Source organism: Polyangiaceae bacterium (genome assembly GCA_020633235.1).
Classification (GTDB): domain Bacteria; phylum Myxococcota_A; class Polyangia; order Polyangiales; family Polyangiaceae; genus JACKEA01.
Window position 1 is genome coordinate 457,831 of sequence record JACKEA010000007.1, and the last position, 57,111, is coordinate 514,941.

Annotated in this window: 51 protein-coding genes (1 of these 51 only partly in view); 28 read left to right on the forward strand and 23 right to left on the reverse strand. The window is 66.4% G+C overall.

What is annotated here, in order from left to right; all coding sequences use genetic code 11:
* Window positions 1–79: 79 nt before the first annotated feature.
* The 11 genes from H6717_35375 (at window position 80) to H6717_35425 (ending at window position 12,229) form a co-directional block, all read left to right on the forward strand.
* A complete protein-coding gene (locus tag H6717_35375) occupies window positions 80–1,414 on the forward strand; it encodes an efflux RND transporter periplasmic adaptor subunit (GenBank protein MCB9582371.1) in 1,335 nt (444 codons plus the stop codon).
* Window positions 1,415–1,418: 4 nt separating this feature from the next.
* Window positions 1,419–2,144: an ABC transporter ATP-binding protein gene (locus H6717_35380; GenBank protein MCB9582372.1), complete on the forward strand. Its 726-nt coding sequence runs from the start codon at window positions 1,419–1,421 to the stop codon at window positions 2,142–2,144.
* Window positions 2,144–3,355, forward strand: coding sequence for an ABC transporter permease (locus H6717_35385; GenBank protein ID MCB9582373.1), 1,212 nt, complete (start codon window positions 2,144–2,146; stop codon window positions 3,353–3,355). Before H6717_35380 ends, H6717_35385 begins: the two co-directional genes overlap by 1 nt.
* On the forward strand, window positions 3,348–4,904 hold the full coding sequence (locus H6717_35390; protein ID MCB9582374.1) for a TolC family protein: 1,557 nt from the start codon (window positions 3,348–3,350) through the stop codon (window positions 4,902–4,904). Before H6717_35385 ends, H6717_35390 begins: the two co-directional genes overlap by 8 nt.
* Before the next feature lie 44 nt (window positions 4,905–4,948).
* Window positions 4,949–6,895 (forward strand): alpha-1,4-glucan--maltose-1-phosphate maltosyltransferase, encoded by a 1,947-nt coding sequence (locus H6717_35395; GenBank protein ID MCB9582375.1) that lies wholly within the window; start codon window positions 4,949–4,951, stop codon window positions 6,893–6,895.
* 39 nt (window positions 6,896–6,934) lie between these two features.
* A complete protein-coding gene (locus H6717_35400) occupies window positions 6,935–8,764 on the forward strand; it encodes an IgGFc-binding protein (GenBank protein ID MCB9582376.1) in 1,830 nt (609 codons plus the stop codon).
* A 133-nt stretch (window positions 8,765–8,897) separates the two neighbouring features.
* The gene (locus tag H6717_35405) at window positions 8,898–9,431 is read left to right on the forward strand and encodes a hypothetical protein (GenBank protein MCB9582377.1); all 534 of its coding nucleotides are present in this window, start codon (window positions 8,898–8,900) and stop codon (window positions 9,429–9,431) included.
* A 194-nt stretch (window positions 9,432–9,625) separates the two neighbouring features.
* The gene (locus tag H6717_35410) at window positions 9,626–10,084 is read left to right on the forward strand and encodes a hypothetical protein (protein MCB9582378.1); all 459 of its coding nucleotides are present in this window, start codon (window positions 9,626–9,628) and stop codon (window positions 10,082–10,084) included.
* Between the two features lie 21 nt (window positions 10,085–10,105).
* The gene (locus tag H6717_35415) at window positions 10,106–10,951 is read left to right on the forward strand and encodes a DUF692 domain-containing protein (protein ID MCB9582379.1); all 846 of its coding nucleotides are present in this window, start codon (window positions 10,106–10,108) and stop codon (window positions 10,949–10,951) included.
* Window positions 10,948–11,733, forward strand: coding sequence for a putative DNA-binding domain-containing protein (locus H6717_35420; GenBank protein MCB9582380.1), 786 nt, complete (start codon window positions 10,948–10,950; stop codon window positions 11,731–11,733). The genes H6717_35415 and H6717_35420 overlap by 4 nt, the downstream gene beginning before the upstream one ends.
* Window positions 11,726–12,229: a carboxypeptidase regulatory-like domain-containing protein gene (locus H6717_35425; GenBank protein ID MCB9582381.1), complete on the forward strand. Its 504-nt coding sequence runs from the start codon at window positions 11,726–11,728 to the stop codon at window positions 12,227–12,229. The genes H6717_35420 and H6717_35425 overlap by 8 nt, the downstream gene beginning before the upstream one ends.
* Here H6717_35425 and H6717_35430 read toward each other — a convergent pair whose 3' ends face one another.
* Window positions 12,230–12,739: a hypothetical protein gene (locus H6717_35430; GenBank protein MCB9582382.1), complete on the reverse strand. Its 510-nt coding sequence runs from the start codon at window positions 12,737–12,739 to the stop codon at window positions 12,230–12,232. It lies immediately after the preceding gene.
* A gap of 63 nt (window positions 12,740–12,802) precedes the next feature.
* Between H6717_35430 and H6717_35435 the strand changes: the two genes are divergently transcribed.
* Complete coding sequence (locus H6717_35435) at window positions 12,803–14,299, forward strand: hypothetical protein (protein MCB9582383.1); 1,497 nt, start codon at window positions 12,803–12,805, stop codon at window positions 14,297–14,299.
* Here H6717_35435 and H6717_35440 read toward each other — a convergent pair.
* Window positions 14,296–15,015 (reverse strand): hypothetical protein, encoded by a 720-nt coding sequence (locus tag H6717_35440; GenBank protein MCB9582384.1) that lies wholly within the window; start codon window positions 15,013–15,015, stop codon window positions 14,296–14,298. The genes H6717_35435 and H6717_35440 overlap by 4 nt on opposite strands.
* A 162-nt stretch (window positions 15,016–15,177) precedes the next feature.
* Here H6717_35440 and H6717_35445 point away from each other — a divergent pair, with 162 nt between their 5' ends.
* Complete coding sequence (locus H6717_35445; GenBank protein MCB9582385.1) at window positions 15,178–16,488, forward strand: DUF2970 domain-containing protein; 1,311 nt, start codon at window positions 15,178–15,180, stop codon at window positions 16,486–16,488.
* Here the strand turns inward: H6717_35445 and H6717_35450 are convergent.
* The gene (locus H6717_35450; GenBank protein MCB9582386.1) at window positions 16,466–18,874 is read right to left on the reverse strand and encodes a transporter substrate-binding domain-containing protein; all 2,409 of its coding nucleotides are present in this window, start codon (window positions 18,872–18,874) and stop codon (window positions 16,466–16,468) included. The genes H6717_35445 and H6717_35450 overlap by 23 nt on opposite strands.
* Window positions 18,875–18,968: 94 nt before the next feature.
* Window positions 18,969–19,514 (reverse strand): NUDIX hydrolase, encoded by a 546-nt coding sequence (locus H6717_35455; GenBank protein ID MCB9582387.1) that lies wholly within the window; start codon window positions 19,512–19,514, stop codon window positions 18,969–18,971.
* 149 nt (window positions 19,515–19,663) lie between these two features.
* Here H6717_35455 and treS point away from each other — a divergent pair, with 149 nt between their 5' ends.
* The 3 genes from treS to H6717_35470 all read left to right on the forward strand — a co-directional run bounded on the left by treS (window position 19,664) and on the right by H6717_35470 (window position 26,334).
* Window positions 19,664–22,957: a maltose alpha-D-glucosyltransferase gene (gene treS, locus H6717_35460; GenBank protein ID MCB9582388.1), complete on the forward strand. Its 3,294-nt coding sequence runs from the start codon at window positions 19,664–19,666 to the stop codon at window positions 22,955–22,957.
* Between the two features lie 3 nt (window positions 22,958–22,960).
* Window positions 22,961–25,066, forward strand: a complete 2,106-nt coding sequence (glgX, locus tag H6717_35465; protein MCB9582389.1) for a glycogen debranching protein GlgX — start codon at window positions 22,961–22,963, stop codon at window positions 25,064–25,066.
* A 98-nt stretch (window positions 25,067–25,164) separates the two neighbouring features.
* The gene (locus H6717_35470; protein ID MCB9582390.1) at window positions 25,165–26,334 is read left to right on the forward strand and encodes a hypothetical protein; all 1,170 of its coding nucleotides are present in this window, start codon (window positions 25,165–25,167) and stop codon (window positions 26,332–26,334) included.
* On the opposite strand, the gene H6717_35475 is transcribed toward H6717_35470, so the two are convergent.
* The 3 genes from H6717_35475 to H6717_35485 form a co-directional block, all read right to left on the reverse strand.
* A complete protein-coding gene (locus H6717_35475) occupies window positions 26,328–26,699 on the reverse strand; it encodes a hypothetical protein (GenBank protein ID MCB9582391.1) in 372 nt (123 codons plus the stop codon). The two genes, H6717_35470 and H6717_35475, sit on opposite strands and share 7 nt — an antisense overlap.
* A gap of 31 nt (window positions 26,700–26,730) precedes the next feature.
* Complete coding sequence (locus H6717_35480; protein MCB9582392.1) at window positions 26,731–27,627, reverse strand: 3-hydroxyacyl-CoA dehydrogenase family protein; 897 nt, start codon at window positions 27,625–27,627, stop codon at window positions 26,731–26,733.
* 137 nt (window positions 27,628–27,764) lie between these two features.
* Window positions 27,765–29,813, reverse strand: a complete 2,049-nt coding sequence (locus H6717_35485) for an elongation factor G (GenBank protein ID MCB9582393.1) — start codon at window positions 29,811–29,813, stop codon at window positions 27,765–27,767.
* A 199-nt stretch (window positions 29,814–30,012) separates the two neighbouring features.
* On the opposite strand from H6717_35485, the gene H6717_35490 reads away from it, so the two are divergent.
* Entirely contained in the window at window positions 30,013–30,732 is a 720-nt protein-coding gene (locus H6717_35490) for a class I SAM-dependent methyltransferase (GenBank protein ID MCB9582394.1), read from the forward strand.
* A 15-nt stretch (window positions 30,733–30,747) separates the two neighbouring features.
* Window positions 30,748–31,635: a DMT family transporter gene (locus H6717_35495; GenBank protein ID MCB9582395.1), complete on the forward strand. Its 888-nt coding sequence runs from the start codon at window positions 30,748–30,750 to the stop codon at window positions 31,633–31,635.
* On the opposite strand, the gene H6717_35500 is transcribed toward H6717_35495, so the two are convergent.
* The 5 genes from H6717_35500 to H6717_35520 form a co-directional block, all read right to left on the reverse strand.
* Window positions 31,608–31,922, reverse strand: coding sequence for a YkgJ family cysteine cluster protein (locus tag H6717_35500; protein ID MCB9582396.1), 315 nt, complete (start codon window positions 31,920–31,922; stop codon window positions 31,608–31,610). The two genes, H6717_35495 and H6717_35500, sit on opposite strands and share 28 nt — an antisense overlap.
* A 33-nt stretch (window positions 31,923–31,955) precedes the next feature.
* Window positions 31,956–32,813 (reverse strand): N-acetylmuramoyl-L-alanine amidase, encoded by an 858-nt coding sequence (locus tag H6717_35505; GenBank protein MCB9582397.1) that lies wholly within the window; start codon window positions 32,811–32,813, stop codon window positions 31,956–31,958.
* A gap of 34 nt (window positions 32,814–32,847) precedes the next feature.
* Window positions 32,848–33,798, reverse strand: coding sequence for a hypothetical protein (locus tag H6717_35510; protein ID MCB9582398.1), 951 nt, complete (start codon window positions 33,796–33,798; stop codon window positions 32,848–32,850).
* Window positions 33,799–33,852: 54 nt separating this feature from the next.
* On the reverse strand, window positions 33,853–35,223 hold the full coding sequence (locus tag H6717_35515; protein MCB9582399.1) for a protein kinase: 1,371 nt from the start codon (window positions 35,221–35,223) through the stop codon (window positions 33,853–33,855).
* Between the two features lie 115 nt (window positions 35,224–35,338).
* Window positions 35,339–36,271: an FHA domain-containing protein gene (locus tag H6717_35520; protein ID MCB9582400.1), complete on the reverse strand. Its 933-nt coding sequence runs from the start codon at window positions 36,269–36,271 to the stop codon at window positions 35,339–35,341.
* Window positions 36,272–36,425: 154 nt separating this feature from the next.
* Here H6717_35520 and H6717_35525 point away from each other — a divergent pair, with 154 nt between their 5' ends.
* The 6 genes from H6717_35525 (at window position 36,426) to H6717_35550 (ending at window position 41,861) form a co-directional block, all read left to right on the forward strand.
* Window positions 36,426–37,094, forward strand: a complete 669-nt coding sequence (locus H6717_35525; protein ID MCB9582401.1) for a DNRLRE domain-containing protein — start codon at window positions 36,426–36,428, stop codon at window positions 37,092–37,094.
* A 56-nt stretch (window positions 37,095–37,150) separates the two neighbouring features.
* Window positions 37,151–37,690 (forward strand): hypothetical protein, encoded by a 540-nt coding sequence (locus tag H6717_35530; protein ID MCB9582402.1) that lies wholly within the window; start codon window positions 37,151–37,153, stop codon window positions 37,688–37,690.
* A 121-nt stretch (window positions 37,691–37,811) separates the two neighbouring features.
* Complete coding sequence (gene glgB, locus H6717_35535; GenBank protein MCB9582403.1) at window positions 37,812–39,980, forward strand: 1,4-alpha-glucan branching protein GlgB; 2,169 nt, start codon at window positions 37,812–37,814, stop codon at window positions 39,978–39,980.
* Between the two features lie 39 nt (window positions 39,981–40,019).
* Window positions 40,020–40,556: a bacterioferritin gene (locus tag H6717_35540; GenBank protein ID MCB9582404.1), complete on the forward strand. Its 537-nt coding sequence runs from the start codon at window positions 40,020–40,022 to the stop codon at window positions 40,554–40,556.
* On the forward strand, window positions 40,557–41,312 hold the full coding sequence (locus H6717_35545; GenBank protein MCB9582405.1) for a hypothetical protein: 756 nt from the start codon (window positions 40,557–40,559) through the stop codon (window positions 41,310–41,312).
* A gap of 45 nt (window positions 41,313–41,357) precedes the next feature.
* Entirely contained in the window at window positions 41,358–41,861 is a 504-nt protein-coding gene (locus H6717_35550) for a hypothetical protein (protein ID MCB9582406.1), read from the forward strand.
* 61 nt (window positions 41,862–41,922) lie between these two features.
* Here H6717_35550 and H6717_35555 read toward each other — a convergent pair whose 3' ends face one another.
* From H6717_35555 to H6717_35600, 10 genes are all read right to left on the reverse strand, one after another.
* Window positions 41,923–42,099, reverse strand: a complete 177-nt coding sequence (locus H6717_35555) for a hypothetical protein (GenBank protein ID MCB9582407.1) — start codon at window positions 42,097–42,099, stop codon at window positions 41,923–41,925.
* A 4-nt stretch (window positions 42,100–42,103) separates the two neighbouring features.
* On the reverse strand, window positions 42,104–42,568 hold the full coding sequence (locus tag H6717_35560; GenBank protein ID MCB9582408.1) for a response regulator: 465 nt from the start codon (window positions 42,566–42,568) through the stop codon (window positions 42,104–42,106).
* On the reverse strand, window positions 42,537–44,033 hold the full coding sequence (locus tag H6717_35565) for a HAMP domain-containing protein (GenBank protein MCB9582409.1): 1,497 nt from the start codon (window positions 44,031–44,033) through the stop codon (window positions 42,537–42,539). The genes H6717_35560 and H6717_35565 overlap by 32 nt, the downstream gene beginning before the upstream one ends.
* A gap of 3 nt (window positions 44,034–44,036) precedes the next feature.
* On the reverse strand, window positions 44,037–44,471 hold the full coding sequence (locus H6717_35570) for a response regulator (GenBank protein ID MCB9582410.1): 435 nt from the start codon (window positions 44,469–44,471) through the stop codon (window positions 44,037–44,039).
* Window positions 44,472–44,569: 98 nt separating this feature from the next.
* Window positions 44,570–45,889, reverse strand: a complete 1,320-nt coding sequence (locus tag H6717_35575) for a UDP-glucose/GDP-mannose dehydrogenase family protein (GenBank protein ID MCB9582411.1) — start codon at window positions 45,887–45,889, stop codon at window positions 44,570–44,572.
* 47 nt (window positions 45,890–45,936) lie between these two features.
* Window positions 45,937–47,592 carry a hypothetical protein gene (locus H6717_35580; GenBank protein ID MCB9582412.1) on the reverse strand — a complete coding sequence of 552 codons (1,656 nt, stop codon included), beginning with the start codon at window positions 47,590–47,592 and terminating at the stop codon, window positions 45,937–45,939.
* A gap of 85 nt (window positions 47,593–47,677) precedes the next feature.
* Window positions 47,678–48,031, reverse strand: coding sequence for a hypothetical protein (locus H6717_35585; GenBank protein MCB9582413.1), 354 nt, complete (start codon window positions 48,029–48,031; stop codon window positions 47,678–47,680).
* Between the two features lie 108 nt (window positions 48,032–48,139).
* Window positions 48,140–49,672: a L,D-transpeptidase gene (locus tag H6717_35590; GenBank protein ID MCB9582414.1), complete on the reverse strand. Its 1,533-nt coding sequence runs from the start codon at window positions 49,670–49,672 to the stop codon at window positions 48,140–48,142.
* Window positions 49,673–49,823: 151 nt separating this feature from the next.
* Window positions 49,824–50,246 carry a hypothetical protein gene (locus tag H6717_35595; GenBank protein MCB9582415.1) on the reverse strand — a complete coding sequence of 141 codons (423 nt, stop codon included), beginning with the start codon at window positions 50,244–50,246 and terminating at the stop codon, window positions 49,824–49,826.
* A 102-nt stretch (window positions 50,247–50,348) separates the two neighbouring features.
* Window positions 50,349–51,203 (reverse strand): PD40 domain-containing protein, encoded by an 855-nt coding sequence (locus H6717_35600; GenBank protein ID MCB9582416.1) that lies wholly within the window; start codon window positions 51,201–51,203, stop codon window positions 50,349–50,351.
* Between the two features lie 1,595 nt (window positions 51,204–52,798).
* Here H6717_35600 and H6717_35605 point away from each other — a divergent pair.
* Window positions 52,799–53,905 (forward strand): class I SAM-dependent methyltransferase, encoded by a 1,107-nt coding sequence (locus H6717_35605; GenBank protein ID MCB9582417.1) that lies wholly within the window; start codon window positions 52,799–52,801, stop codon window positions 53,903–53,905.
* A gap of 43 nt (window positions 53,906–53,948) precedes the next feature.
* Here the strand turns inward: H6717_35605 and H6717_35610 are convergent, their stop codons facing one another.
* Complete coding sequence (locus H6717_35610) at window positions 53,949–54,929, reverse strand: hypothetical protein (GenBank protein MCB9582418.1); 981 nt, start codon at window positions 54,927–54,929, stop codon at window positions 53,949–53,951.
* A 59-nt stretch (window positions 54,930–54,988) separates the two neighbouring features.
* On the opposite strand from H6717_35610, the gene H6717_35615 reads away from it, so the two are divergent.
* The 3 genes in view from H6717_35615 to H6717_35625 are tightly spaced (at most 46 nt apart) and all read left to right on the forward strand, a layout consistent with a single transcriptional unit that may run on beyond the window.
* On the forward strand, window positions 54,989–55,801 hold the full coding sequence (locus H6717_35615; GenBank protein ID MCB9582419.1) for a hypothetical protein: 813 nt from the start codon (window positions 54,989–54,991) through the stop codon (window positions 55,799–55,801).
* Window positions 55,802–55,806: 5 nt separating this feature from the next.
* A complete protein-coding gene (locus H6717_35620) occupies window positions 55,807–56,460 on the forward strand; it encodes a DTW domain-containing protein (GenBank protein ID MCB9582420.1) in 654 nt (217 codons plus the stop codon).
* A gap of 46 nt (window positions 56,461–56,506) precedes the next feature.
* Window positions 56,507–57,111: the 5' portion of a CapA family protein gene (locus H6717_35625; protein ID MCB9582421.1), read on the forward strand. The gene runs 559 nt beyond the window's last position; 605 of the gene's 1,164 nt are visible here — the first part of the coding sequence; its start codon is at window positions 56,507–56,509; its stop codon lies off the right edge, out of view.

Here is a 57,111-nt window from a genome sequence, read left to right on the forward strand (position 1 = left end):
TGGCATGAAATACCCGCGGACGAACCACGAAGAAAAAACATGCATCCCCTCCGTAGGAAAACCCGGACAGGCTGCGTCGATGAAGCCGATGTCGACGACGTCGCCCACCGGGGCCACTGGGACTGCAGCGGAGCTACGGAAGAACGTGATGGTCGGAGGCAAGCGCCGCTTGGGGCGCTGGCTCTGGCGGGGCGTGGCCCTGTTGGTGGTGGCGGGCATCGTCGTTGGCGTGATCGCGTGGCGGAAGAACGGCGCCGCGACGGCAACCCGTTACGACACCAAGCCGGTCACTCAGGGCGATTTGAAGGCGACGGTGAGCGCGACGGGCACCTTGTCGGGACGGGACACGGTGGAGATCGGCGCCCAGGTCACCGGCACCATCAAGAAGATCTACGTCGACTTCAACGATCACGTGACCAAGGGCCAGACCCTGCTCGAGATCGAGCCGGACCAGCTGCAAGCCAGCCGCAATCAGGCCCGCGCCAAGCTCACCTCCGCTCAGGCTTCCTACAGGAGCGCAAAGGCCACGGCGAGCGAGGCCGAGGCTACCGCCAAGCGCAAGGAAGAGCTCGCGAAGCAGGGGTTGGTGTCCGATGCAGATCTGCTCGCTGCGAAAGCGACGGCGGCGCGCGCCAAGGCGTCCATTCAGTCGTCGTCGGCGGAGATTGCCGTCGCCAAGGCGAGCCTCGAGTCCGCGCAGACGTCGCTGAACAAGACCGTCATCAAATCGCCCATCGACGGCATCGTGCTGTCTCGCAGCGTGGAAGAAGGGCAGACGGTCACCGCTTCCTTGCAGACCCCGGTGCTGTTCATGATCGCGCGTGATCTGAAGCAGATGGAGCTCTCCGTGGGCATCGACGAAGCCGACGTGGGCCGGGTGAAAGAGGGGCAGCCTGCGAGCTTCACGGTGGACGCCTTCCCGGGGCGCGAGTTTCCCGCCAAGCTCCGCTCGCTGCGCAACGTACCCACCACCACGGACAACGTCGTGACCTACGAGGCCGTGCTGGACGTGAGCAACGACGACGAGACGCTCCGCCCCGGCATGACGGCGACGGTGACCATCGTGACGGAGCATCGCGAGAACGTGATCCTGGTGCCCAACGCCGCGCTGCGCTTCACGCCGCCTTCCGGCAGCAGCTTCGGCCCGCGCAACCCGCTGCAGATGTTCGGCGGGCGCCGCGGAGGATCACGGCCGTCGAGCTCGGGAGCGCCGGCCGGATCCGCCGGGCCGCCGAAGCTCGCCAAGGACCAGCCCCGCGTCTACATCCTCGCGTCCCGCGGCGAAGGGCAGCCAGCGCGGCCGCGACCCGTTGCCGTGAAGCTGGGCGTAACGGATGGTCAGAACACCGAGGTGCTCGAAGGCGTGAAGCCGGGCACGCAGGTGATCATCGACATGCTTTCGGGAGAGGAGTGAGCCGGTGAACGCCGCTCTCGCCGAAGACCCACGCGAGCCGTGGTTCCAGCTCGCCGGCATCACCAAGGTGTACGGCAGCGGAGCTTCCGAGGTCCGCGCCCTGGATGGCGTGGACCTCTCGATCTACCCCGGGGAGTTCGTGTCGGTGATGGGCGCCAGCGGTTCGGGCAAATCCACCTGCATGAACATCGTGGGCTGCTTGGACGTGCCGACCGGAGGTTCCTACTTCTTTCACGGGGTGGACGTGGGCAAGCTCGATCAGGACGAGCAGGCCCTGCTCCGCCGTCATTACATCGGTTTCGTGTTCCAGGGCTTCAACCTGCTGGCGCGCACTACCGCCCTCGAGAACGTGGAGCTGCCGTTGGTCTATCGGCGGGTGCCCAAGGCGGAACGCCACGTGCGCGCCCGCAGAGCTCTCGACATCGTCGGGCTGGCGGGACGCGAGAGCCACACTCCGGCCGAGCTCTCGGGCGGACAGCAGCAGCGTGTGGCGATCGCCCGGGCGTTGGTGACGGAGCCCTCCTTGCTGTTGGCGGACGAGCCCACGGGCAACCTGGACTCTGCCCGCAGTGAGGAAATCATGCGCCTCTTGGTGCAGCTGAACCAGGAGCAAGGGCTCACCATCGTGATGGTCACGCATGAGCCGGACCTGGCGGAGTTCGGAACCCGAGTCGTCGTGTTTCGCGATGGCCGAGTGATCGACGATCGCCCGACACGGAGGCCTGCCTGATGCTCCTGTCCACCTTGGTGATGGCCCTGCGAGAGATCCGCAGGAACACCATGCGGTCCGTGCTCACGATGTTAGGCATCGTGATCGGCGTCGCCGCGGTCATCGTGATGGTGATCATCGGCGATGGCGCCACGCAGAACGTCACCAACCAGATCTCCGCCCTGGGCGAGAACATGTTGATCGTTTCCCCGGGTGCGGATCGCCATCGCGGTGGCGGCGGCCCCGGCGTGGCCTCTTCTTTCGAGGAGTCGGACGTCAAGGCCATCGAGACGCAGGTCTCCGGCATTCGCGCGATGGCGCCCACGTCGCAGAAGTCCGTGATCGCCGTCTTCGGCAACACCAACGCTCGCACCACCGTCATCGGCTCCACCGAGAAGTACTTCGACGTCCGCAGCTACACCCTGGATCAGGGGCGAATGCTGGATCATGCGGACATCACGGGCGCGCGTTCCGCCTGCGTGGTCGGCGCCACGGTCAGGAAGAACCTGTATGGCAACGAGAACCCCGTGGGGACTCAGCTCCGGCTGGGCAAGATCACCTGCGAGGTGGTGGGCCTGTTGGCGGCCAAGGGCACCAGCGGCATGGGCATGGACCAAGACGACTTGGTGGTGATGCCCTTGAAGGCATTTCAGCGACGCCTGGCCGGCAGCCGCGACATCAGCAGCATCTACGTGTCCGTGGACAAGGACCGCCCCACCAGTCTGGTCAAGCAACGCATCGAGTCCCTGCTGCGGGAACGACGGCACGTGGAGCTCGGCAGCGACGACGACTTCAACGTGCGCGACATGGCCGAGATCGCCCAGGCCGTCACCGCCACCACCGGCGCCATGACGGCGCTGCTCGGTGCCATTGCCGCGGTGAGCCTGCTCGTCGGTGGCATCGGCATCATGAACATCATGCTGGTGTCGGTCACGGAGCGGACCCGAGAGATCGGCATTCGCCTGGCCATCGGTGCCTTGGGCAGCGAGGTGTTGCTGCAGTTCCTGATCGAAGCCGTCGTGCTCTCCACCCTGGGCGGTCTCATCGGCATCGGAATTGGCCTCGGAGGTGGCTTCGCCGCGACCAACGCCATGGGCATGCCGTATGTCGTCACCCCTGGCATCGTCATCCTCGCGTTCGCATTCTCCGCGTTCGTCGGTATCGCATTCGGATTCTTGCCTGCGCGCAAAGCCGCGCGGCTCAGCCCCATCGAGGCCCTTCGTCATGAGTAGTCGTCGTCCCCTTCGCTGGCTCGTCGTCAGCAGCCTGTTCGTGGCCACCCCCGCGCTGGCTCAAACCGGATCCATCGGCGAGCAACGCGCCATCGAGATGGCCATGACGGACAACCCCTCCCTGCGGGCGGCGTTGATCGACGTGCGCCAAGCGGATCAGCAAGTCTTGTCCGCCGAGGGCACCTTCGTCCCCACCCTGGCGCTGGACTTCGGCTACACCCACACGGAATCGCCTCGGGCCAGCTCCACGGGAGAGATCACCAAGAGTCAGAGCGACAACTGGGGCGCAGGCGCCGAGCTCCGGCACACGTTCCCCTGGGGTACGCAGCTCACGCTGCGAATGGAGGGCAACCGCACCACCAGTCGCGTTCCGGTCACCTCCGTGGCCGCCCAGACTGCCACCCTGGGGCCGACCTACGGCCTCACCGGTCGCGTCAGCGTGGTCCATCCACTGCTCCGCGGGTCCGGCACCACCATCGGAGAAGCCGCCATCCGCCAGGCGCGCCTGTCCCGCAGCGTGAGCGAACGGTCGCGCGACCAAGCAGCGAGCCAGCTGATGCGTGACGTGCTCGTGGCCTACTGGGAGCTCTGGTACTCCGATCGCGCCACGGACATCGAGAAGCAGGCGCGGAAGCTCGCGGCGCAGCAGCGAGACGACACCGAGCGGCGCATCAAGAGCGGAGACCTGGCGCCGGTGGATCTGCTCACTTTCGAGACGCGCCTGTCTCAGCTCGACGAATCCGTCGCCGTCGCGGAGTCCTCCCGCCGCCAGAAGGCGGTGGAGCTGTCCCGCTTGCTCGGCAAGGACGACCCTGCGGGCGCCATCAGCACCAGCGCCGACGCTCCGCCCGCGGATCTCGCGGCGCCCGTCTCGCTGGGGGCCGCGCAGCAAGCCGCCATGGCGCAGAGCCCGGACATCAAGCAGGCCGAGGCCCAGGTGACACAGGCCCGGGACAAGGTGAAGACGGCGGGTGAGAACGAGCGCGCGCGCCTCGACCTCGAGGGCTACGTACAGGGGGACAGCCTGGCCTATCGTGAGGTTGCTCCCGTTGCATCTCGATTCGCAACGGAGCCTGCGGTGAGCGCCCACGTGGGGCTCATCTTCGAGCTTCCGCTCTCCGGTCAGACGCGCACGGCGGATCGCCGGGCCGCGGAGCTGGCGGTGGACTCCGCCCAGGCGCGGCTGGACTCCACACGGCAGAGCGTCCGCGCCCAGGTGACCAAGGCGATGGTCGACGTAGACACCGCCAAGCGGCGCGTGGAGCTTGCGGAAAAGACGGTGAAGGTCGCCGAGCAACAGGTGAAGGCGCAGGAGCAACGCTACGCTTCGGGCGAGGGTATCCCGCTGGAAGTCCAACAAGCGGAAGACTCGCTGCGGCAGGCACGCCTCAGTGCCGAGCGCGCGCGGGTGGACCGTGCCCAGGCCGTGCTCACCCTCGAGCACTTGACCGGTCGTCTTTTGTCACGATACGCGAACACGCTCTCGTTGCCCGAGGGACCGCGGCGCGACTCCGCATATCTCGCGTTGCGGCGCCCGGGGCCTTTCTGAAAGACGGTTGACCCCCGCCGGCCTTCGTTCAATGCCTAGCGCGCATGGCGCAGAGCTCGTTTCCCCACGTCGTCATCGAACACCTGACCCCGGATCTGGACGGAGGTCGCCACCCGATCAAGCGCAGGGTGGGCGATACCGTGCACGTTGGCGTGGACATCTACAAGGATGGCCACGACCTGGTGGACGCCCGCATCGCCTATCGACGAAAGGGCGAGGACACCTGGCGCCACGCGCCCCTGTCCTACGTGTTCGATGACGATCGCTGGTTCGGCAAGTTCACCCTGGGTCAGCCGGGGCGTTGGCAATACACGGTGGAGGGTTGGCCGGACCCGTTCGATACCTGGCGCTCCGACCTGAAAAAGCGCATCGCCGCGGAGCAGGACGTCCGGAGTGAGCTCTTGGAAGGAGCGGCCCTGGTGCAGGCGCGCGTGAAGGCCGCGCGCGCGGAGCAGAAGGCGCGGCTGGTCGAAGCGGCCAAGCTGCTGGCCGACGCCACAGCGTCCGTGGATGCACGCATCGCCGGGGCGTTCAGCGAGCATCTGCGGGAAGACATGTCCGGCCCGCACGACGAAGCGTCCCTCACGCGATATCCAATTCGCGAGGTGATCGCGGATCGCGACTTGGCGGTGTTCGGCTCCTGGTACGAGCTGTTTCCGCGCTCCCAGTCCCAGGAGTTCGGCAAGCACGGTACCTTCGCCGACACCGAGGCCCGACTGGCGTCGCTTGCGGCGCAAGGGTTCGACGTCATCTACCTGCCACCCATCCATCCCATCGGTCGCACCAAGCGCAAGGGCAAGAACAACGCGCCCGCCGCGGAGCCGGGGGACGTGGGCAGCCCCTGGGCCATCGGCGCCAAGGAAGGCGGCCACACGGCGGTGCATCCGGACCTGGGCACGCTGGCGGACTTCGAGCGCTTGGTGACGTCGGCCAACGAGCTGGGCATGGAGATCGCCCTGGACTTCGCGCTCCAGTGCTCGCCGGACCATCCCTGGATCCACGAGCATCCGGAGTGGTTTTTCGTGCGTCCGGACGGCACTCTGCGCTACGCGGAGAACCCCCCCAAGAAGTACGAGGACATCTATCCGTTGAACTTCTGGTGCGAGGACCGACAAGCGCTGTGGAACGCGTGCCGAGATGCTCTCTTGTTCTGGATTGCGCGGGGCGTGCGCATCTTCCGCGTGGACAACCCCCACACCAAGCCCTTCGCGTTCTGGGAGTGGGTGATCGAAGAAGTGCAACGCGATCACCCGGACGTGATCTTCCTGGCGGAGGCCTTCACCCGACCCAAGCGCATGCGGGCCCTCGCCAAGCTGGGCTTCACCCAGAGCTACACGTACTTCACTTGGAAGAACTCCCCCTGGGAGCTCCGGGAGTACGTGGAGGAGCTGGCTCACTCCGAGATGGCCGAGTACTACCGGCCGAACTTCTTCGCCAACACGCCGGACATCTTGCACGAGTACCTGCAGAAGGGCGGCCGCGCGGCGTTCCGCATTCGGCTGCTCTTGGCGGGCACGCTGTCGCCCAGCTACGGCATCTACAGCGGCTTCGAGCTGTGTGAGAACGTGCCGGTTCGCCCCGGCAGTGAAGAGTACTTGAACAGCGAAAAGTACGAGATCCGCGTGCGCGACATGAACGCGCCCGGCAACATCCGCGCGGACGTCGCTCGGCTCAATCGCATTCGGCGAGAGAACCCCGCGTTGCACCAGCTCTCCAACGTGCGGTTCTTGGACACGGACTTCGACGGCATCCTCGCGTTCCACAAGTCCGTGTCCGGCAATGACCTCATCGTGGTCGTGAATACGGATCCCTTCGAAGCGCACGAGACCATGCTGGACGTGCCCCTCTCCGCTCTCGGGTTCGGGCCCGAAAAGACGTTCACGGTGGAGGATCTCCTCACCGGTGAGCGTTATGAATGGCACGGCCCCCGCGCTTACGTGAAGCTCGATCCTGCGGACAAGATCGGGCATGTGCTGCGCGTGGTGCGCTGACGTGGCGGCGCCGCGCCGGCGGCGCTAGCATCCGCACCCATGAAGACGGGTGCGGCGCTCGGGTGTGCTCTTTCTTTGGGACTCGCGGCGGTGGCCAGCTGCTCCGCGGACAGCGGCAACGGGGGTGGCGGCGGTTCCAGCGGTTTCGGTGGCTTCGGCGGTGATGCGTCCGTGACGGATTCCGCGCCGGACCAACAAACCCTCACGGATGGCGGAGGCCTGGACGTGGGCCCGCTGCTGGATGCGCCCAGCACTGACGGCGGCTGCTCCTTCAAGTGCTCCACGGACTTCCATTCCGTGCTCAGCTGCACCGGGGTGGAGCTGAAGAAGTGCACCGGCACGGAGGGTTGTGACCCGACTACGGGGCAGTGCCAGAACGCGTGCGCCGTCGCCGAGAAGACCAAGCAGTCTGTCGGCTGCGAGTACTACCCCACGTTCATGGAGATGTCGGACTCCACTTTCTGGACCGACGATCAGACGTGCTTCTCCGTGATCGTCGCGAACACCTGGGACACGCCGGCGCACATCACGGTGGAGCTCGGGGGTAGCCCCATCAACGTCGACAACTTCGCCTACGTGCCCAACGGCTCCGGGCCGAGCCTCACGCTCACGCCCACCAGCGTGACCAACGGCCTGGCACCCGGCGGCGTGGCCATCCTGTTCTTGGCGGGCGCGCAGGGCAGCGAGAAAGCGCACTGCCCGGTGCCCGCGGCGATGACCACAGGGCCGATGGTGCACGGCACCGGCATCAGCAATTCCTTCCACTTGAAGACGGACGTGCCCGTCGTCGCCTATCAGGTGAACCCCTATGGCGGCGGCAATGCGGCCGTAACGGGCTCTTCCCTGCTGATCCCGACCAGCGCCTGGGACACCAACTACATCGGCGTGAACGCCTACAAGGCGGACATCACGCCGCCGTCCATGAACATCATCGCCAAGGAAGACGACACCACCGTGACCATGGTTCCGGTGGCGGCGGTGACGGGCGGCGGTGGGCTGCCCAGTGGTGCGGTGAACACGCCGCTTTCCTTCAAGCTGAACGCCGGGCAACAGGCGCAGTTCTCCCAGAACGCCGAGCTCACCGGGAGCGTGCTCTCGTCCGACAAGCCCATCGGTGTGATGGCCGGCCAGAAGTCGCTTCGGGTTCCCGTGGGTGTGGCCTATGCGGACCACGCCGAGCAGATGATCCCGCCGGTGCGCGCCATGGGCAGCGAGTACGTTGGCGTCATGCATCGTCAGCGCAAGAGCGAGCCGGCGGTGTGGCGCATGGTGGGCGCCGTGGATGGTACCCAGCTGACCTGGTCTACCAGCGTGGGCGGCCCCACCACTTTGGATCGCGGTCAGGTGGCGGAGTTTCAGTCGAGCACGCCGTTCATGGTCAAGAGCCAGGACGACGATCACCCGTTCATGGTCTTCGAGCTGATGACGGGCTCCACGTTCCAGGCGAGCATGAACGGCTACGGTGACGCGGACTTCGTGTTCATCGTGCCCACCGAGCAGTACATGACACGCTACGTGTTCTTCACGGACCCCACCTATCCCGAGACCAACCTGGTGTTGGTGCGCAAGAAGGTGGACGGGCAGTTCGCCGACGTGAACCTCGATTGCGCCGGCGTAGTGAGCGGATGGCAGCCCATCGGCGACTACGAGTGGACCCGAGTGGACCTGATGACGGGAAATTTCCAGCCCGTGGGCGGTTGCTCCACCGGTCGCCGGGAAATGTGGAGCGACGGGCCCTTTGGCGTGACGGTGTGGGGCTGGGGCACTCCGGAAACGACGAGCTTCACCTCCAACGTGTCTTACGGCTATCCCGCGGGCATGAACATCGTGCCGATCAACAAGGTCATCGTTCCGCCCGTCCCGCGCTGACGGCCCCGTGGGCATGAAACGCATTTGCGCTGCAACACTTGCGGCTCTTGGCCTCGCCTCGCCTGCCGCCGCAGACGACGGCCGGCCCGAGCGGACGCGTGCGGAAGTGTTCGCGTCGACCGGACTGTTCCTGATGGACACGGCTTACACCGAGCCAGTGCAGGGGATCGGCGGCAGCATCGAGGTCGACGATCGCCAGATTGGCGGGTTGGGGTTCAATCTGGGAGTGGCGCTTCGGCATCACTACGCGCGCCACTTCGGGATCCAGGGGCGCTTGAGCGGCGGACATCACTGGATGTCGATCAACTACGGAGACGGGCCCGACACCGCCGCCGGAGGGCTGACGCATTTCACCTTGGACGTCAGCCATCTGTTCGGCCCGTTTGGACGCTACTACGTGGGTCCCAACGTGCTTTGGTCTTGGATGACCTTCAGCCGGGACGTCGTGCGCGCTCCGACGACGTCGAACGTGCTCATCGACACGCGTCTTCACTCCGGCTTCGCGCTCGGCGTGGGCGTGGACATGGGCCTCTACCTCGGTCGCGATCGCGACGTGGACCTGAACCTGCGTTGGAACGTCTCCAAGCAGTTCGACGCACCGTCCCCCGCCGAGGGCGGTGACCTGATCCTGCGCATGGAGCTCGGCGTGGGCTACGCCTTTTTTTGAGGCCTGTTCCTTCTCCTCTTGTCGGTCCGCCGCGGAACCGCCCGGACGACCGCTTCGGGGCGGTTCCGCGGCGGACCAACAAAAAAATCGGAGTCCGGTAACCGGCCCTGATGGGGGGGCATATCCAGCTGCCGGTGCGCTCGGAGGGGGAGATTTCCTTTCGAGCCAGGGCCGAAATTTCAGGAGAATATCTGATGACGAACAAGAGCATTGCGCTGGCCACCAGCGTTGCCGCGCTTCTGCTTGCGGCGGGATGTAGCAGCGACTCCGGTGACGACACCGGTACCAAGACCCAGAAGGCGTCCGTCACTTGCTACGGCGCCAACGAGTGCAAGGGCATGAGCGAGTGCGCCTCTGCCGACGGAAAGTCGTCTTGCCAGGGTCAGAACGAGTGCAAGGGCATGGGCTTCGTCACCGTTTCCGGTGAAGATCAGGCGACGGCCGAGGCCAACTGCACGGCGGCGGGCGGTACCACCAAGGCGCCCGTGGCGGCCAAGGTGAAGTGCTACGGCGCGAACGAGTGCGCGGGCATGGGCGCTTGCCAGGGTGCCGGCCACGACTGCGCCGGCAAGAACGACTGCAAGGGCATGGGCTTCATCGAGGTCGACACGGAGCAGGCCTGCACCGACGCCGGCGGCTCGCTGACCGGCTGATCTGCTCGGGGAATCAGGCTGATGTCGCGCGAATTCCTCCCGTTGCATGGCGTCGGTCTGAGGACCCGTCACTACGGCACCGCGCTCGAGGCAGGGCTCCCGGTTCGTCTCGTCGAGGCGATCTCGGAGAACTTCCTCGAGCGCGGCGGCCGTCCCCGCGCAGTCTTGGAGCGCGTGCGCCAGGACAGCGAGGTGACGCTGCATGGAGTGTCTTTGTCGCTGGGAGCGGTGGACCCGCTCGACCGCGAGCACCTCCGGCAGCTACGAGACTTGAGCCGTGAGATCGAAGCGTGTTGGGTGAGCGATCACCTGTGCTTCGGAACCCACGGCGGGCACTACGGCCATGATCTGTGGCCGCTGCCCTATACCCAAGAGGCGCTGGACCACGTGACGGAGCGTATCCGTACGGTGCAGGACTTCTTGGATCGTAGGCTGGTGATCGAGAACCCTTCCACCTACGTGCAGTTTGCTGCGAGCACGATGACGGAGTGGGAGTTCCTGAACGCCCTGGTGGAGCGGACCGACTGCGGACTCCTGTTGGACGTGAACAACGTGTACGTGAGCGCGAAGAACCACGGGTTCGATCCGCTCGAGTACATCACGGGCATTCCCTTGGGCGCTCCCGTGCAGCTGCACCTGGCGGGACATCTGGACAAGGGCGACTACCTGCTCGACAACCACGGCTCCGCCGTGCAGAGCCCGGTTTGGGTGCTGTACGGACACGTCGTGCGCCGCTTCGGCCATGTGCCCTGCATCGTGGAGTGGGACGAGAACGTCCCGGAGCTCGATGTGCTGCTGGCCGAGAGTGCTTCGGCGGCGCGCATCGAAGGCGAGATTCTGAAGGCGCCGGAGCGCGCGGCGTCATGAAGCTGGCCGAGCTCGAGACCTTGTTCTGGCGCTCCGTGCGCTTCGATCCGGCGCCCCCGGAGGTGGACGACGCCTTCGTGTCCCACGGGGCCCTCAGCGGGCGAGATCGCATGGCGATCTACCGAAGCATGTACTGGTTCCGGCTGGTCGACGTGTTGATCGACAGCTTTCCGCGCACGGTTTCCGGCATGGGCATCCCGGCGTTCACGCGCATGGCGTCCAAGTACATCCAGAAGCATCCGTCCGAGAACCCTGCCATCGAGCGCATCGGCTTTCGTCTGGCGGAGTTCATGGAGAGCTTCAGCGACGAGAGCCGCCTGCTGGCGGACGTGGCGCGCCTGGAGTGGCTGCACCTGGACGCGTTCATCTCGCCGAACCCGAAGGGCCTTGCCGCGATCACGGACATACGCCCGGAGCTGTTCGCGGTGCAGCGCTTGGAGCTTGCCCCTTCTTTGCGGCTGACGGAGCTCGCCGGTGGCGCGTTGGAGCGTTGGGCGGAGCTCGAGCAGGATCATCCCGCGCTGGCGAAGTCCCTCGACTTCACCCGGCGCGTGCCCGTGGCCGTGTGGCGCGGCGGCTTCGTGGCGCAGCACTTGTCACTGGAGGGCGACGAAGCGCGAGCGCTCGAGCTGGCGCTTGCGGGGGCGCCGCTGGCCGAAGTGTGCGCCGCCTTCGCGGATGCGCCGGACCCGGCGCAGCGTGCATTTTCCGTATTGCGCGAGTGGTTCGCGCGACAGTGGGTGGCGGGTTTCTCGACCGCCGGAGACGATTCGAATGCTTGATCTCGCACGTACATCCTTGCTGGGCGCGCTGGTGCTCGCCTTCGCCGCCGTGGCTTGCTCGGGGAGCGACGACGCGACCAGCAGCGGCCCGGGCTATGCGACCGGCCCCAACATGTTCCCCGGCGTGAACTGTCTCTCGTGCCACGCCGTGGGTTTCGGCGACGACGCACCCACCTGGTCCGCCGGCGGCACGCTGTTCGAAGCCAAGGACTCGGACGTTGGTGTGGAAGGGGCGATCGTCACGATCACCGACACGAACGGCAAGTCGGACATGGCGATGACCTCTGCGTCGGGCAACTTCCACTTCCCCGAGGGGCTCGAGCCGCCGTTCAAGGTCACCGTCGAGTACGATGGCGAGACCATAGAGATGCCGGGCGAAGCGCCGGCCGGCTCCTGCAACGCCTGCCACAAGATCCCGGATCCCCTCGTCGGCGCCCCCGGTCGCATGTTCCCGAACCAGGGAAAGGGTGACTGGATCCCGATGGCGACGCAGTAGTCAGAGCTTCTGCGTCGGTGACGGTGGGTGGGAGACCACCCGATCCAGATCCGAGAGACACTGAGCGTCGTCCCGCGCCACACACGTCACGAACAAGCCGGACTTGCCGCGATCCACACCCACGGCTCGCAGCACCACGCTCACGGTCTTGCCCGAGCGGTCCCTGAGCCCCGCCTTCATCATGGCACCGAGAGCTTTCTGGCCGCTCTTCAACGTGAGCGGGGCCTTCTTCGGCGTGCTGTCTGCTTTCGCCACCCGCTTGAAGAAGCGCTCCGACGCCTTGTCGAAGGAGTCCTCCGTCATGACCGGCAGCGGCACGGAGGTCACCGATCGCGGCCACGCGCACTGCACCAAGAGCGACTCTCCCGCTCCCAGCACCTTGCAGTCGCTGAGGCCGTCCGTCGAGGCTGCCGAAGCGCTCGGCGTGGGCTCCGGGGTGGAGGCCTTGGGCTCCGCTTTGCAGCCGACCAGAGCAAGCGCGATCAGGGGAATCAGGATCCGACGGGTCACTGCGACAATCGTTGCACGGGTCGCGCTTCTCGACGACCCGGGGTCACGCGTTTATGCTGCAGCATGCTTCGCGGGGTGTCTTTGGCGCTGTGTGGCTTGATGGGGCTCTTCGCCGCCTGTGGTGGCGACGATGGCGAGACGCCTGGCGCGGCCGGCGCGGGCGGCGTGGACGCGGGCGGTGGCAGCGCCGGAGCCGACGCCGCGAGTGGTGGCAATGCCGGCTCGACGACCGGCGGCAGTGGCGGGACCTCGCCCCAGGATGCGGGCCAGGACGCCCCTGTGATCACCCGTCCGCCATACGACGAGAACGCCGACAAGCGGAGCAGCTGTGGCTTTGCCCCGGGGGACACCACCATCAAGACCATCGGCCCCAAGGTGCCCCACGGCGACGCGCTCCCCTTCGAGCACATCGTCGTCTTGATGCAGGAGAACCGCAGCTTCGATCACTACTTCAGCGAGCTGCCCGCCTACGGCGTGACGGACGTGGACGTCGCCACGAACGCCGACTTCAACTACGACCCCGATCAGAACCCCCCCGCAAAGATCCACCGTTTCCACGAGACGCGCTACTGCACCTTCGACACCAATCACGAGTGGGCGGGGGTGCACCTGCAGTACGACAACGGCGCGATGGACGGCTTCGTGTCCACCAACAACCCCGGTGGCGCGCGGGCAATGGGCTACTACGACGCGACCGATCTGCCCTACTACTACTGGTTGGCGAAGACCTTCGCGATCAGCGATCGCCACTTCAGCTCGCTCTTGGGTCCCACTTGGCCCAACCGCTTCTTCTTCTTCGGCGCCACCGCCTGGGGCAACACCAAGACGGGGGACGTGGGCGTGCTGGTCGACGACAAGTACAAGACGAGCACCAAGATCCTCGACCTGATGCAGCAGGCCGGGAAGACTTGGAAGATCTACAAGGACGGCACCACCTCCTTCGCGATCGTGTTCAAGCCGACCTCGCTCTCGTATCTGGGCAGCTCCATCGCCAGCTTCGAGGCCGACGTGGACGCCAACAAGCTGCCGAATCTGGCCATCATCGACCCGGATTTCAGCGGTGCCGGCCAGAACGACGAGCATCCCCCCGCCAACATCCAGCACGGTCAGCAGTTCGTGGCCCGCATCTTGAACAAGCTGATGTCGAACCCGGTGGTGTGGAAGAAGACGGTCTTCTTCCTGATCTACGACGAGCATGGCGGCTACTACGATCACGTTCCGCCGCCCAAGGCCTGCAAGCCCGACAGCTACGCTCCTCCGGACTTCGAGTTCGATCGATTGGGCATCCGCACTCCGGTGGTCGTGGCCTCACCCTGGACCAAGCCCGGCTACGTGAGTCACCTGGACACGGACCTCACGAGCGTCACCCGCTTCATCGAGAATCGCTTCAACTTGCCGGCCATGACCTATCGCGACGCCAACGCGTGGCCCATGCTGGACATGTTCGACTTCGACAACGAGAGCTTTGCCACGCCTCCGTCCGGCGCGCCGTCGGCTGCTCCCGATCCCACGGGCGAGAAGTGGTGCGCGGAGAATTCGCCGGGAACGGGTATGCCTTAGAAGTGGTAGTCGACGGTGTAGTCGCTGCACACCGTCGCTTCGTCCACCCGGATGTAGATCGTCGCGGAGTCGTCGTCCGTGGCGCTGGAGGTGCAGTCGTGGTTCAGCTCCACGGTGCCCGGAGCCTCCACGCAACAGCCCGGCAGCTGATTGGGGCTCGAGGCAATGGTGCCCTTGGAGCAACCGTTCAGCTTGGTGCCGCTCTTGTCGCAGGCCGCGAAGGCACACAAGCGAAAACCCGAGTCCTTGGTGGTGGCCACGGCGTTTACCGTGCACAGGCCGAGCTTGTCCTTGCCCTTGAAGCGCAGGAAGTCCGTGTCACCGGGTCCGATGGTTCCGGTCACCGGCGCCAGGGGGCCGCCAAAGCCCGTGGACCCGTCCTTGTCGCAATCGCTCGCCTCGCAGGGGGCGACGCCACAGGCGGGGTTCGCCAGCGCTTCCGTCTCGTTGGGCTCGGGACCCAGGTCGCCACACACGTCGCCGCTGCCGCCGGCGCCGGCCATGCCCGCCATGCCGGCCATGCCCGCGGTGCCTCCCGCTCCCGCAGTGCCGCCGCTTCCGCCCGCGTCCAGGCCGGCGTCCAACCCTGCGCTGCCCGCGGTGGCGTCCGCGCCGGCGTCCTTGCCGTTGATGCCGGGCGGTCCCGTACCCCCGCTCCCACCACAAGCAGCGGTGAAGATCGCGATGATTGTGGACCAGTGCGTCCGCCCCATCATGGAAACCTATCATCCACGACGCGATGGGACGACGTGTAAGATCCCTTTGTCGTGTCCGGATACCTCGAAGGTGCTCGTGACGTACCCGCGGGACCCGAGGTCCGGGTGCTTCCGTGCGGTGCGTGCTCGTTACCCGTGGTCTCGTCTCCTTCAGATGTTTCCATGGGTTGTCGCTGCGGCGCGGTAACACCCCTCGAAGCTCGCCCCGACCTGGAAGCCGTCGCGGCCGCCGCGCGCGGCGCGGGTCCGACGCGGAACGCCGTCTCTGCCGCCCATGATCTCGCGCGTATCCCGTCGGGGCTCGAAAAGCTCGCGTTCCCGGCCTTCGGCGAGCTGTCGGCCATCGAGCCGCTGTTTGCGGAGCTCCGGGCGGCGCTGCAACCACAGGGCACGGAAGGCTACCGGCGCGCCGCTGGGGGCGCGGAACAGGCGGAGCGCGAGCGTCGCGCGTTGTGGATCGCGCGGTTGATCGCGGCGGTGTTGCCCGCCGAGCGCGTGCTCGCGGCCCGTCCCATCGCCGAGCAAGTCCTGGAGTCCTGTCGTGATCCCGTGAACCGCGCCCTGGCGTGCTGTCTGCTCACGCGCATCGCAACGCGTGCCGGAGACGTCGACGCGGCTCACGCCTGGCTCTCGGGGTGTCCGGAAGCTCCGGAAGAGTTGGCCCTCGACAGCGCGTGGCGCGAGTGCCGCGTGTTCTTGTTCGCCCACCTCGTGCTCCAGACCGTGGACGAGCGGCCGCTGGCTCCAGCGAACGAGCTCGCTCTCGGCTTGGCGCGGGTCGCGGCACTGGAGCGGAGTGGTGAAGCTCGGCAGGCGTCGGAGCACCTGATGCCGCTTTTGGACGTGTTCGAGCTCGACATGGCCGACGCCCTGCGCCGTGAGCCCGAAGCCCTGGCGCCCGTGAGGCAGACGCTCACGCGCCGAATGGCGGAGGTGCGGCGCCGCGCGATGCCCAAGCTTTGGCTCTACGGGCTGGGCGTGGTGAGCGCGCTGATCTTCGGGGTGGTCGCCAGCTATTACGGTCGCGTGGTGAAGGTCACCTGCACGCGGGACGCACCAGGGCCGAGCTGCGAGTGCAGCATCGAAACCAGCGTTTGGGGCCAGGTGACCTCGACGGACCTCGAACGCAACATCCGCGGGGCGAAGCGGCGGCTGCACGTGGGCAACAAGAACAAGAAGTCCTATTCACTCGCGCTGGTCACCAGCGCCGGCGCCGAACGCGTGGTGTCCCCAGTTCCGACCAGCGACCAGGAGCAGGTGGACGTCGACGCCGCTCGGGTCAATGATTTCGTGCGGAACGAGAGTGCTCGTCAGATGAGCTTTGCCCTCACCAACGACGGTTCTCTCTTGGTGGCGGCGGTACTCTTCACGTTGGTATTCGTGCTGCCGTTCATCGCTGTCGCGAGGGTCGTCATCGGTCGCCGCCCGCGAGGCGCCGCCGCTCGCGTGCTCACTGCCCTGGAACGCTCCTGAGCGCGTCGGATTCGTCCTTCGCCTGCACTTCGGTCAACACGCGTTCGATGTCCGTCTGGGTATACGGCTTTGCGATCATGGCGTCGAAGCCCTCGGCGTCGAAGCTGGCCATGACGGGATCTTCCGAGTAGCCGCTGGACACGATCACCCGGGCGTTCGGATTCAGCTCCCGAAGGGCAGCGAGGGTGGCGCGGCCTCCCATACCACCCGGCACCGTCAGATCCGTGATCACCACGTCGAAGGGAGTGCTCCCGTTCATGGCCTCGCGGTACAGCTTCACGGCTTCCTCGCCGTCTTTGGCGCAGGCCACGTCGTAGCCCATGTCTTCCAGCAAGATCTTGGCAACCCGGCGCAGCATCTCCTCGTCGTCCATGAACAGGATGCGTCCGGTATGGGTGGGCAGTACGGAGCTCGGGCGCTCGGGCTCCTGGGTCACGGCGTCCGTGGCCGGCAGGTACAGGGTGAAGGTCGTGCCGCGGTCCGGCTCCGATTCCACCAAAAGGTGGCCCTCGTGCTTCTTGACGATGGAATAGGTGATGGCCAACCCCAGCCCCTGTCCCGTGGGCTTGGTGGTGAAGTAGGGATCGAAGATCCGGTCCAAGTTCTCCGCAGCGATGCCCGCTCCTTGGTCCGATACCGAGATGCGAACGTAGCGACCCGCGCTCAGGGGCAGGGTCGACTCCGCGCCCAGCTCGGCGTTCTCCGCAGTGATGCGAATGGTGCCGCCGTCGGGCATGGCCTGGGTGGCGTTGATCACGAGATTCTGCACCACCTGGGCGATCTGCCCGCGGTCCGCGTGGACCGGCCACAACGCTTCGTCCACTTCGTAAACGCAGCGGGCGCTGGAGCCACGCACGGAGAACGAGGACGCCTCTCGGATCACTTCCTCGACGCTCAGCGCCGTGCGTACCGGGCTGCCTCCCCGGGCGAAGGTGAGCAGCTGTCGAGTGAGCTCGCTGGCACGCTTGGTCGCGCTCTCCGCTTCGGTGAGGAACGTCCGGGCTTTCGCGTCGATGGGCAGATGCCGCAGGGAGATGTCGATGTTGCCCAGGACGGCAGAGAGGATGTTGTTGAAGTCATGCGCGATCCCACCCGCCAGGATGCCCACGGACTCCAGCTTGTGACTGCGCTGCAGCTCTTCCGCCAGCTTGCGCCGCGCCGTCACGTCCCAGGCCACGGCGAAGGCACCGGAGATGTCCCCTCCCTCCCGCAGTGGCATGCACCAGGTGTCGAACACGGCCTCGCCGACCTCCATGGTGGCGCTGAGCTCCGTGCCCTCCAGGGCTCGCCGGAGGTTGCGGGTGATCTGCGGCAGCACGTTCTCGCGCTCGGCGAGCGTCTTGCCCAAGAAGTCCTTGGGATTGACTCCCATGGTGGTCGCCGCCTGCCCTTCGCACAGGGTGAAGACGCCGTCATCGTCCACCGCCCACATCACGATGGGTATCGACTGCAAGATGCCCGTCAGTCTTTGTTCGGCTCGCTCCCGCTCGTGAATGCTGGCGATTAGCTCGCCGGCCAGCTGAGTCGTGGTGTGGTAGCGCCAGAACAGCATGAAGACGACGATGACCGCCAACAAGGTGAACATCACCAAGGTGACGTGCTTGGCGCTCCAGAACGGCTTGGGTGCTCCGTACCAGTGGACGTAGATCTCCTGGTAGCGTTCGGAGCCCACGAACCCGTCGAGCCCCCGGTTCAGTTGGCCGAGCAGCGCGACGTGATCCTTGCGCACGGCCATCGCGCGCCGGACGTCCGCGAGCGGCTTGCCTACGGTCTTGATGCGATCCTCCACCCCGGTGTCGCGGGCCGCCTTGAGCATGAGCTCGTCGGCTACGACGAACGCGTCCACTTCGCCGGCGAGCAATGCGAACAAACCCTCGGCTATGGTGGCATAACGGATCTTGGCGGCACTGGCGGGTATGCCGGCCTCGGCCACGCTGCCGGTGGGTAGGCCGACGCGCCGGGCGTCTCCCAGGCTCTTCACGTCTGCTTCGTTGGAGCGCACGAACGCCGAGAGCGACGTGGTGTGGATGGGCTGCGAGAACAGAAGGGACTCGCTGCGCCGCTCGCTGACGGCCAAGCTGGCGACGACGTCCGCATCACCGCGCTCGACGGTCGCGATCATTTCGGCCCAGGTCTTGGCGAAGACGTAGCGCACCTCGAGGGACTGCCGGTGGGCCACTTCGTCCATGATGTCCACGGCGAAGCCCCGGGCTTGGCCCGAGGAGTCACGGAACTGCAGCGGCGCGGAGGACTCCAGGACGACGGCGGTGACGGTGTGGTGCGACGTGGTTCCGGGCTCCGCGCCGACACTCGTCGCGACCAGCCCGACTAGAGCCAAAAATAGCACTGCCGTCCAACGGCGCGCTGACAGTGGCCACGCCTTCACCCCAGACCTCCGACTCAATTTTCAGGGTACGCTGAGGGCGCGGCGCTCCGCAACGCACCCCGCTGGGTGCCTGCGGGCCGTCATTTGCCCATGCTCAACCTGGGAGATAGCCGCGTCGCGTCGCCATCAGAATTGCGGCGACGTGCAGGCCGTGGGCAATGCCGCCCGCTTCCACCGACGTGAGCAGCTCCTCCGGTGACACCAGGACCACGCGGATGTTCTCGTCCGCGCCGGGGGTGGCTTCGCCCACGCGACGGGCGCTCTTGGCGAAGAAGAAGTGCCCGCGGTTGGTGTGGCGGCTGGTCTCGGTCGCCGTGCTCAAAAGCGGGAGCCACTCGTCCGCTTGGTAGCCGGTTTCCTCGAGCAGCTCGCGACGCGCGGCTTGGAGTGGGGTCTCCCCGGCATCCACGACCCCGGCGGGGAGCTCCCGGCTGAGGCCGCCGAGACCGTGGCGATATTGCTCGACCACCACCAAGTGCCCGGATTCCGTGATCGCCAGCGCCGCCGCCCAGTCCGGCGCTTCGATCACGTGGAACTCGTCGATCTCGCCGCCGTGGGGCAGACCAATGCGTTCCTGCCGCACTCGGAGCCACTTGCGCTCCAGAATGACGGAGCTGTCGAGGACGTGCCACGGTTTCATCGCCCCGAGCGAACGCGGCTCCGCGCCGTGCGTCAAGGACGGTTCCGCGGCGTACCGACACAAAAGAAAAGCGAGGTCGGGACGAGGTCTTCGGTTTCTCCGACTGGGTTGCTATGAAAAAGGTCCTACTCACTACCCCGACGAAAACCATGAGTGATCGCTGGTACCAAGACGCCATCTTCTACGAGCTTCGCATCCGCTCCTTCTACGACCAGAACGGCGACGGGGTGGGGGACATCAAAGGTCTGACGGAGAAGCTCGACTACCTCTCCGACTTGGGTGTGACGACGCTGTGGCTGCTGCCCTTCTATCCGTCTCCACTTCGCGACGACGGCTACGACATCGCGGACTACACCACCGTCGCGTCGTCCGTCGGGAGCTTGCGGGACTTTCGCGTGTTCCTCAAAGAGGCGCATGCGCGCGGCCTGCGCGTGGTCACGGAGCTGGTGCTCAATCACACGTCGGATCAGCATCCCTGGTTTCAACGCGCTCGCAAGGCGCCCGCCGGGAGTCGCTATCGGGATTGGTACGTGTGGAGCGACACACCCAAGAAGTACTCGGACGTTCGCATCATCTTCACGGACTACGAGTCGTCCAACTGGACCTGGGATCCCGTAGCCAAGGCGTACTACTGGCATCGCTTCTTCTCGCACCAACCGGACCTGAACTTCGACAACCCCGAGGTACAGAAAGCCGTGATGTCGGTGCTCGACTTCTGGCTGGACATGGGCGTGGACGGCGTGAGGTTGGACGCGGTGCCGTACCTGTTCGAGCGCGAGGGTACCAGCTGCGAGAACCTGCCGGAGACTCACGCCCTGCTACAGAAGCTCCGCCGCCACGTGGACAAGAAGTTCCCAGGGCGGATGCTCTTGGCGGAGGCCAATCAGTGGCCCGAAGACGCCGTCGCCTACTTTGGCGAGGGGGACGAGTGCCACATGGCGTTCCACTTCCCCATCATGCCGCGGCTGTACATGGCGCTGCGCATGGAGGACAGCTACCCGATCTTGGACATTCTGGAGCAGACGCCGGAAATCCCGGACGGCTGCCAGTGGGCCATTTTCCTCCGTAACCACGACGAGCTCACGTTGGAGATGGTCACGGAGGAAGAGCGTGACTTCATGGTGCGGGCCTACGCCCAAGACCCGCAGATGCGCATCAACGTCGGCATCCGGCGTCGCTTGGCGCCTCTGCTCGAGAACAACCGCCGGCGCATAGAGCTGATGAATGCGCTGTTGTTCTCGCTGCCCGGAACGCCGGTGCTCTACTACGGCGACGAGATCGGCATGGGGGACAACGTCTATCTCGGTGATCGCAACGGTGTGCGTACGCCCATGCAATGGAGCCCGGATCGCAACGCCGGGTTCTCCCGGGCCAACCCGCAGAAGCTGTTCCTGCCCCCCATCGCCGACCCCGAGTACCACTACGAAGCGATCAACGTCGAAACGCAGCAGCAGAACCCGAGCTCGCTCTTGTGGTGGACCAAGCGCCTGATCGCGCTCCGCAAACAATACGGCGCCTTCGGCCGGGGCACCTTCGAGCCCTTGCGTCCGGAGAACCGCAAGGTGCTCGCGTTCGTCCGGCGCTTCGAGGACGAGGTCATCCTGATCGTGGCAAACCTCGCGCGCTTCTCCCAGTTCGTCGAGCTGGACTTGTCGGAGTTTCGCGGATTGGTGCCGGTGGAGCTGTTCGGCAAGGTGCGCTTTCCGCCCGTGGGAGACGAGCCGTACCGGCTCACGCTGGCGCCGCACAACTTCTTCTGGCTGTCACTGGAGACGCCGCACAAGCGCGAGCTGCCGGAAGTCGTGGCGGATTCCGGTACGCCGGAGCTCGAGCTCCGGGGCAGCTGGGACACGGCCCTCACCGGGCGCGGCAAATCGCGGGCGCTGGTCGAGAAGGGACTGGCGCGGTACCTGGTGACTCGGCGTTGGTTCCGCGGCAAGGCGCGTCCCGTGCGCGGCGTGCGCGTGGCGGAAGTGATTCCGCTCTCGGGCGGAGCTGACGCGCCGCGGCTGTTGCTCGCGGAGGTGAGCTACGCCGAAGGCGATCCGGAAACCTACGCGATGGTGGTGGGCTTCGATCCCGACGCGAGCGATCACGTGATCGCCTACGCTCGTGTGCGCACCAAGCGCGGGGACGTGAGCGGCGCCATCGTGGATCTGGGAGAGCAGCCGCAGACGGCAGAGCTGCTCTTCGCCGCTGCGGCGGGGAAGAAGAGGCTCCGGGGCGTGAACGCGGATCTGGTGGGGGTGCCGACCCCGGAGCTCAAGGCGCTCAAAGGCGAGGGCCTCAGCGCCCGTGCGCTGGGCGCGGAACAGAGCAACACCAGCTTCGTCCTGGGGGACAAAGCCGTGTGCAAGTTGCTGCGGCGCTTGGACGACGGCCCTAGCATCGAGCTGGAAGTGCTCTCGCATCTCGGGGCGGCGGCGGAGAGCGTGCGAGTTCCACCGCTGCTCGGGCACCTCGAGCTTCGGCGGGAGGACGGTGAGCCGATCACCGTCGCCGTGCTGCAGCACTTCGTTCCGAACCAAGGGGACGCCTGGCGTTTCACCATCGACGAGGTGGAGCGTTACTTCAGCCGGCTGCTGGTCAGCCGCTTCGAGATCGAATCGGAGCCGAAGGTTCTCCCGCCGCTCTCGCTGGTGGGCAAGGAGATGCCCGCGGATCTGGCGGAGCGCATGGCCGGCTACACCGGCGTGGCTCGCTTGCTCGGCACGCGGACGGGTGAGCTGCACCGCGTGCTGTCCAAGGACGAGGAAGGCGCGTTCACGGCGGAGAACTACACGTCGCTCTCGCGGCGATCGCTGTACCAATCCGTGCGCAACCTCGCTTCTCGAAGCTTCGACCTGCTCAAGCAAGAGCTGCCCAATCTGGAGCCGGAGACGGCGGAGCTCGCCCGTGCCCTGCTCAAGCGGGAGCGGGACATCCGTGGTCGATTGCGGCGCTTGATCGAACGGCCCGTAGGCGGACAGCGGATCCGCGTCCACGGCGACTACCACCTGGGCCAAGTGCTGAACACGGGCCTGGACTTCGCCATCATCGACTTCGAGGGCGAGCCCCAGCGAACCCCCGCCGAACGTCGGCGCAAGCGCTCGCCCTTGGCGGACGTGGCGGGCATGCTTCGCTCGTTCCACTATGCCGCTTTTGGCGTGCTGGGCGGCGACGTGCCCGGCAGCGAGGTGCGGCCGGACGACGTGGCCTTCCTCCGCCCGTGGGCCGAAGCCTGGTACGCGTGGACGTCGGCGGCCTTCCTCGACGGTTACCTGGCGGTCATTTCCGGCAGCACGCTGTTGCCGGAAGAGCAAGCCGACCTCGCAGCGCTCTTGGACGTGCACTTGCTCGAAAAATGCTTGTACGAGCTGGGCTACGAGCTGAACAATCGGCCCTCTTGGGTGGCGGTGCCACTCGTGGGGCTCGAGGCAGTGCTCGACGCCTCGGAAAGCTGATGCATGCGCGTATGGCCTGGTGACCGACTGCCACTAGGCGCCACCTGGGACGGAGAAGGCGTCAATTTCGCACTGTTCAGCCACAACGCCACGTTGGTGGAGTTGTGCCTGTTCGACGCCCACGGTCGCGAAACGCACCGCATTCCCCTCCGGGAGCGCGATAACCGCGTGTGGCACGCCTACTTGCCGGACGTGCGCCCCGGTCAGCTGTACGGCTATCGCGTCCACGGCCCTTGGGAGCCCGAGCGCGGGCATCGCTTCAACCCGCACAAGCTGGTGCTCGATCCCTACGCCAAGGCCATCAGCGGCAAGGTGGATTGGAGCGATTCGCTGTTCGGCTACAAGATCGGCGATCCGGCCGAAGATCTCTCGTTCTCCGAAGAAGACAGCGCTCCACACATTCCGAAGTCCGTGGTGGTGGACAGTGCTTTCACCTGGGGTGACGACCGCCTTCCGCAGACCCCGTGGTCCCGTACGGTGATCTACGAGTGCCACGTGAAGGGCATGACGGCGCGCCATCCCGCCGTTCCGGAAGACCTGCGGGGGACGTACCTGGGCCTCGCCTCCGACGCGATCCTCGATCATCTGTTGGACCTGGGCGTGACGGCGGTGGAGCTCCTGCCCGTGCACCACTTCGTGTCCGAGCGACGTCTGGTGGATCTGTCGCTCTCCAACTACTGGGGCTACAACACCGTCGGCTATTTCGCTCCGGATCCGCGTTATGCCACGGGTCACCTCGGCCAGCAGGTGACGGAGTTCAAGACGATGGTGAAGGCGTTTCACCGCGTCGGCATCGAGGTGCTCTTGGACGTGGTGTACAACCACACCGGGGAAGGTAATCACCTCGGCCCCACGTTGTGCCTGCGCGGAATCGACAACGCCGCGTACTACCGTCTGGTATCGGACGCGCCGCGTTACTACCAGGACTTCACGGGCTGCGGGAACAGCTTGAACGTGCCGCATCCGCGCGCCATGCAGCTGGTCCTCGACAGCCTGCGCTACTGGGTCCAGGAGATGCACGTGGACGGCTTTCGCTTCGACCTGGCGCCCACGTTGGCCCGCGAAGCGGTGGAGTTCTCCGGCCTCGCGCGCTTCTTCGCGACCATCCAGCAGGACCCGATCCTGAGCCACGTGAAGCTGGTGGCGGAGCCCTGGGATCTGGGGCCCGGGGGCTATCGCCTGGGAGCTTTTCCGCCCGACTGGGCGGAGTGGAACGGACGCTATCGCGACGTGGTGCGCCGCTTCTGGCGGGGGGACGAAGGCCAGGTCCCGGAGCTGGCGTCGCGCCTGTCCGGCTCCAGTGACATCTTCCAGGGCAGTGACCGCGGTCCCTACGCCAGCATCAACTTCGTGACCTGTCACGACGGCTACACGCTCAGAGATCTGGTCAGCTACGAACGCAAGCACAACGAAGCCAACGGCGAGAACAATCGCGATGGCGCAGACGACAACTGGAGCAAGAACTGGGGAGCGGAGGGTGCGTCCCATTCCCAGCAGGTGCTCCGACTCCGCGAGCGCGTGGTGAAGAACTTCATCGCCACGCTAGCGTTCTCCCAGGGCGTACCGATGCTCTCCCACGGTGACGAGCTGGGGCGATCCCAGCGCGGTAACAACAACGGCTACTGCCAAGACAACGAGATCGCCTGGGTGGATTGGAACATGGATCCGGCGGCAAAGGAGCTGCTCGGGTTCACCCGCAAGGTGTTCCGCATCCGTGCGGGCAATCCCGTGTTCCGACGCCGAAAGTACTTCTCCAACGATCCCGTGGCGACCACGCTGGACAAGGAAGTGCAGTGGCTTCGCCCCGACGCCAAGGAGATGGCGATGGAAGACTGGCACAACGCTCACAACCGCGTGCTCGGTCTCCTGATTCACGGTAGCGCGTCTGACGAAGTGGACGAGCGCGGTCGTCCGAACCGAGGGCACACGCTGTTGCTCTGGCTCAATGGCAGCAACCGCGCGCGGCACGTGATGTTGCCGAAGCTCGCCACCCCGGGGCGCTGGACCGAGATCGTGAACACGGCGCAGCCGACCCATCGCATTCCTCGAGGCCAGGGCATCAACGTGGCGCCCCACGCGCTCGTGCTCTTGTCCTTCGACGATGGATGATCCGTTGGATCCCGCTCAACGCGGGATCCGGTGGATCACACCTCTAGCGAATTCAGGTACATGCCAGCGGGCACGGAGATTGCTGCCCCGGGAGCCCCATGCATCAACGTTGCCTCTTCTTCCTGGTCGCCCTCTCTCTTGCCGCCTGCGGCAGTGACTCCAACGACGGAGGGAGCGGCGGCGGAACCAACAGCGGGGGGGCGAGCAGTGGCGGGGCGAGCAGCGGTGGGGCGAGCAGCGGTGGGGCGAGCAGCGGCGGGGCGAGCAGCGGTGGGGCGAGCAGCGGTGGGGCGAGCAGCGGTGGAGCCGCGGGTAGCGGAACGGGAGGCGCTGCCGGTAGCGGAACGGGTGGCGGTAGCGCCACGGGCCTCTCCGCCAAGTACCCCGGCGACGTGGGCATCGACCAGGACCCCGACGTCATCTGGGTCGAGAACTTCGAAGAAGGGTCCGTCGGCGCGCTCGTAGCCCGCTACGAAGACGCCAAGCAAAACGGCATCTCCTTGGATGCCGACGTGCCCGGGGCGAGCTCCGGACAGAAGAGCGGCAAGCTGACGGCCAACGGCGCGGGGCCCAACGCCGTGGACTTCTACAAGAAGCTCAGCCCCGGCTACGAAGAGGTCTACGTCCGCTACTACGCCAAGTACGAAGCCAACGTGGAGTGGCATCACACGGGCGTTTGGGTGGGCGGCTACAACCCCGCTTCCAACTGGCCCAGCCCGCAAGCGGGGCTCAAGCCCAACGGAGACGATCGCTTCCACGTTTCCCTGGAGCCGATGGAAGGGAACACCGCCACGCCGCGCATGGACTTCTACAACTACTGGATGAAGATGCACTCGTGGATGGATAACCCGCAGGGAAACACGGCCTACTACGGCAACTCCCTCATCCACGACCCCGGCTTGACGGCGAAGGAGCAGTGGCAGTGCTTCGAGCTCCACATCAAGCTGAACACGGGCGCCTCTTCCGGCGCGGGTGCCGAGCTCGGCGTGTGGGTGAACGACCAGTCCGTGATCCAATTCACGGATTCCACGCCGCTCGGCTATTGGGTGAAAGACAAGTTCTGCCCGGACAACGCCACCGGCACGGAGTGCACCAACTACAAGCCAGCCAACCCGACGCTGGTGCCGTTGGACTTCCAGGTGCGCTCGACGTTGAATCTGAAGATCAACGCCTTCTGGCCTCAGAACTACATCACCAGCGGCGGCGCCGGCAGCGTCTGGTACGACGACATGGTGATCGCGAAGAGCCGCGTCGGCTGCATTCAGTGAAGACGCTCCGCCAGCTCTCCGGCCTCCGTGCCGAGCTCGTGGGGCTTGGCGTGAGAGAGCAGGGACTGGGCCCGAGCGCGGAGGGTCTTGGCGTCCGCTTCGCGGCCTCGTGACGCCGCCATCAGGGCCTTCTGCTCGAGCAGCAGAGCGGCGAGGACGACCTTGTCGCCACCGCCCAGCATCATCGCGGCAGAGCGGGCGTCCAGCCGCTCCATGCCGCGGGGTAGACCCAGAGATCGCTCGGCTTCGGCGATGGTCGCCTCGGCCTCGTCGAGCTGACCCTCCTGAATCTGCTTGAGGGCCCGAGCGAAGAAGTCCGCCAGCTGCTGGATCAGCCGACCGATGAAGTCCTGGCGCAGGGGCATACCCCGGGTGTGCCCCTGCGCGACCGCGCGATCAAGTCACGGGACGGCTGAGAGCCGGATTTTGCGCCGCGGGGTTCGACCCGTAGTCGTAGAAACCCTTGCCCGTCTTGCGTCCCAGGTAGCCGAGCTGCACCAAGCGCGTGAGGGTGTGGGGCGGCGCGTGGTGCTCGTGGCGCACGTCGTCGAAGATGTTCTTCGCCATCGCCTCCACCACGTCCAGGCCGATGTAGTCCGCCAGCTGGAAGGGGCCCATGGGGTAGCCCGCGCCCATTTTCATCGCTGCGTCGATGCTCTCGATGGTTCCGGTACCCCGCTCCAACATGCGAATGGCGTTCAGCATGTAGGGGGTGAGCAGCCGGTTCACGATGAATCCCGTGGTGTCCTGCACCACTACCGGAGACTTGCCAATCTCCTCGCAGAAGGCCGTCAGACTCGACAGCGTCTGCTCCGAGGTCTCGAAGCCGTGAATGACCTCGACCAGGGCCATCACCGGCGCCGGATTGAAAAAATGGAGGCCCGCGATGCGCCCGCGCTCCTTGCACACCGCCATCATCGCCGTCACTGACAGGGTGGAGGTGTTGGTGGCGAGGATCGCGTCCTTCTTGCACATGCTCTCGAGGCGCTCGAACAGCGCCTTCTTGATGTCGATGTCCTCCACCACGGACTCGATCACGAGATCGCAGTCCGCCACGTCGCGCTCTTCTTTGCTGAAGGTGATGCGTCCGACGATGGCGTCTCGCTCTTCGGCGCTGAGCTTTCCGCGCTCCACGAGCTTGCCCAGGCCCTTCTCCAGCGAGCCCTCGGCCTTGTCCCAGGAGCCGGGGGTGGCTTTCACGATGACCACGGAACGACCCGCCTGAGCGCACACCTGCGCGATGCCGCGCCCCATGGTGCCCGTACCGATGATGCCCACTTTCTGAATCTTCATGACTGCTCCCCGTTTGCTGTCCCGCTCCGGATCACGGTCGCTCTGCAGGAAACGCACCACTTTCTGCGCCCCTTGGGGACGCAGAAAGTAGTGGTCGCCGTGCGCACGATTTGCGGGTTGGTCCCGGAGTGCCGCAGTTAGTCCGCGTCTTCTTGGGGACGGAAGGCTTGCATCAGCTCTTCCTGGGTCTTCTGCAAGACCGGGTCGTAGTGACTCAGGTCCATGGTGAAGGTGCCCATGCCGCCCGTGAGGCCCTTGAGCCGAGAGGCGTACTCCGTGAGCTCCGCCAGGGGGACCAAGGCCGTGATCTGAGCGCGACCGCCCGGCATCGTGTTGCTGCCGCTGATGCGCCCCCGTCGCGAGGACAGGTCGCCGGTGACGTCACCAATGGCCGAATCCGGCGCAGTGATCTCCACGCGAACCACGGGCTCCAGCACGATGGGACGCGCCTTCTTCACGGCCTCGATGAAGGCCTTCTTGCCCGCGGCGATGAAGGCCACTTCCTTCGAGTCCACGGAGTGGTGCTTGCCGTCGTACACGATGACCCGCACGTCGTGCAGGGCATAGCCCGCAATGGCGCCGTTCGACAGCACCTGCCGAATGCCCTTTTCTACGGCGGGGATGAAATGGGACGGGATGGCACCGCCCTTCACCTCGTCCACGAACTCGAAGCCCGCGCCGCGATCGAGGGGCTCGACCCGCAGGAACACCTCTCCGAACTGACCGGCACCGCCGGTCTGCTTCTTGTGCCGGTGATGCCCTTCGGCCTTGCCCGTGATCGTCTCGCGGTACGGAATGCTGGGCGGATGGGTCTTGACCTTCACGCCATGCCGCTCCGAGAGCGTATCCAGCATCACCCGCAGGTGGAGGTCCCCGAGGCCATAGAGCACCGTCTCGTTGGACGAGGCAACGTGCTCCACGTTCACGCAAGGGTCCTCCTCCGTGAGGCGATGCAGGCCTTCGGAGATCTTCTGCTCGTCCCCGCGCTTTTCCGGCTCGATCGCCACGCCCAGCATGGGGGGCGGGAAGTTGACGCTCTTCAGGTGGAACTTGTCTTCGTCGTGGGAGTCGTGCAGCACGGCGTCGAAGTGCACGTCGTCGATCTTCACCACGGCGCAGATGTCGCCCGGGATCGCCGCCTGCATCTCGATGCGGTCCTTACCTTGCAGCTGGTAGATGTGCGACAGCTTGATCGGCTTGCGCGCATCGCCGACGAACAGCTGCATACCGGACTTCACCGTGCCTTGATGGACGCGGAACACGCCCAGCTTGCCCACGAAGGAATCGAACGCGACCTTGAAGACGTGCCCGATGACGTGCTTGGTCGCGTCCGGCACCACCTCCGCCAGCTCGGCGTCAGCGCCCTCTCCCTTCTGGAACGGCGGCGGGTTGCCTTCCTTGGGGTTCGGCACCAACCGGGCGATGATGTTCAGCAGCTCGTCGATACCCGCGCCGGTTTCCGCGGAGCAGAAGCACACCGGCACCAAGTGGCCTTCGCGCAGCGCTTTCTCGAAGGGATCGTGTAGCTGCTCGGGATTCAGCTCTTCCCCTTGTTCCAGGTACAGAGCCATCAGCTCGTCGTCTACTTCCACGACTTGATCGACGATGTGGGAGTGCGCTTCTTCCACGGACGAGAACGCCGTCGGCTTTCCGTGCGGTTGGAAGAAGCAATCCACGACGCCCTGGCCGTCCTCCGCCGGGAGGTTGATCGGTAGGCAGACGTTGCCGAAGACCTCGCGGATCTGGTTCAGCGTGCCCTGCACGTCGGCCTTCGGATGATCGATCTTGTTGATGATGATCATCCGGCACAGCTTGCGGTTCTTCGCGTAGTCCATCACGCGCTGGGTCACGGGCTCGATGCCGTTCACCGCGTTCACCACCACGCACGCGGTGGCCACTGCTTCGATTGCACTCAGCGCGCGTCCCAAGAAGTCGGGGAAACCGGGCGTGTCGATCAGGTTGACGTGCTTGCCTTGCGTGCCGAAGTGGCACAGCGCCGTGTCGATCGAATGACCGAGCTGTTTCTCCGCGTTCGTGAAATCACAGACCGTGGTGCCTTTGTCGATCGCACCCTTCGATTCGATGGCGCCGGCTGCCGCTAGCAACGCGTCCGCGAGCAGCGTCTTGCCGGCGCCCGAATGACCCACGAGCGCGATGTTCCGGATGTCTTCCGTCGAATGGGACATGTGTACCGTCCTTTGCCCTCGATGCGTGGTGTGAGCTTCTCCGCTCGATGCGTCGAACGCGTCCAGAGCGGGTTCTTTCGGGTTAGCGCATCCGAGTTCGGCGGGGAACCGACATCCGAGGTGTCGCTTGAAGGACGACGACGGATGTCAGCCGCTGCGAAGCATTTGCGCGAATGCGACGGAGGCGGTACCACTGCGCATGACGGAGCGCGTCAGCTACCGGCAGATCTATGCCGAGCATGCGGATCGCTACGACGAGCTGGTGGGGCACGAGGATTTCGAGGGCGAGCTGCCGCGCGCCCTGAAAAACACCATCGCTCCCGCCGCTCGTGTCGTCGACGTCGGCGCGGGTACTGGTCGTGTGACTAGGCTTCTGCTGGAGGCGGGTGTTTCGGTGGTGGCGGTGGAGCCTGCCGCTGCCATGCTCGAGCGGACACGAGAGAACCTGGCGTCCTGGCCGTCGGACCGACTCGCGCTGCTCGCGGGCGACGCCCGGGAGCTGCCCCTGGACGACGCCAGCGTCGACGCCGCCGTGGCCGGTTGGGCCTTTGGACACTTCCGCAGTTGGTTCGCTCCCCACTGGCGCCCGGAGGTGGACCGAGCGCTCTCGGAGCTCGAGCGGGTCGTGCGTCCGGGCGGCGCATGCGTGGTGATCGAGACCTTGGGCACCGGGACGCCCACCGCCGGTGCGCCCAGCCCCGAGCTCGGGGAGTACTTCGAGCATTTGGGCCAGCTCGGCTACGCGTGCCATGCGATTCGCACGGACTATCTGTTTCCGAGCGTGGACGAGGCCGCGCGCATCTGCGGTTTCTTCTTCGGCGAGGGCCTCGCCGAGCGGATCCGAAAGCAGGGCTCGCCGAGAGTCGTCGAGCACACGGGCCTGTGGCTGAAGAAAGGGTTTGTTGGCCCGGCGCGATGACGGCAGGCTCGTCGCGTGAGCAGCACGGATTCCGAACGGCGGGGGATCCTACTGCTCGTCGTTGCGGCCTTCAGCTTCAGCGTGATGAGCTTGCAGGTGAAGCTCGCCGGCGAGGAGCTCCCCGTCGCGATGCTGGTGCTGGCTCGCGGCGTGGTCACGCTGGTGATGAGCGTCGCCTGGATCCGCTATCGCCGCATCCCCATGTGGGGCGTGGACCGCCCGCGGTTGCTGCTCCGCGGTGTGCTGGGCCTCGGTGGCCTGGCGTGCTTCTTCTACGCCGTCACCGCCCTGCCGCTGGCCGAGGTGACGGTGATCCACTACCTGAACCCGGTGTTGACGGCAGTGGTGGCGGCGCTGCTGCTGGGCGAGCACGTGGACCGTCGCTTGATGGTGGCCATCGGGGCCAGCCTGACCGGCACGGTGCTGGTGACGCGACCGGAGTTCCTGTTCGGAGGCCACAGCACGTTGAGCCCGTCTGGAGTGCTGGCCGCCCTCGGGGGAGCCACCTTCTCCGCGTTCGCCTACACCACCGTTCGACGCCTGAGCCGTACGGACAATCCCCACGTCATCGTCTTCTTCTTTCCGCTGGTGGCGGTGCCCGCCACGATCCCCTTCGCCGTGCACGTCTGGGTGTGGCCCTCCCTCAGGGGCTGGCTTCTGATGCTCGGCCTGGGTGTGGCGACGCAGATCGCCCAGGTGCTGTTCACCCGTGGGCTGGCCGTGGTGCCCGCGGGGCGAGGCACCACCGTAGGCTACGTGCAGATCGTGTTCGCTGCGACCTGGGGCTACCTGTTCTTTCACGACGCCCCCAACGCCCTCACCGTCGTGGGCGCCGTGCTGATCGGTAGCTCTACCGCGCTCTTGTTGTGGCGACGTCAGCCCAAGCCCGCGAGTCGGCGATAGGTGAGGCACTGAGAGCTACCGGGGGTGAGCGCTCGACAGCTCCAGCCCCGTGTCTCGTAGATGGAGCAGTGGTTCGGCTGCCCCGGCAGGCCCAGGTGAATGCAGGTGCCGCTCTCGTGGGTGGGTAGCCCGAGCTGACTGAAATGCCCGGGCACCAGCCCGTCGAGGATGTCCTTTCGTCCCTCGCGCTTCCAGCGCACCAGGTCGTCTTCGCTCACCAGCGCGGTGCCGTCCCCCACGTCGCGACAGCACGCGCCGCAGGTCAGGCAGTCGAGCTCGTCGGCCATGCCCACAGAGCATGGCACGCGAGTCGAGCTCCGTCAGCCGCTGAGGGCGGGCGTGAGGGTACGTACCAGCGCGCGAGCCAGCGCTCGGGCGAAGGCGCGCCGGGTGGCGGGCTCGCGAAAGCGCAAGACTTCGCGATCGTCTCGCGCGTTGTGCGTCTCCACGATCACCGACGGCATCGACGGCCGCCACAGCACGAAGATGCGATTCGCGTGGGGATGGCGATCCACGAATACGCCGGCGTGGCCGGCGTCCGCGGCGTAGTCTGCGTGGTACTCCTTGCCGCGATAGGGCAAGAGCCCCATCGCGCCGAGCTCGGTGGCGACGTTCTCCGCCAGCGCCTTGCGCCGGCTTCGGAGCGGCTCCGTCGCGTCGTCGGACCACAGCACGGAGAAGCCCGGCGCGTCGTGGTTTCGGAGGCAGCTCTGTCCCGGTGCGGGGGACCATGGCTCGGAGCGGCCGCGCACGTCGGAGTGCAGGCTGACGAACGCGTCGGCGTGCCACGCTCGCGCGGCCTGCACGCGCTCGGCGTAGGGAACCAGCTCGCCACCGCTACGGCTGAGGCGCACCTCGAAGGGTCCGCTCCGGGACAACGCGGCCGCGACGTCGCGCGCCAAGCTACGGGTGAAGTCCTGCTCCCGCTCACACAGTGCCGACGTGTTGCCCGGGTTGTTCGGGGCGCCGTGGCCGGCATCCAGGAAGATGCGCCGCGTGCCGAAAGCCGGTGGCAGGCTCAACGGCGCGACGACCAACGGCGCGCTGGGATCCGGCCAGGCCGTGCGCTCGGGGTGCGCGCGTCGCAGCGACGCTACGCCCGCGACGAGCCCGACGACGACGAACGCCGCCGCTCCCAGCCACACCTTGGTTCGACGCTCCACGGGTTCCGAGGTCATTTTGACGCGCCCGGCGCCAAACTCGAACTTTCCGTCAGAAGCGACCGCTGAGGGTGGCGCCGCCAGGAGTGACGGAGAGCGCCGCGCTCTGGCTTCCCAACCTCCAATCCACGAGCAAAACGCCCACCGCCGCCGTGGCCACGGCGGCGGCCGCCGTCACGCCGATGAGCACGTTGGTGCGCAGCTCCTTGTCGTGGCCGTCGTTCACGCGTTGGTCCACCTGAGCTTGGTCCAGGTCGGGCAAGTCCCGCTCGTAGTCGTCGAATGCGCTCTTGGTGTCGAGGGCGCTCCACACGGTGACGCCACCCAGAACGGCCGTGGCGCCGACGCCGGCGTAGAACCACACCGGGCTCACCCCGTGGCTCGGGGTACCGCGATCGCGCTTGGGTGTAGTGGGGCCGCCGCCGCGCGTCACCACCACTTCACGCGAATGGCTCAGCGCCAGAGTCAGCCGTTCGCCTCGGGCCAGCGTCACTCTGCGGGACAGCGCGGGTTTGCCGTCCACCGTGACCTGCACGTCGTGCTGCCCCGGATCCACGCGCGTGCTGGGCGGAGCGCCGGTCATGGCCACGCCGTCCACGGTGGCGCTCACGGTGTTTCCAGTGGCCTGCACCTCCACGCGCGCCGTGGCGCGCTCCGCGCGGTCGCGCTCGGCTTCCGCTTTGGGTCGCAGTGCCTTGGGCGTTTGAGCGTCGGCCGCGACGGCCGCGAAGTGCTCTGTGGCCGCGACGTATTTTTCCGACTTCGCCTCGGCGAGCGCCAGGTTGAACAGGACGACGGGGTGCGGCTTCGCGTCGTAAGCTTCGTTGAAGCGACGCGTGGCGAGCGCGAAGTCCCCCGCCTTGTACGCCTTCACGCCCGCGAGGAACGCGCGCTTGCCGCACTGAGCCGGCGTGCCGGTACAGGGCTCCGCGTCGTCCGCGACGGCGGGCGCCGCGACGAGCAGGGCGGCCGCAGTGACGGCCGTGACGAACGCGCTACGCATGCCGCGAGGTTACCACCGCCGTCGAAACGCGACGGGGCTCGCGCCGCGCCAACATCAAAACGGATAATCGGTGACCAGCGAGTCCGAGGATTTCGGCTTGGGACCCCCGTGCTTCGGTCTTTCCGAGGTCGTGGGAGCTGCGCTGGGTGGCGGGGCGACCTTCGCCAGCGGGACCATCAGGGCGCGATCGCGATCTGCGGGAAGCGACAGCTTGGCGGGGCGATAGCCCTCCGCATTCACCGACACCGTCACGGGAGCGTCGCTCTTGGGCAGCGTGGCGCGGGCGGGGGTTCCCGTCACCGGCTTGCCGGCGACGACGATGCGAGCCTCCACCGGGGGATCCAGCGTGACTTCGAAGGTGACGGTGGTCGCGACCGGAGCCGCTGACGCGGATGGGGTCGTCAGCTTCGGAGTGCTTCGAGTCGAAAGCGCGATGCCTGCGCCCACCAGCACCACTGCCGCCGCGGCTACGAGCCATGGCCAACGTCGCGGCGCCGGGGGCGCCAGCGTGACACCACTGTTGCGCTCCACCGTCGCTTCCTTGAGCACACGAATGGACTCCGTGCGCCGCTGGCGATCTTCGGCGAACAGCGAGACCAACAACTGCGACAGCCGCGCGGGCGCGTCCGTCACGCTACGCGTGGCGAGGAACGCTTCCAGGTCCCGCGCCATCTCGTGACCCGTGGCATAGCGCTCCTCCGGCTTGCTCTCCAGGGCGCGGCCCAAGATGCGCGCGAGCTCGTCCGGGAAGTCCGGAACCTGGGTGCGTGGGTCGGGAACTTCCTCGAACAGCAGCTTGTGCAGCGTGTCGGTTTCGTCGGAGCCGGCGAACAGGCGCGAGCCGACGGCGCCCTCGTACAGGGTGGCTCCGAGCGCGAACAGATCGACGCGATGGTCGAACTCCGAGCTCAGCACCTGTTCCGGCGCCATGTAGCTGAATTTGCCCTTGATCTTGCCGATCGTGGTCTGTGCTATCCGCCCCGCGGCCCGTGCGATGCCGAAGTCGATGAGCTTGACGCGACCATCCATGGTCAAGAACACGTTCTGGGGGCTGATGTCGCGATGCACGAGGTCCATCGGTTGGCCCTGCTCGTCGGTGAGGCGATGGGCGTAGTCCAGCCCCTCCGCAACACGAGCACCGATCCAAGCAATCAGATCGGGCTCGAGGCGTTGGTTCCTGCGCCGCAAGGCAGAGTAGAGGCGGGACAGAGGCTCGCCGTCCAGGTACTCGATGGCCAAAAACAGCGTCTGCTCTTCGCGGCCGAGCTCGTGGACGCTGACGATGTTCGGATGGTTCAAGCGCAGCAGCAGGTTGGCTTCGTCCAAGAACTGGTGGATGAACTCCTTTTCGTCCGCCAGGTGTTCGTGCACGACCTTCAGAGCGACCAGCTGCTCGGGGTTGTCCGCCAAGCGGGCGAGGTACACGGACGCCGTTCCTCCAGAGCCGATCCGCGGTCCAACGACATAGCGACCGAGCCGAGTGCCAGCGACCGTGAGCCGGCTCGTGAAATCCGTACCGGGCGCCCCCGACGTCACGGCCTTACCCGGGGACGATTTGGCTGATGCGCTCTACGAGAGCTCGTTCCGCGGGCGAGAGCTGCGGCAGTCCGTCGTGCAGCGCACGTTGGTATTCCGAAAGCCGAGTGAGGTCGAAGCTGGGCAGCTTGACCACGTCCGCTTCCAGCAGGTCGATGGCCTTCAAGGGCAGCGGGCGGCGAGCGAGGGTGTGGATCTCGAGAGCGAGGTCCGCCCATTTCCCGTCCCGGGTGAAGTCCGCGAGCTTCATGCCGTAGTAGCCGACGGTTTCGAGCACGTCGGGCGGGATCACTCGACCTTGGCGCGCCTTGGAAGCGATCTCCAAGAAGTGCTCGTCGAGCAGGCGTACCGCTGCTTCCTTGCGACCCATGGAGATCATGCGATCGGCCAGGCGCGCCATCACCAGCAGGCCGTCCTGCTTCTCCGTGCGCTGCGTCTCTTCGCCGTCGAACCCGGGGTGTGAGGACGAAACCTCCACGGGTTGCGGTGGCGGCGACGGTTCCACGATCGGCATCTCCCGCTCCGTCAGCGGCGCGGGCGGCCGAGGACCCACGTTCGCGGGAGGGGGCGCGGTCTCGCGATCGGAGATGTCCGGCGAGGCGCTCACGCTGATTTCCTGCGTGCCCACCAGCAAGCGATCGCCGTCGCGCAGGGGAACGGCGCCCGCTACCGGCATCTCGTTCACGTACACGCCATTGGGCGTTCCCAGATCCTCCACGAACAGGGCGTCCTTCGACACCAAGAGGCGAGCGTGACGTCGGGACACGAGCATGTCCTGCACGACCAGATCGCAGCTGCGGCTGCGACCGATCACGAACTCACCCCGCGCCAAAGGGATCTCGCGATCGCGATAGACCAGGGAATAGTGCCTCGCCTCGCCCGAGCCCCGGGTGGGCGGAACACTGCGGCCAGGCCAGGTCGCGGGGGTGTTGCGCACGGGGGAACTATACCGCCGCTCGGGAGCCTGCGCCGACTTTCCACCCCGGGGCGCACGGATGTTCCGTGTCATAATCAGCGCCTTGCGAAAGGTGTGGGTGCTCCTCGCCGGAATCGCCGCCGGCTGCAGCTTGTTCCCTGAGACGCCACCTCGCGTGTCTGAGGAAGGGGGCAGCGGTGTGGGTGGGGGTGGTAGCGCTGGGCTCGGAGGTTTGGGTGGGGAAGCGGGGGCCGCAGGTAGTGGTGGCGTGGCGGGGAGCGACGGCGGCTGTCCGACGCAGACCGTGACTCTGGAGGCGACGGCGGATACCTACATCGCGAACGTGCCGCCGAACTCCACCCACGGCGGCGAAGACGTCTTGGAGCTGCGGGCGTTCAGCCCGGGCGCAGGTCACCGCGCGTTGGTGCGCTTCGACTTGTCATCCATTCCCGCCGGCGTGGCGATAACCCACGCCACGCTCGAGCTCACCCTCGTGCTCAACGAAGGAGCCTCCCATGACGTGGGCGTGCACCGAGCGGCACAAGACTGGACGGAGTCCGCGTCCTGGAACAAGTACGATGGCCAGAGTTCGTGGGTCAGCGGTGGGGAGTTCATGGCCGTGCCCGTCGATTTCCAGGTCGTGGACGGATCCACTCAAGTGGGGACGCAGGTGGGTTGGGACGTGACCACCGATGTCATCGACACCGCGCCGTTCGGGTGGTTGGTCAAGGACGAGAACGACAACGTCTTGAACGGCGAACGCTTGCACTTTGCGAGCCGGGAATCGGCCACCGCCGCAGATCGTCCGAAGCTCGCGGTGTCCTTCGAAAGCTGCGCGGATTAGCGTCCCCTGTTTACACCCCTAGCCAGCTTCGCTAAGCCGCGAAGCCGGAGGTTTTCATGCGCGTCATTTCGATCCGTTCGTCGGCCCTGGTGTTCGCTGCGCTGCTCGGTGCCGCTTGTGGTGGAGGCCAGCCCGAGCCCGCCACGCCGGAGCCCACTCCGCCGCCGGAGCCCACGATGACCGCCGAGCCTGCCCCGGAACCCGAGCCCGCCCCGGAGCCCACTCCCGAGCCCGCCGCTCCCACTTGGGAGACGATGAATCACGATCAGCGCGTGGAGCTGATGAAGACGGTCGTGGTGCCGAAGATGGGCGCGCTGTTCAAAGAGTTCGACGGCAAGAAGTTCGAGAAGTTCGGATGCACCACGTGTCACGGGGCCGGCGCGAAGGAGGGCAAGTTCGACATGCCCAATCCATCCCTGCCCAAGCTGAGCACGAAGGATCACTTTGCCAAGCACATGAAGAAGTCACCCAAGATGACCAAGTTCATGATGGAGAAGGTGGTCCCCGAGATGGCATCCGCGCTGGGCGAGGAGCCGTTCAATCCGGAGACCGGCAAGGGCTTTGGTTGTGGCGGCTGCCACACCATGGCCGAGTAGTGATCGCCGCGCGTTGAGCGAGAGCTGAGCTGGCACGAAGCGTGCTCGGTTGCCGAGCACACGCTCGTGATCTACGCACGGAACGGACATGACTGATCAAAGCACACGAATCGAGCCGGAAATGACCGGTGATGCCGACGCTCGCGCGCGCTTGGCCCGCGGCGAGCACCACGATCCGCACTCCCTCTTGGGGGCCCATCCGCACGGAAAGGGCACCGTGGTGCGCTCTTTTCACCCAGATGCAACGGGCTGCGACTGCGTGGTCGATGGGGAAGTCTGCCCCATGCGTGCGGTGGGGGACGGGCTGTTCGTGGCATTTCTCCCCGAAAGAAGCGGACCGCTGTCGTATCGGCTGGTGTTTCGCTTCGACGACGGAAGCACTTGGGAGCGCGACGATCCGTACCGCTTCCTGCCCACCCTCGGCGAGATGGACCTGTACCTGTTCGGCGAAGGCAATCACCGGAAGCTGTGGACGGTGCTGGGTGCCCATGTGCGGGAAGTGGATGGCGTGCGGGGCACCACGTTCGCGGTGTGGGCGCCAAACGCGCGACGTGTGAGCGTCGTCGGCGATTTCGACCGCTGGGACGGTCGCCTGATGCCGATGCGGACCCTGGGTGGATCCGGCGTGTGGGAGCTGTTCGTTCCTGGTGTGCTCGAGGGGCAGAAATACAAGTTCGAGATCAAGACCCAGGACGGCGCGCTGAGGATCAAGACGGACCCCTACGCGCGTCAACTGGAGGTGCCGCCGGAGACGGCGAGCATCGTGGCGGAGACGCGCCACGAATGGTCCGACTCCGAATGGATGACGGCGCGCGCGAAGCGCGACCCCCAGCGGGAGCCGATGAGCGTCTACGAGCTGCACATGGGCTCCTGGCGTCGAGTTCCGGAACAGGGCAACCGTTCGCTCTCCTATCGAGAGATCGCCGAGCCCTTGGTTCGTCACGTGAGCTCGCTCGGGTTTACCCACATCGAGCTGATGCCCCTCGCGGAGCATCCGTTCTACGGCTCTTGGGGCTACCAGGTGTCCGGCTACTATGCCCCCACGGGTCGCTACGGATCCCCGGACGACTTGCGTTGGTTCGTGGACTACTGCCACCAGCACGGCGTTGGCGTGATCCTCGACTGGGTGCCGGCCCACTTCCCGAAGGACGACTTCGCCCTGCGCCGCTTCGACGGCACCGCGCTCTACGAGCACGACGATCCACGTCGCGGCGAGCACCCGGACTGGGGCACGCTGATCTTCAACTACGGCCGCGCGGAGGTGCGGAACTTCCTGATGGCCAACGCTCTGTACTGGCTGAAAGAGTTCCACATCGACGCCCTGCGCGTGGATGCCGTGGCCTCCATGCTGTATCTCGACTACAGCCGCAAGGAAGGCGAGTGGGTCCCCAACCAGTACGGTGGTCGCGAGAACATCGAGGCCATCGATTTCCTGAAGGCGGTGAACCACATCATCACGGAAGAGGTGCCGGGCGCCTTCACCGTGGCGGAGGAGTCCACGGCTTGGGGTGGGGTCACCCGGCCGGCCGTCGAAGGTGGCTTGGGCTTCACCTTCAAGTGGAACATGGGCTGGATGCACGACACGCTGAAGTTCTTCGCGCTGGATCCGGTGCATCGCCGCTACCACCAGGATCAGATCACCTTTGCGATGATCTACGAGTTCCACGAGCGCTTCATCAATTCCATCTCCCACGACGAAGTGGTGCACGGGAAGGGCTCGCTCGTTTCCAAGATGCCCGGAGACGAGTGGCAAAAGCACGCCAACTTGCGCTTGCTGCTCGCCTATCAGTACACGCGGCCCGGCAAGCAGCTCGTGTTCATGGGCACGGAGATCGCCCAGGAGAGCGAGTGGAACCACGAAGGTAGCGTGGATTGGCACCTGCTCGACGATCCCAAACGCCAAGCATTGATGCGTTTCATCGAACGCTTGGGCAAGCTGTACTTGGAAACGCCGGCTCTGTGGCGGGACGACCCGAGTCACGAATGCTTCGAGTGGATCGATGCCGCGGACAGCGCCAACTCCGTGATGTCCTACCTGCGGAAGGCGGGTGACCAGCACGTGTTGGTGGTGATGAACATGACCCCCGTGCCGCGGCCGGACTATCGGATCGGGGCTCCATCTGCGGGGCGCTACCGAGAGCTGCTCTCCACGGACGATTCGGAGTTCGGTGGCAGCGAGCTCACCACCAAGAAGGAAGTCCACACCGAGCCGGTTCCCATCCACGGGCGCGGGCAGTCGTTCTTGTTGGACCTGCCACCCTTGGGGGCCTTGGTGTTGGCACCCGGCTGAGTCTTGCGGCGCGCACGGATCGGTCCTAGTCGAGACTGCATGAAGCAGCCGTTCAAGACCGACCTGGAAGCCATCCGCAAGCGCGCGCGAGAAAAGATGTCCGACGGCGCCGTGACCGGCGCGTACCTCGCGGACCGCGAGAAGGTCATCGACGTACTGAACGACGTTCTCGCCACCGAGATCGTGTGTGTGCTCCGGTACAAGAACCACTACTTCATGGCCAGTGGCATCAACGCTCAGCCGGTGGCGCAGGAGTTCCTGCAGCACGCCAACGAGGAGCAGCAGCACGCCGACTGGGTCGCGCAGCGCATCACTCAGCTGGGTGGCGTGCCGAACCTGAGCCCGGAGGGCCTGGCGACCCGGAGCCACGCCGCCTACGCCGAGGGGGACACGCTCAAGAAGATGATCGAAGAGGACCTGGTCGCGGAGCGCATTGCGATCGAGACCTACTCGGAAATCATCCGTTGGCTCGGAGACGACGACCCCACCACCCGGCGAATGATCGAGGACATCCTCAAGATGGAGGAGGAGCACGCCGACGACCTGGCGAACCTTCTTCAAACGCTCAGCGACTGAATGGCCGGCGGTAGGTACCAGCGGCTCGATGCTCAGGAGATCATCCGCACCATCGAGCGGCTGGCGCGCCGCATCGAGGAGCGGTTTCCGGAGGCGGGTCTCGCCAAGGTGGCGCGAGAGCTCCACGGCGTAGCCGAGGGCGCCCACGCTCGGACGCTGGAGCTCAAGCATCCCAATCTGCTCCTGCGCGTGGGTGTGGGGCTGTTGATCCTGAGCGCTCTGCTGGTGCTCTTCGTCTTCATTCCGGAGATGCGACTCAACTTCCAGATCCGCGCCATTTCGGATCTGATTCAAACCGTGGAAGCATTGCTCGGCAGCTTGTTCTTCCTGGGCACGGGCGTCGCGTTCCTGGTCACGTTGGAAGGCCGCATCAAGCGCCGCACCGCGCTCGGCGTCGTCCATCAGCTGCGCGCATTGGCTCACATCGTGGACATGCACCAGCTCACCAAGGATCCGGAGCAGCTCACCAGCGCGGGACCCACGCCGTCGTCACCGGTGCGGAGCATGAGCGACTTCGAGCTGCTCCGCTACTTGGACTATTGCAGTGAGATGTTCGCTCTGGTGAGCAAGGTCGGTGCGCTCACCGTCCAGGGCTTCGCCGACCCTGTCGTGCTTGGCGCCGTGGACGAGGTGGAGAACCTGACCACCGGGCTTTCTCGCAAGATCTGGCAGAAGATCATGATCGTGCAGCAGCTGGTGAACGCCCCACCGCGGCCCCGGGCGCGCGACTACGGATGGCGCCGCGGGCGCGCTTGACGCGCCTCGGGCGGCTCGTTACCGAAGCTCGAAAAGGAGACGACCATGGGCATCCAAAAGAGTCTGGCGAACGTGAAGAGTGCGGTGCAGGAGATTCCGGCGTTCAATCAGATGGTCGAGCAGGCCGAGGCCCAGGAAGCCGAGCAGAGCGCCCTAGAGGCTCGCGCCATGTGGTTGGGGGCGTTGGTGGAAGCCGCCTACATCATTGCTCAGGCGGATGGCTCCGTTTCCGACGAGGAGCGCGGAGAGATCGTGGAAGGCTTGGTGGAGCTGACGGAGCGCAGCGTGAGCGCCGACGAGGTCGTGGACATGCTCGATCGAGTGGCGGGCGCGGTGGAGGAAGAAGGCGCCAAGGCGCGGTTCGCGGAAATTGCGGAGATCGTCTCGGACCCCGAGCTGCGAGATGCGGTGTACCTGGTGGCCTGCGCCGTGGCGTGGAAGGGCGGCGGCATCGGGGAGAAGCAAGGTCTGGCGGTGCGCGCCCTGAAGGACGCCTTCGGCTACGGTGAAGGCAAGCACCAGACGCTGCTGGCGAAGGCTCGCGGCTGAAATGAAAATGACGGCTCGCCGGCACCCAGCCGACGAGCCGTCGCCCCTCGCTCGCTCGGCGCTACTTCTTGGCTTTCGCGCCGTGCGTGGTCTTCTTGGCCTTGGGATGGCTCTTCTTGGAAGACTTGTGAGCCGTCTTTGCCGCCTTGGCTGCATGGGCCGAGGTCGTCACCAGTGCGGTGGCGGGGATCGCCATGCCAGCCGCTAGCAAGAGAGGACCGATTTTCGACAGCGACATGTATTCATTTCTCCTTGGTACCAGGGAAGATGACTCCCGGGGCTCTTGCTTCCTCCGCCAACACCCGCGCCACCGTCTGGCGCAGGACGTCGATGTCGAAGGGCTTGTCGAGGACGCACGCCGCGCCCAGTTTTCGGGCCGTGTCGTGCGTCTGCTGTTCTCCAAACGCGGTGATCAGGATCACCGGAACCTCGCAACCAGCATTGCGCAGCCCGAACAGCACGTTCATGCCCGTCCATCCCGGCATGCGGATGTCGGAGACGACCACGTCGATCCCCGCCAGACCCCCCTCGTCCACGAAGTCCGACGCGATCTGTTCGAGCAGCTCGGAGCCGTCCGAGGCTTCGATCACTCGATGCCCATCCCGCCGCAGCGCTTGAGCGAGGAGGCTTCTGAGCTCGCCGTCGTCTTCCGCGAGCAGCACGCAGCTTTGGATTTCAGGCATGGGCGCGATCCTTGTTGCACTCATCGTGCCACGCAGTTTCTCGGGATTTCGCGCTCTGTCCCTGAGTCAACTTGACTCGTTGGGTCGCGCTCGACACGCGGGTGGGCAGGTGCACGGTGAAGCTGGTGCCCGTCTCGCGGCTGGTGTCGACGGAGATCCAACCTCCGTGGTCGCGTACGATCCCGTAGGAGACACTGAGCCCGAGCCCGGTTCCCTCACCCACGTCCTTGGTGGTGGTGAACGGCTCGAACAGATGGGGAAGAACTTCTTCCGGGATGCCGCGCCCTGCATCGCGAACCGAAATGGCCACGTGGTCCTCGCTTTCCTTGGCGACCATCACGCTCACCGTCCCGCCGCCCGGCATGGCTTGGACCGCGTTGATCATCAGGTTGGTGAGCACCTGCTGGAGCTGCGTTGCGTCCACCGGAGCATGGACACCGTCGCCCGCGACGGAGATCCGCACTCCTTGCTCCGCCGCCAGGGACGAGAGCATCTGTGCCGACTCGCGAGTCAGCTCGAGCAGCTCGCAATCCGCTCGAACGGGACCGCGAGGTCGCGCGAACCCGAGGAGCTGTCGCACGATGTTCGAGATTCGCTCGGTCTGCCGCTCGATGGCGCGGGCAGATGCCGCGACTTCCGAACGGGAGCTGACTTCCCCTCGCTCCAGCCGCTTCGCGTTGGCGAGCACCACGTTCAATGGCGTGCCGAGCTCGTGGGCCACGCCCGAGGCCAGCTTGCCCACGGTAGCGAGCCGCTCCGCGTGGCGCAGCTGCTCCAACGCCTCGATGCGCGCCGCCGTTTCTACTCGCGCTCGATCTCGGGCAGCGGCCAGCGCCGCGCTCATGGCGTTGAGCTCTTCCGCCAGCTCTCCGAGCTCGTCTTTCTGATCGAGCACCACTGGTGTCGCCAAGTCCCCGGCGCCCACGGCGCGCGCCTTCTCCCGCAGCGCTCGGATGGGCCGCCCCACCATCCAGGTTCCGAACACGTACGCCGTCAAGATCAGGAGCGCGGCGATGGCCGTCATGGCCGCCACCGTGTTCCCGATGGTTCGATGAACGTAGCGCGCTTCGTCCCCCAGGGATTCCGTCAGCTCCAGCGCGCCTTCCCCCAGGGGCAGCGGCTCGTAGGTCACCAGCGCGTTGTCGTCCCGCAGCACGCGGTGGGTCTCGACGCCGGCCGTCAGGCTGCCGAGGTCATGCGCCTTGGGCGCGTACTCGCCGCGTCGAACGTTGGGATCCACCCAACGCACGACCACCGGGCCGCCTTCGGTGTTGGCGTGAGCGATCACGTCCAGCGCGCGCTGTTTGCCGGATAGCCGCCACGCTTCGGCGACGGCGGCGGCCAACGCCCGCCCCAACACGTGGTGATCGCGCCGGAGATCCTGCTCGTACAGATGCGTCTCGAGACGCACCCGCAGGACGCCCACCAGCGAGAGGACCACGACCACCGCTACCGAGATGAGCAGCGTTAGCTTGCGTGTCAGCAGCATGGCTCATTCGTCGAGGGCGGCCAGCACGGCGGTCCTGAGATCGTCGATGTCGAAGGGTTTCTCGAACACCGCGAAGGCACCCCAGCGTCTGGCTTGGAGGTGCACGGAATCGTCGGCGAAGGCGCTCATCAATATGATCGGTGGCGCTTTGTCTTCGTCGCGAAGCGACCACAAGACGTCTAGCCCGGTGGCGCCGGGCATGCACACGTCCGTCACCACGGCGTCCCACGGACAATGCCCATCGACGTCGATCTCTTGGCGCAACGATCGACCATCCGCGACGGCCGTCACTTCGTGTCCGTCACGCTCCAGCACACAGGCCACCAGGCGTCGAAAGTCGGAGTCGTCCTCCGCTACGAGCACACGAGTCGGCCGGTCCGTGAGCAGTCGCCCACGGGTGGAACGCGTGACGGGGGCCGGGTTGGAAGAGACGATCACGCATTACTCGACTGCACGGCGTATGCCAGCCGAGATCGCGGAAAGCCCGCGTCAGCTACGTTTCGAAGTGCCACACTCCGTAGCGGAGTGACACACTCTCAGCCGCGCGCCGGGCGGCCCATGCCTCGGTACGCGAGGCCGGCATCCACCACGGATTCGGGCACCAAGGCGTTGCGACCGTCGAAGACGTGTCGGCCCCGCATCAGCTCCTTCAGGCGCTCGAAGTCGGGCGCTCGGAACTGCATCCACTCCGTCGCGATCACCAGCGCGTCCGCCCCGCGGCAAGCCTCATAGGGGTCCTCCAACAGGGTGACGGACGACAGGATGCCTTGCTGCTCGAGCCAGCTCCGGCCGGTTTCCATCGCTTCCGGGTCCGTGGCGCGCACCTTGGCGCCGGCGTCCACCAACCCACGCATGAGCTTGAGCGCCGCCGCTTCGCGGACGTCGTCGGTCTTCGGCTTGAAAGCGATGCCCCACACCGCAATGACCTTGCCGGACAGCGACCCGAGGTCGCTCTTCATGTGGCTCAGCATGTTCTGCACCGGCGCTTCGTTCGCCGTGGTGGCGGCTTCCGCCACCAGCAGCGGCACGCCGAGCTCTCGCCCGGTGTGCACCAGCGCGCGGAGGTCCTTGGGGAAGCAGGAACCCCCGAAGCCGAGGCCTGGATACAAGAACTGAAGGCCGATGCGCTCGTCGCTGCCTACGGCCAGCCGCACGTGCTCCACGTCCGCTCCGACCATCTCGCACAGGCGGGCGATCTCGTTCATGAAGGAGATCTTGGTCGCGAGCAGCGCGTTGGCGGCGTACTTCACGATCTCCGCGCTGGGCGGCGCCATGTGGTGCAGCCGGTTGCTCTGCCGATTGAACGGCGCATACAGCCGGCTCATGGTCTCGAAGGCGTGATCGTCGTCGCTGCCGATGACGATACGATCCGGCTTCAAAAAGTCGTTGACGGCGTCGCCTTCTTTCAAAAACTCCGGGTTGCTCACGACGCTGATGCGATGCTTGGAGTGCTTCTCCACCACCTCGCGCACGCGCGCGTTGGTACCCACGGGTACGGTGCTCTTGAGCACCAGCACCAGGTCGTGGCGCGCGGCCTTGGCCACGTCCTCCGCCACCTTGAGCACGTGTCCGAGATCGGCGGAGCCGTCCTCGGCGGGCGGCGTGCCCACTGCCACGAACACCACCGAACGGCCGGCGATGGACTCGGCCAGGTTGGAGTCGAAGTGCAGGCGGTCCGGGTAGTTGCGCTGGACGAGATCTTCCAGCCGGGGCTCGAAGAACGGCACCTGACCCGCCCGCAGGCGCTCGAGCTTGGCTTCGTCCACGTCCACGCACACGACGTCCACGCCCACGTCGGCGAAGCACGCCCCCGCGACGAGCCCGACGTAGCCGGTTCCAACGACTGCAATCTTCATGGCCGGGGGGCTTTACCCCGAAATGCCAGGGACGTCACCCCGACGGCTCAGTAGCCGAGGACGGGGTCCACGCTGGTGGTGGGCGCCGGCGTCGGCGGCTCGGCGTAGGGGTTGTCGCTGGTGGTGGAAGGCTCGGGCGCGGCACTCGGTGCCGCACTGGCGGAGGGGGCCGACTCCGAAGCTTGGGGTGCGGCGTCCTTCCCTCGCGGTCGTGCCGGGCGCTGGAAGCGGCGCTGGGTCGTCGCTGCGCTGGCCGGGAGCGCTTCCGTCCCGGAATCCTCGGAGCTGCTGACCATGCCCGCTTCCTCGCTGTTCGAAGCCACGCCCAGCGGCGCGGGCAGCGGCCGGTCGTCACTCTCCTTCTGCTGCAGGTGTCGCTGAAACGCGAGCACGCCCACGGCCACGGCGCCGCCGAACACCAACAGCACGATCAACAAGGGTCCCCAGCGACGGGACGGTCGGAAGTCCGGGTCTGCGTCCAGCGCCAGGGCCGAGTTGACCGATGGCGACGACGTCGGTTTGGGAGCAGGGGTGTCCTTGTGCACCAGCAGCAGCGGCTCCGTGGCCTGGGGCGGCCGCGCTGCGCTCAAGGGAGCCGCCGCGGGAACGTCCACGCGCATGGGCTCGGGTTGAGTCTTCTTGCCCAGCAGCGAATCCACGGAGCGCGCCGAGTCCGACGGTCCGTCCGCGTCCTGGGGTTGGTAAGCCGCGAGCCCGATGAGCTTGGGTGCGCGCGGGATCTCCGGTGGCACCTGCAGCGCGTGCACCGTCGGACGCCACGAGGCCGGCGCCACGTTGCTGCGCACGATGGAGCCCCGCTGGCGGTCGAGCAGATCCTGTCCCAGCTCCGTCATCAGGCGAATCAACGTGCCGGGCCGCCGCTTCTCCTGCACCGCCGTGAGGGCGTCGCTCAGGGCCTTCATGCTGGGAAACCGCTCCGACGGCTTGGGATTGACGGCTTCCAACACGATCTCGCGGAGCAAAGCCGGTACGTCGTCCGGCAGCCGCGGCAGCTTGCCGGACAGCGCGGCGGTCAGCACGGACTCGGCAGTGGCGTTCGGGCTGCTCTGGTCGAAGGCTTCGCGCCCCGCCAAGAGCTCCCACACCATCAGCCCCACGCTGTAGACGGCAGCGTTGTCGCTCGCCAGCTCGCGCCCGGAGAGCAGCTCCGGTGCGCGGTAGGCGTCCAACCGCGGATGGCCGAAGGGCCGCGTGAGGCCCGTGAGCCCCAGGTTGGCGATCAACGCGTCGTCACCGCTGGAGACCAGGACGCACTCCGGATGCACTCCGGCGACGAGCCAAGGCTCCGGCTGCTCGAGGCACAGCTCGTCCGCCGCGATGAACGCCCGCGACAGCTCCTCCGCGACGCGCAACGCCGCCGGCACGGGAATGCGGAAGTGCTTTTGCTCGGCGCGCTTCATCAACACGCTGAGGGGCACGCCCTCCACGTACTCCGTGGTGACCACCAGACTGCCCGGCGTGCGATGGACGTCCACGACGGCGAGCAGGTTCGGATGATGGATGGGCTTCGCGCGCCGTGAAGCCGCCGCGGCCGCGTCCAGCTGCGCGGCGTTCCATGGCGGCTTGCCCGGAAAGCGCCGCAGGAACACCACTCGCCCAGCGCCTTGACCGACGCTCAGCGTGCCGAAGTCGCCGCTGGCGAGCTCGGTGACGGTCTCGTATGGGTGCTCGGACTCGACCAACGGCGCGCCTCTCGAACCCCGAATGTAGCGTACGGAGCCCAATCGGCGAAGACTGGCCGAATGCCCGGAGAAACCGCGGCCAGCGTCAGCTTTCGGGACACATGAGCCGCACGTGGCGCTGGGCTGGAACCGCTCCCGCCGGCGCGCTGTAGACCGGGCCGAGCGCGCGCCATCCGGAGCAGGGAACCAGCCTCGGCTCGGGCGCCGGCGGCTTTGGCTGCGCCTTCCGCCAAGCGGGTTTGGGGGCGACGATTCGGATCTCGTCCAGATACACCACGTGCGCTTTGGGGATCGCCGGGCGCTCCACTTCCAGGTCTTGGGGTTTTGACGGCGCGATGCCCGGCGCGGACCGCTCGCCCTCGGGGGCGAGCAGCGTCGCGGTCACGGCCAGCACGACGGTGGACAGGGCGGCAATGCAAACGAGGGCTCGGGTCTTCATGTCGGCCGCCCATAGCGAACGCCATGCCCGCTGGCGCCGCCGCGATTCGCCGAGCTTTGTCCGGCTTCAGGGTGGCGACGGCGCCTGGCCGCCGGCGGCGATCGCCAGTCAGCCTTCGACCAGCACGAAGGTTCCGCCGGGGCCGACTTGCTGCACGCTGCCCCAACCTTTTGGCAGCGCCGGCTCTACCCAGTGGAACACGCGCTCGGCGTCGAGGGGTGACAGATTCACGCAACCGCCGCTCTTACGCTGGCCGAAATCCTCGTGCCAGTACGTCGCGTGAATGGCGTACGGTCGCTTGAAGTAGATGGTCCATGGAACGTCGGCGATCCAGAAGCGCCGCGGCTCGCCGCTCTCCGTCGTCATGGTGCTCACGTGGTGCTTGCTCTCCACGAAGTAGCGACCGTAAGGCGTGGCGTCTTTCTGGCCCGGTGAGATCAACGTGGTGAACACCGGCTTGGGGCCGTCGTACAGGGTCAGCGTGCCGCGCGTGACACGGATGTGGATCCACTTGCCGGTGCCCTTGGTTTCCCAGGGCGGCTTCGGACGCCGTTCCACCACGGAAGCGTCGTGCTTGGCGATGTAGATGCCGGGCTCTCGGGTCTCGAGATAGCGTTCCTTGCCGCTCTTCTCTTCCGCGCCGGTGAGGGCCACCCAGTGCTTTTCCGGCCAGCTCTCTCCCGTGGGCTCGAACCCGCCGTCCGTTTTCTTCCATTTCTGGCGCGGCTCTTTTCGGATCCAGGCGATGGGCAAGCTCACGTCGCCCCCCAGCTCCACGCCGTGGAACTCCGAGACGCGAAAGCGCTTGAGCCCTTCGGCGGGCACCACGCTCATGTCCGTGGACAGCACCCACGTGCGGCCGAAGGCCTCGAAGGCGCGGGTGTACGCGAGCATGGAGCCGTAGGGGATCCGCTTCTTGTAGACGCCGCCCGGCTTGCCCCAGGCCGTGGGCGTCATGCCGCCGTCCTTCAGGAACTCCGGCATCGGCCCGTTGGGCGTGATGGGCTCGTCCACCGCGAGCTCGTCGTGCCCCGCGTTCCAGCCGCGCATCTTCTTGCGATCGCGCTTGCCCACCTTCCACACGAACTCGTCTTCCGGTACCGGTCGCGTGAGCATGGGCGCGTTCATGCTCAGGGCGTAGTGGTAGGGCATGGGTCCCGGCGCGGGCGTGGTCCAGCGTCCGGCCTGCATCCAGGGGGACGTCATGTCCAACGTGGAGCGGGAGCCGACGCACACGTAGCCGCCCTCCACCTGCACGAAGCTCCGGCAGCGTCCCTGACCGGTCACGGGGTCCGCCGACGAGAGCGCCAAGCTGTCCCCTGGACGAATGCTGCCCAGGGGCAACGAGCCGGAGCGCGGAGCAGGCTGGATCCAAGTGCCCCAGTTCATGCTGCCGATGCGACCGTTGGGCGATGGATCGATGGGCGGTGGATAGGCGTCGCCGCCGAAGAAGGCGTCGAGCTTCTGCTCCAGCGTGGGTTCCGGAGCGGGCGGCTCCGCGGGTTCGTCCTCGCTGGCGCGCACCGCGAGCGCGGGCTGCGCCGTCGGGGCAATCGGCGAGTCCGAAGCTACGGGAGAGCGGGCCCCGCTGCCCGCGGCACAGCCGACGAGCAGCGCGGCGAGGAGAAGAGCGCGGCGCACGGCGTCATTTTGCGTCGAGGGCGCCGTGGAATTCCAGAAATTGACGGGGTTCGCGCCGGACCAACCCCCAGATGTCCATGGGCTCGGATCGGCTCAGGTTGCGATTGGCCTTCGACGCCGGCGCCGAGTAGCGCCCCGTGGCGACACTGAATCAAGGGAGATCCTCGGCTTCCAGGTCACACCAGTCTTGGCCCGGTTCGAACCCGAGGAGCTTGAAGTCGGACGACAGGAAGACGTAGGTCGTGGTGTCGTTCCAGGGCCGCAGGGCGTCGCCGATGGTGACCAAGTATCCGGTGTGGGTCAGGCACACATCCGCCTTGCTCTCCTTGGGCAACCACTGATGGTGGCGGGCCGCGTAGCGCTTGGCGAATACCGCGGCGATCCGCTCGCGGCGCGACAGCTTCGGGGGGTTTGGAGGCGACGTCGGTAGTTCGTCGCCGTCTGTGTTTCCCGGAGCGTACACCAGCTCGAGCTCCCGAGCGGGCGACGAGCGAACCTCATGGTGCGGCGGGTCTTCTGTCGCGCGACGGTAGAGAACCGCAAGCGCTGGTGTCAGCACGACGCCGAGCAACACGACCAACCACGGTCGAGGGAGTCTGAAGGGACGGGGCGGGAGGTTCCGCGGCGAACCGACATCATCAGGATCTGGTTGGTTCGGCGCGGGCACGGCGAGCAATCACTGGGGCGGATTGGTGCACACGTTGCCGATGCAGGTGAGTCCCTGGCAGCAGTCTCCGGTGCTGGAGCAGGTCTCGTTGGACTTGCGGCACTTCTCCGGAGGTGGCGGAGAGCAGGCCAGCTTGCCGGTGGAGTCCGGATGGCAATCGCCGCCGCAGCACTCGCTGTCCACCGAGCAGGCCTCGCCCGTGGGGCGACACGGGCGCGGCGCCCAGAAGGCCGCGATGTTGCGGCTCTTCACGTCCTGTCCCGGCAGCCAGTAGCCGACGGCGCTGGGGTCCTCTCCCGGTGCGGCGTTCTTCTTGATCGCGGCGACCCAGATCTGCTGATAGGCGCTGCCCTTGGTGCCGGCTTGCGCGTTGCCGTAGTCGCGACGCGACAAGAAGCTGACCCAGTAGTAGCCGCCTTGATCGAAGGGCGAGAAGTGCGGCTGGAAGTTGTCGGTGGTCTGCGCTCCGCCGTTGGCGGTGTCCAGCCGGCGGACGTTGCTGCCGTCGGCGTTCATCACGTACAGGGCGGACTGATCCGTCTCGCTGCGGCTGCCGTTGCCGTGAGCGAAGGCGATCAGATCCGAGCCCGGCGCCCAGCTCGGGTAGCAGGCGGCGTTGCCGGCCGGCACCTCACCGGCGAGGGATGCGCCCGTCACCAGCACCTGCGGCGCACCCACGGCGTCAGGTCCCGTCACCGGCAAGAGCGAGATGTCCCCCGAGGTCAGCTGTCCGCCCCAGGCGTTGGCGCTGGACACGTACGCGATGTTCTTGCCGTCCGGCGACCACGACGGCTGCGTGGCTGCGGTGGGCAGCGCGCCGGTCACGGCCACCTCGGTGCCCGCCATTGGGTCGTACACCTTCATCGTGCGGGTTGCGCCCTCGTCCGTGGTCACCACCAAGCGCTTGTCGTCCGGGCTCCAGGACGAGAACCACCAGCGCACGGAGCTGTTCGACAGCGACGCGTTGTTCAGCGGGAACACCGTGGGCGGCGGCGCCGCCGTCAGGTCCACGGTGAGGTCGAACACACCGCCGATGTTCTCGCCCGGGCCCAGGCGCCCGGCCATGTAGCGGCCATTGTTCGACACGCTGTGACAGCCCACGCAGTTCTGTCCGCCCACGGAGGCCGGCGGCGTGGGCATGAAGCTGATGGCAGTGCCCACGCCGTCGTCGATGCGCTTGATGCGCACGGCGGTGATGTCCCAGTAGTACACGCTGCCGGTGAGCGCGGCCTTGGCGAAGGTGAGCGTCGTCTGTTTGGCCGAGGCGATGGCCGTCTGGGTCGCCGAGTCCCAGCGCTCCGCCGTGAGGGTCATGGGGTCGTCGGTGTCCGACTGCGCCAGCGCGCTCCACACCTGGCCATCGACCAGATAGCTGTTGGTGAAGCCTGCGCCGCTGTGCAGTACGTAGGCCTCCAGCGTGTAGTGCGGCTTCTTCAGGGTGAGCCGGAACACGTCCCCGGCGGCGCCGTTTTCCCACTGCAGGTTCGCGGGGTACACGTTCTGCGGCATCACCGCCTTGTCCAGCGGGTACACCAGGTCGATGGCGTTGGTCGGATCCTGCGTCGGCGATCCGAACTTCTGCGCGGAGTCCGTGGGCGCGCCGTTCTCGTACAGCTGCTTCTCGACGCTCACGGTCACCGTGGCCGTGCCCTTCAAGCTGCCGCTGGTGGCGATCACCGTGGCCGTGCCGCCGTACACGCCGCCCGCGGTGAACGAGCCGCTGTTGTCCAGCGTGCCGATCAGCAAGGGGTCCAGATCGAAGTTGGCGTTCGACAGCTCCGCCGTGCCGCCGCCCTTGTAGTGGCCGATGGCCTTGAATTGCTGCGTGGGTGTGGAGCCGTTGGTCGAGACCAACGCTGCGGACGCGGGCTCCACCGTGATGCTCTCGAGATCCGCGGTGCTGGCGTCGATGGTGCTGCCGCCCCCGGTGCCGCCGCTGCCGGCGCCGCCGTCCCCGATGGCCACGCACTTGTTCGACTTGCAGATCTCGTTCGGCCCGCAGTTGCAATTGCCGGCGACTCCCGCGTCGTCTCCGCCGCCACACCCGACGCCCAGGGCGGTGGCCAGAGCGAGCACGAATACGAAGAAAGACGGCTTGTGCAACATGCCGTTACCTTAACTCGGAACGTCGTCGCCATCCTGACGGGATTCGCGCCGCACCAACATCAAGATGCATCTGGATGTCGGTACGCCGCGGAAACGACGCGTCGCGCGAGAGAGCTCGCGCCGCCTCAAAGCTGAGCCTGCGGGCCGCAGTAGCCACCCGGACGCCCGCGGATCGCGGCGTTACACCGCGAGATCTCTACAAATTCAGGAACTGCTCGCGTGCGGAGCGGTTTCGGTGAAGGGTCGCGCTCCAATTCGGGGGCTGCGCTTCGGAGGCGACAATGGCGATTACTGATCATGTGGTGTTCAACGACAAGGCGCTGGAGCGCAAGTGGGCCGGCAAGCGGGTCCCGATGGAGCGTTTCTACGAAGCGTACTTTGCCGGGGACATCGACATTCCGGGGGACATCTACGCGTTCTTGAACGACCGCGATTCCTACGTGAAGAACACCCTGACCCGCGAACACTTCCGCTGGGCCATCACCAAGTTCGTCCCCGAGGCGACCATCCACTCCAAGAGCCAGGACGAGCGCATCGTTCGCGAGCACTACGACCGGGGCGACGACTTCTTCGGCTGGTTCCTCGGCGAGCGCATGGTCTACACCAGCGCGTTCTTCGAGAACCGCGGCCAGAGCCTGGAGCAGGGCCAGGACAACAAGATGAACCTGGTGTGCAAGAAGCTGCAGCTGCAGCCCGGGGAGCGCCTGCTCGATATCGGTTGCGGCTGGGGCACGCTGACCCGCCACGCCGCCAAGCACTACGGCGTGGACGCCACCGGCGTGACCATCTCCGAGAACCAGACGGCCTTCGGCAACAAGCGCATTGCCGACTGGGACTTGTCGGATCGCGCGCGCATCCTGTGCAAGGACTACCGCGACATCCCCAAGCAGAAGTACGACAAGATCGTCAGCCTCGAGATGGTCGAGCACGTGGGCGTGAAGAACCTGGTCAGCTTCTACGAGCAGGTGGGGGACTTGCTCACGGACGAGGGCTTGTTCCTGCTTCAGTGGACGGGGCTTCGCCGCGGTATCCGCGCCGAGGACTTCATCTGGATCATGTTCATGGGCAAGTACATCTTCCCCGGTGCCGACGCGAGCTTGAGCCCCTCGGCCATGCTGCGCGCCATGGAAAAGGCCGGCTGGGAGAGCCACAGCATGGAGAACGTGAGCACCCACTACGCGTGGACCATTCGCCACTGGCACGACAACTGGCTCAGCAACCGTGAAGCCGTCACCGCGGCCTACGGCGACCGCTGGTTCCGCATCTGGCACTTCTTCCTGGCCTGGTCGTCCATCATTGCCCAGCAGGGCAACGCCGCCTGCTTCCAGGTGGTGCTGAACAAGAACATCAACAGCTACGACCGCACTCGCTGGATCGAGAAGAAGGCGACCATCCTCGGGGACCGCGAGACGGATCTGAATCCGCCCGCGAACGGCGGCAACGGCCGCGCCTGGGCCTGACCCTGCGCAGACGGAGCGGCACCATCTCCGGGTGGTGCCGCCGTCACTTCAGGGTGCACACCGCGGGCTTGTGATCGAAGTACACGGTCTCCGTGACGGCGGGGTGGCCGTCCGTGATGCCCGCAGTCCAACAGCTGCCGTCGAAGGCGTCGCTGATCACGTGGTCGATGTCGAAGAAGCCGGCGTAGGTGGGCGGGGCCTCGGGGCCCACGTCGGTGACGAAGTGGAAGGGCTTGCCGTCGCCCACGTGCTTCACGACGAGCTGTGCGCTCTCGTCGAAGTCGGTGTTGCGTCCGGGATCGGTGTTGAAGTCTCCCAAGATCACGTTGCGCGCTCCATTGGCGGCGGGCTCGCCGTTGCCCAGGTCCTCGAACACCAGCGCGAACAGCTGGGCGCGGCAGTCCTGGTCTGCTTGCGCGAGGCCGGAGTTGCCGTGCACGTTCACCACCGTGATTTCCCCGCCGGCGGCGAGATCCACCACGGCGCGCCCCAGGCGTGAGCCGTGGCCGCAGCCGGTCACTTCGGCGCCATCGAGGCCATCGAGGCACAGATCCGCAGTGCAGCCCCGAATGCTGCCGAAGCTCTTTTTCACGCCCAAGCACTTGTCCGGGTGGCCTTGGTGGCAGGCGACCTGATAGCCCGCGCCCAGCACCATTTCCGTCACCGTGGGGTCGCCGTCTTTCCAGCCGTCGCACACGTAGCCGGCCTTGTCCTCGGCGGGGATGGCCGCGCAATCCCCCGGCCAGAAGATCTCCTGGAAGCCGACGACGTCCGGCGAGAGGCCATCGAAGAACGCGCGGGTGTCGGCGATCACGGATTTCCAAGAAAGGCCGTTGCCGTAGTACTGGTCCGTGATCGCGGCGTTGTCCGAGGTGTAGTCGCCGTCGAAGGGGAGGCCGAGCGTGGTGCCGGTGTTGAACGTCACCACGCTGAAGTCGAATGACTTCTTCGGTTCCGTGTCGTCGCTCCCGGAGCAAGCCGAGAGGAACGTCAGCGCGGCGAGGGCGGCGGCGGCGCGGAGCATGAAGCCAAGGATAGGACAAGCTCGACGCGATGATGGAGCTCCACGTATCCTGACGGGTCATGAGTCGCGGAAAGACACAGCTCTTGGAAGCTCAGCCCGCTCCGCCCGCGGAGCTGCCAGTGCCGGTGCCCCCGGCGGGGCCCTACGCGGCGATGCCGCCACAGCCTGCGGCGCCGCGCAGTGGCGGCTCGTCCAAGGTCCTCTGGTGGGTTGGTGGTGGAGCTACTCTCGTGGTGCTCCTCGGGCTGCTGGTCGTTGCGGCCATCGTGATCGTCGCGTTCGTGGCGTTCTGGACTCTCGGGAGCTCATCCGCCGCGCCGGCGCCGGTCGCCACCCCGGCGCCGCCACCGGTGGTCACCGCTCCCCCGCCGGCACCGATGCCGGTGGCGCCGCCCGCGCATGCCCCTGAGCCGGAATGTGGGGACTGCAGCTGGGACGGCACCAAGTGCCAGAACGGCGCCTGCGTGCTCGATCCCCAGGCGAGCTGGACGCTGCGCGCCACGACCTTGTACGCCGATCCGTCCGCGACCCTCGGCTCCTCCGTGCGCGTGTGTACGCGGCGCTCCGGGGAGCAACAGTTTTGGTGCTCACCGCTCCGAACGCCTGCGCACCCGGCCACGACGTTCCCCAAGGAGCAAAACGTCGCGCTCAGCGTGACGACGCCGGATCTGGTCTCCAGTCGCGGCATCGACATCCAGATCCAACATAACGGTCGCGTGTGGTGCACGCAGTACAACACGAGTCACACCACCGGCTTGCGCCCTGGGAACCTGCTGTTCGAGGGTGGCGTCGCGTACAAGCTGCCTGCGTGCGGCAAGGCGTTCACGCGCGTGGTGTTCGCCCTCGAGCACGACGCCGGCGGCGGCGACTGAAGCAGATGAGCCGGCGAGCCAACAGCGCGAGCCGATGCGTGCGCTGCCACATGCACATGAGTCTGTGCGTGTGCGAGTTCATTCCCAGTCTGCCGACCCGGACGCACGTCATGCTCGTCATGCACCGCTTCGAGGTTCGCAAGTCGACGAACACGGGGCGACTGGCGATGGAGGCGTTGCCCAACAGTCAGATCGTCGTGCGAGGTCGAAGAGGCGCACCCAGCGACACGCTGACGTGGCGGGCCGACACGCGCCCGCTGCTGCTGTTTCCGGATCCGGAGGCGGTGCCCCTCGCCCGCCTCCCGCGGGACGATCGCCCCGTGACGCTCATCGTGCCGGACGGCAACTGGCGCCAAGCGTCCAAGGTGCGAAAGCGCGTCGCCGGTCTCGGCCAGGTGCCCTGCGTCGGCCTTCCCGTAGGCGAACCGTCGAAGTATCGCCTTCGCTCCGAAGCGCACCCTTCGGGTCTCTCGACGCTGGAAGCCATTGCGCGAGCTCTCCGCGTTCTGGAAGGCGATGCGGGGCCGGAGGTCGAGCGCGCGCTGCTCGCGCTGCAGCGAGCCATGGTGGAACGCACCCTGTGGTCGCGGGGAAGTATCACCTTGGACGACGTCAGCGATGGAGTCTTGCCCGGCACTCGGCGGGACGTCCCCCGATAGCCGCCAAATGGGCGTATTGGCGTTGGGTCTGGCATGCTTTCGCGGCATGTTCCGCCCGCTTGCGCTCACGCTCTTCGCCATACTGGCGTTGCTGCTCGGCTGTGATGGAAAACAGCCCGAGGAGCAACCGGCGCCGGCAGCGAGCGTGGTGCCGCCCGCGGTAAAGCCCGCGGTCCCCGAGAAGGCCGCGCCCGAGGCCCCCGCGGAAAAGCTGACGGTTCTGTTCGGCGGCGACGTGAACCTGGGCCGCGGCGCAGGCCAGAAGATCCTGAAGAACCCGAAGTACGACCCATTTTCCGAGATCGCACCGCTGCTGGCCACCGCGGATCTGCGGGCCGTGAACCTGGAATCCCAGCTCAGTGACCAGAACGGCGAGACCCAGTCGCCGAAGCACCATTTGATCTTCACGGGCCCGCCCGGCGGCGCGGACGTGCTCGGCGCCGCCCACATCGATTTGGTGAGCCTCGCGAACAACCACTCCTGGGACTACGGCAAGAAGGCGTTGTTCGAGACCTTCGACAACCTGGAGCGCGCGGGGGTGGCGTACACCGGGGCGCGCCGCAAGCCGAACGCCGCCTACGAGCCCACGGTGCTCACCATCAAGGGCTGGCGCGTCGCCATCTTCGGCGTGACCCACATCTGGAACCAGGG

What these genes read in the sequence shown, in the direction of transcription:
- H6717_35490 (MCB9582394.1), top strand. Translation starts at nt 30,013, where the DNA reads ATGACGGAGCGCGTCAGCTACCGGCAGATCTATGCCGAGCATGCGGAT.
- glgX (MCB9582389.1), top strand. Translation starts at nt 22,961, where the DNA reads ATGCGCGTATGGCCTGGTGACCGACTGCCACTAGGCGCCACCTGGGAC.
- H6717_35615 (MCB9582419.1), top strand. Translation starts at nt 54,989, where the DNA reads ATGAGTCGCGGAAAGACACAGCTCTTGGAAGCTCAGCCCGCTCCGCCC.
- H6717_35415 (MCB9582379.1), top strand. Translation starts at nt 10,106, where the DNA reads ATGTCGCGCGAATTCCTCCCGTTGCATGGCGTCGGTCTGAGGACCCGT.
- H6717_35620 (MCB9582420.1), top strand. Translation starts at nt 55,807, where the DNA reads ATGAGCCGGCGAGCCAACAGCGCGAGCCGATGCGTGCGCTGCCACATG.
- H6717_35605 (MCB9582417.1), top strand. Translation starts at nt 52,799, where the DNA reads ATGGAGCGTTTCTACGAAGCGTACTTTGCCGGGGACATCGACATTCCG.
- H6717_35575 (MCB9582411.1), bottom strand. Translation starts at nt 45,889, where the DNA reads ATGAAGATTGCAGTCGTTGGAACCGGCTACGTCGGGCTCGTCGCGGGG.
- H6717_35375 (MCB9582371.1), top strand. Translation starts at nt 80, where the DNA reads ATGAAGCCGATGTCGACGACGTCGCCCACCGGGGCCACTGGGACTGCA.
- H6717_35435 (MCB9582383.1), top strand. Translation starts at nt 12,803, where the DNA reads ATGCTTCGCGGGGTGTCTTTGGCGCTGTGTGGCTTGATGGGGCTCTTC.
- H6717_35440 (MCB9582384.1), bottom strand. Translation starts at nt 15,015, where the DNA reads ATGATGGGGCGGACGCACTGGTCCACAATCATCGCGATCTTCACCGCT.
- H6717_35610 (MCB9582418.1), bottom strand. Translation starts at nt 54,929, where the DNA reads ATGCTCCGCGCCGCCGCCGCCCTCGCCGCGCTGACGTTCCTCTCGGCT.
- H6717_35410 (MCB9582378.1), top strand. Translation starts at nt 9,626, where the DNA reads ATGACGAACAAGAGCATTGCGCTGGCCACCAGCGTTGCCGCGCTTCTG.
- H6717_35600 (MCB9582416.1), bottom strand. Translation starts at nt 51,203, where the DNA reads ATGAAGGTGTACGACCCAATGGCGGGCACCGAGGTGGCCGTGACCGGC.
- H6717_35390 (MCB9582374.1), top strand. Translation starts at nt 3,348, where the DNA reads ATGAGTAGTCGTCGTCCCCTTCGCTGGCTCGTCGTCAGCAGCCTGTTC.
- H6717_35475 (MCB9582391.1), bottom strand. Translation starts at nt 26,699, where the DNA reads ATGCCCCTGCGCCAGGACTTCATCGGTCGGCTGATCCAGCAGCTGGCG.
- H6717_35400 (MCB9582376.1), top strand. Translation starts at nt 6,935, where the DNA reads ATGAAGACGGGTGCGGCGCTCGGGTGTGCTCTTTCTTTGGGACTCGCG.
- treS (MCB9582388.1), top strand. Translation starts at nt 19,664, where the DNA reads ATGAGTGATCGCTGGTACCAAGACGCCATCTTCTACGAGCTTCGCATC.
- H6717_35500 (MCB9582396.1), bottom strand. Translation starts at nt 31,922, where the DNA reads ATGGCCGACGAGCTCGACTGCCTGACCTGCGGCGCGTGCTGTCGCGAC.
- H6717_35560 (MCB9582408.1), bottom strand. Translation starts at nt 42,568, where the DNA reads ATGAGTGCAACAAGGATCGCGCCCATGCCTGAAATCCAAAGCTGCGTG.
- H6717_35565 (MCB9582409.1), bottom strand. Translation starts at nt 44,033, where the DNA reads ATGCTGCTGACACGCAAGCTAACGCTGCTCATCTCGGTAGCGGTGGTC.
- H6717_35485 (MCB9582393.1), bottom strand. Translation starts at nt 29,813, where the DNA reads ATGTCCCATTCGACGGAAGACATCCGGAACATCGCGCTCGTGGGTCAT.
- H6717_35510 (MCB9582398.1), bottom strand. Translation starts at nt 33,798, where the DNA reads ATGCGTAGCGCGTTCGTCACGGCCGTCACTGCGGCCGCCCTGCTCGTC.
- H6717_35445 (MCB9582385.1), top strand. Translation starts at nt 15,178, where the DNA reads ATGGGTTGTCGCTGCGGCGCGGTAACACCCCTCGAAGCTCGCCCCGAC.
- H6717_35545 (MCB9582405.1), top strand. Translation starts at nt 40,557, where the DNA reads ATGGCCGGCGGTAGGTACCAGCGGCTCGATGCTCAGGAGATCATCCGC.
- H6717_35540 (MCB9582404.1), top strand. Translation starts at nt 40,020, where the DNA reads ATGAAGCAGCCGTTCAAGACCGACCTGGAAGCCATCCGCAAGCGCGCG.
- H6717_35505 (MCB9582397.1), bottom strand. Translation starts at nt 32,813, where the DNA reads ATGACCTCGGAACCCGTGGAGCGTCGAACCAAGGTGTGGCTGGGAGCG.
- H6717_35585 (MCB9582413.1), bottom strand. Translation starts at nt 48,031, where the DNA reads ATGAAGACCCGAGCCCTCGTTTGCATTGCCGCCCTGTCCACCGTCGTG.
- H6717_35455 (MCB9582387.1), bottom strand. Translation starts at nt 19,514, where the DNA reads ATGAAACCGTGGCACGTCCTCGACAGCTCCGTCATTCTGGAGCGCAAG.
- H6717_35395 (MCB9582375.1), top strand. Translation starts at nt 4,949, where the DNA reads ATGGCGCAGAGCTCGTTTCCCCACGTCGTCATCGAACACCTGACCCCG.
- H6717_35405 (MCB9582377.1), top strand. Translation starts at nt 8,898, where the DNA reads ATGGACACGGCTTACACCGAGCCAGTGCAGGGGATCGGCGGCAGCATC.
- H6717_35530 (MCB9582402.1), top strand. Translation starts at nt 37,151, where the DNA reads ATGCGCGTCATTTCGATCCGTTCGTCGGCCCTGGTGTTCGCTGCGCTG.
- H6717_35420 (MCB9582380.1), top strand. Translation starts at nt 10,948, where the DNA reads ATGAAGCTGGCCGAGCTCGAGACCTTGTTCTGGCGCTCCGTGCGCTTC.
- H6717_35385 (MCB9582373.1), top strand. Translation starts at nt 2,144, where the DNA reads ATGCTCCTGTCCACCTTGGTGATGGCCCTGCGAGAGATCCGCAGGAAC.
- H6717_35480 (MCB9582392.1), bottom strand. Translation starts at nt 27,627, where the DNA reads ATGAAGATTCAGAAAGTGGGCATCATCGGTACGGGCACCATGGGGCGC.
- H6717_35425 (MCB9582381.1), top strand. Translation starts at nt 11,726, where the DNA reads ATGCTTGATCTCGCACGTACATCCTTGCTGGGCGCGCTGGTGCTCGCC.
- H6717_35555 (MCB9582407.1), bottom strand. Translation starts at nt 42,099, where the DNA reads ATGTCGCTGTCGAAAATCGGTCCTCTCTTGCTAGCGGCTGGCATGGCG.
- glgB (MCB9582403.1), top strand. Translation starts at nt 37,812, where the DNA reads ATGACCGGTGATGCCGACGCTCGCGCGCGCTTGGCCCGCGGCGAGCAC.
- H6717_35550 (MCB9582406.1), top strand. Translation starts at nt 41,358, where the DNA reads ATGGGCATCCAAAAGAGTCTGGCGAACGTGAAGAGTGCGGTGCAGGAG.
- H6717_35470 (MCB9582390.1), top strand. Translation starts at nt 25,165, where the DNA reads ATGCATCAACGTTGCCTCTTCTTCCTGGTCGCCCTCTCTCTTGCCGCC.